We start from the raw sequence: 55,407 nt of genomic DNA, 5'->3' as shown, positions 1-55,407 counted from the left end.
TTTCCGACGTACTGAACATCACGCCCGCGCTGAATATCATGGCCAGTCTCCGTGCGGACTACTTCCACACGCCCGGCGACGGCAAAAAAGAAACCGTTGGCGACAACTTCGACCAGTTCGCATTGTCTCCCAAATTCGGCATCGTGTACCAGCCCGTGCTGAACAAGGTGTCCGTTTTCGCCAACTACATGAACACCTTCATCAACGTGTCTCCCACGGAAGTATGGGCGGAAGACCCCACAGACAACACCTGGAAACCTACCGGCAACTATACGGCAATGAAACCCGAGCAGGCCAACCAGTGGGAAGCCGGCGTCAAAACCGACCTGTTCAACAACAAACTCCAGGCGATGGTGTCTTACTACGACATCAGGGTGTCTAACAGAACGCTGTACCCGGTAAACAGAACGGCTGTACAGGGCGGCGAAGCCGGCAGTAAAGGTTTTGAGGTAGAAGTAACCGCACAGCCCGTGCATGGCCTGAACATCCTGGCAGGGTACAGCCACAATAAAACGGAAGTGCTGGAAGGCGAAGGCAACGACTTTTACTCCGAAAAAGGCCGTGTGATCGGCGGACAAGGCCCGCAGGACCTTGCCAACCTCTGGGCGACCTACAAATTCAGCAACGGCTCCCTCCGCAACTTCGGCCTCGGCATCGGCGGCAACTATGCCGGCGAATACCTGGTGATAGACAACAGCGTGACCGGCCAGTTCTTCCTGCCCGGTTACGCGCTGCTCAACGCCAGCATGTTCTACAACGCGGACCATTTCCGCTTCACCTTCAACCTGAACAACATTACCAACGAACAATATTACATCGGCTACTGGTCGGTAAACCCGCAGAAAAGGCGGAATTTCGCCTGCAGCCTGGCGTACAAGTTCTAGGCAAATCATAACATTTACAGAAAAGCCGTATGAATCAATGGTTTCATACGGCTTTTTTGTATCTTGAATACCGGAATGCGATCACTGTCAGCAGCCCTACCAGTATCACCGGGGCGAAAAGAGCCGTCCGGGCAACATTTAACCATTTTTATTGATCTTGCAATTAATTAATAGCTTTGCCGGCATATGGTAAAAATCATTTTTCAGATTACCGACACACCTGCCGCAGACACCGGACTTGATGCCCTGGCATACATGGAAGGCGACCTGCAGGTATACCTTCACGATACATTGTTCATCAGCCTGCCGCGCACCCTCCTGCTCGATTTTGCGGGGTTCGCCCAGCGATGGCTCGACAATCATACCGCACCGTCTGCCGCTTACCTGCCCATGAACCGGGGAGAAGCCGTGCTGCAGATAGACAAAACGCCGCAGGGCGAATACCTTTTCAAATCCGCCCGCGCGGAAAAAGGAAACTTCCGGCCTGTAACGGAAACCGCCATCAGCGGGGCTTTCGAGGCATATCTCGAACAACTCGAAAAAACATTGAGAAAATAACGACCGGAACGCACCAGCGATAAAAACAAAACCCTGCCCGGTTGAGGCAGGGTTTCGCATATCACGCGGGATGTTTTAGTCTTCCTTCGCTTCCGCCAGGAAACTCACCACATCGCGAATTTCCTTTTTAGACAGCAACGTTTTCATATCCGGCATGGAAGACGGCGAGAACGTCTTTTTCACGATGTCCGCATTCGCGATCTCTTTGTCCGGCTCCAGCCCTTCCTTGATCTTGAGACCGTTTTTGGTTTCTCCCTGCAATACGCCGGTCAGTTTTTTACCGTCTTTCAGCTCCAGCGTTACCATGCCATAACCCGGCGCCAGGCGCGCGCTGGGGGAAATGATCGATTCAAGGATCTGCTGGCGCGAAATACGGTTGGCCACCCCATTGAGGCGCGGGCCGGCATTGCCGCCACGGTCGTCGTAAGAATGGCAGCGCATACACTGCGCGTTCTGGTTGCGGTAAAATATCTGCCGGCCGCGGTGCGGGTCGCCGCCTTCCAGGCTGCTCGCATAAGAAGCCAGCACGTCGTTGGTGGAGAACTTACTGCTGATCTCCTTGTAACGCGCCGCCAGCTGGGTGGAACGTGTGCTGTCGATAGCTTCGCCCAGTTCGAGGTACAGGTCCGGGCCGAGCTTGCCCGCGGCCATTTTGTTCAGCAAACCTTCGATGGCTTTGCCGCTGTTTTCGAGCGGCAGCTTGCCCAGCGTGAGCACGGCGGCCTGTTTTTCTTCCCGGGTGCGGGTATCGATCACATTGGCGAGCAGGCTCACCATAATGTCTTTGGAGATGTTCATTTTTTCGAGCAAATCAAGACCGGTTACGCGTACGGATTTTTCTTTATCCGCCAGCGCCTGCCGGATGCCCTTTTCCACCAGCGCCGGATCGCCCAGCGACACGAGCGATTTCAGCGAAGCGGAACGCATGGCGGGCTCGCGGTCTGCCTGCAACGACGCCAGTAGCGGCGCGGCGGCGGATTTGATATCGAGCTTTTGAACGGCCTCTGCCGCGCTCAGCCTTACCACCAGCGATCTGTTCTGCAACAGGGCGGTAAGCGCCGCGCCCGTTTTTGCGGCTACTTTCGCGGGGTCTCTTTCCACGGGGCCACGCAGGCGGCCGTCTACCCTGTCCAGCACGGAGGGTTTCGCCCAAACGCTGATCACGTCCACGGCTTCTGCGCGCATCGTATCTGGGTTTTTATCGTTCTGTGCGTATGCGGTCAATGCGTCCAAAGCCGCATCGTTGCCCACGCGAAGGTTAGCGCTGATCACGCGGCGGATGAGCGCTTCGTTGGTGAAAGTTGTCGTATTGAGCAAGCCCGCCAGCGCAGGCAATGCGTCTTTAATGGAAAGATCGTCGTTGATAGCGCGCGCCGCTTCCGTTACCACGAACTCGTCCTGGTCTTGCAGGAACGCCGCAATGCCAGGATTGCTCATTCTTCTCAAAGCCACTACCGCGGCTATTCTCAGCGCCCTGGAAGGATGTTTCGCCAAAGCGCTCAACGGCCCCGCCTTACCGATTCTTGCAAGGGCAAGGCTGCCGGCATGGCGCAGGTACGCGTCCACATCGTTGTTCTGCTCAAGCATAGCGATGATCGGTTGAATGGCCGGTTCGTATTGAATCCTGCCCAAAGCTTCCGCCGCGAAGAAACGCGCGCGTGCGGCCGTGTCTTTCAAAACAGGCACCAGTTCGGCGCCCGCTTCGCGGTATTTCATATCGCCCAGCCATTTCGCGGCCTGCGCCCTGATCTCGGGATCGGCGTCTTTCAGCAAAGGCAGCAGCGCCGTGGCGTATTGTTTGTCTTTACGCGCCATCTGGCTGATACCCCAGATGCCGTGTATGCGGCTCAGCTGGCTGTGTCCCGGCTGCAATGCCTGCTTCAGCGCGTCAGCGCCTTTCCCGCCGCGTTTCGCCAGCTCGAACTGTGCTTTCATTCTCACCCGCATGTCTGCATGACCGAGCAATTTGGCGAGATCGGCTTCTTTGCGGTCGCTGAAATCGGCCGCCAGTAAAGTTTTTACTTCATTCCGTATAGCCGTGCCCGCTGCATCTTTGTAATCGAGTTTCCAGATACGGCCGAAGTTGTGCGTGTCCCATCCTTCGATCCAGTCGGCAACGTATAAAGCGCCGTCAGGCCCAAAGTCAAGACCGGTGGGCAATACGCCGCCCAATATCTTTTTGTGCTCGCCCAGCTCGAAACTTGCGCCTTTGGCATTCAGTTTAAAACTGTGAATGCCGGAAGCCGCGGGCGAACCCACGAATTCGGCGATGAAAAAGGTGTTTTTATATTCGGGGCTCAGCGCGGTGCCTGGGTTGTACACCATACCCGCAGGGCCGCTCACGAAATTGCTGATGCATGGCGTGATGTACGCCGCCTGGCCTTCCCAGCGGGGCAGGTACATTTTTTCTTCCATCCAGACTTTATAAGTATTGTTGAGCGGGTCGCGGTATTTGCCGTATTGCCAGTTGCTGCGCCAGCCAATGTCCGCGCCGTTCACCACGTATACGAGGCGTTCTTTTTCCCCGGGATGGTCGCCGTCGTTGTCCTCACTGATGAGGTTGCCGTATTCATCGAATACGAATTCGTGCGTATTGCGGTTGCCGTAAGCGAATACCTCGAAGTCGCTGCCGTCAGGATTGGAACGCGCTATCACGCCGCTGTTGGGATGTTCCCACTTCTGCCCGTCAGGGCCAACGCCGTTGAAGCCGATATCGCCGATCTGCCAGTAGATCCTTCCGTCGGGGCCCATTTCCACCCCGCTCATGCCGTGACCGCTGAAACCGATGTGAATGCCGTAACCATGCGAAAGCGAGGTTTTATCGTCCGCTACGCCGTCGCCGTTTTTGTCTTTCATCTTCCAGAGATCCGGCGCGATGGTCACGTAAAGGTCTTCCCCGTCTGCCAGCACGCCACCGGCCACATCGTCCACTTCATTATTAAAATCGTCCACCACCAGCTGCGACTGATCGGCAACACCGTCGCCGTTTAGGTCTTCGAGGCGGAACACATTGTCTTTTTCGATGGCAAGGTCGCGCCAGTCGTGCGAGCTGTCGCCGTTAAGGTCTGCCAGCCATTTGTTCCGGTCGCTGTTTTCGGGGGAAAGTTCCTTATGCAGGAAAGCCCGCCGGTCTTCCACCGTTTGCAGGCTGATAGAAGGGATCTCCCAATCGCGATGCCCGCGGATGTCGAATTCGGAATGTTTCTGGCGGTTGGTGGTGGTGTAATACAGTTTCCCCTGGTCGTCTATATCGATCGCGATCGGCGAGATCACGAGGGAATCGATGCCCCAGAGTTTGAGCGTTAAACCATCGGCCAGTTCCGGTTTTACGGAAGCGTTCACGGAATCCGCGAAATGTGCGGTAAAGGAGGAATCCATCAGTTTGATGCGCCGTTCTTCCAATGTAGGCTGTTTGCAGCCCGGCAGGCACGCGGCCGCCACCGGCAGGGAAACGAAAAAAAGGGCTTGCAGCTTTTTGTGCAACGTGGAGCTTTTTACCATTGTATGTAGAGGTCTGTTTTGACGAATTACAATGGCTTAAAGTAAAAAGAAATATGTCCAAATGCAAGAAGAATGTATGAACGACACTTAATTCTGCGGAACTCAGGACGTAATGCGCTCCTGCAGCACCACGGTCACGCTATCGCCTTCGGATTTTCCCAGCGCTTCGCGCAGGTCCGCCTTAACGGGCAGTTTATGCGTGCCGTCGCCCAGCGCCATAAAAGAGCTGCGGAACGGGTGGCCGTCGATGGTGCCACGTACTTTTACAAGCCCGCGCGTGCCGAAGAACGCAACGGATTCCGGCCAGATGAGGTAAGTCCAGCCGCCTTTGGCCGGGCTTTTGAGCTGCCGGGCGGAGAATTGCCGGGGCAAAGCGGCGGGGGTTTTAGCAGGATGTGCCATACATCATGGTTTTAGTACATCCCGAAGTTAGGCAACCTTTCCCGGCCGGAAGGATGGTGAAAACGACATTCCCGTGGGCCATTTACGACATTAGCATTACGTTCGGGCTAATAGGCTTTGCCAATCTGTGTTCCGGGCTTACCGGGACCGTTTCATTATTTATGCCTGAATGGAGAGTGGGTCAGTGCGTTTTCATCCTTTCCGCGCCGCCAGCACGGCCAGGTAATGCGCGTTGTACATTACGCCGAGCACGTTGCCGAAAGGGTCCGTCACGGCAGCCGTAACAAAACCCTCCCCGCGTTTGATAACGGGCTCGTATTGTTTGCAGCCGTGCTGCAGGAGTTTTGCAAATGTTGCTTCTACATCGTCTGTATGCCAGTAAGTGATCGCACCGCCGGGGCCGGGGGCCATGGCTTTGGGAGCATATGCCGCGTCGATGATGCCGAATTCGTGCTGGTAGTCGCCGATCCGGAACTCGATATAACCCGGCACTTCGAAATACGGCTGTACGCCGAAAAATCCGCTGTACCATTCTTTGGCCGCCTGCAGGTCTGCCGCGTAAAAACTGATGTTCGCAAGGCCACGCAAAGGTTGTTGTGTTTTTGCCATATCGTTCGGTTTTGTTGAAACAAAAATAGAACGGGGGTTTGACAGCCTTATGTCAGCAGCAGAAACACCGGTTTAAGAAATCCCCCTGCATGACAAAAACGGAAAAATTTTTGCCCCGGGCTGCGCATCCCTGTTTTCGGTAAACATCCCATATTCGTCGGTGGCGCGGCAGGACTGGCATTACGGGCCCAATGGCGGCGCCTGCACTCCTGCAAAAAACCTGCTCGCCAACGGTTCATGCCTTAGATTCAACAACCCATTGGATTTTCTCAGGCAAGCCGCTCCCTTCCCGGCATCTTTGCAGGAAACGGAACACCATGCTGATCATTATGATTGCGCTAATGTTAAAAAAGATATTGGCGGGAAAACAAAAGAGCGCTTGAAACACCCGTCACATACGGGCTTCCACGGCGAGCAGGTACAGCTGCATTTGTTCCCCTTCGCCGGCCAGCCAGGCGTTGTACGCTTCAACGGCGGCCAGCCTTTCGGCTTCCGTAATGTAGCCGTCTTTCACCAGCTGATGGCCGCGGGTTTCGGCTACTTCGGCCCATATGCCCGCTTTGCTGATAAAATGCGCGTCGCCTTTTTGCGTAAGTTCCATATGCGGCTCCACGTTGACGGACGAAAAACCCGTGGCATGGAACATTTCAGCCAGGTTATCCGCAATGTGGTTGTCGAAGCCCACATCTTTCCGCCATTGCAGGAAAGCGTCGTAAAACCGCCGCATGGCCGGCGGCAGCGCGGGTTGCCAGGATATTTTTTCGTGGTTGTAGTCGAGGATCGCGAGCACGCCGTCCTTTTTCAGCAGCCGCCGCATTTTTCCCAGCGCTTCGATGGGATTGGCCAGCCATTGCAGCACGCGGGCAGAACTGATCACATCGTACAATTCCCCGTTGTTGAAAGTATGGATATCGGCGCGTTGGAACGTAAGCCCGGGAACGTCCCCGTAGTTCGCCTGCGCCTGCGCGATCAGCGCTTCCCCCGGGTCGATGCCGGTCACTTTCCCTTCGGGGCCAACGATCTCCGCCATGCCTTTGGTAATGGAACCGGAGCCGCAGCCCACGTCCAGCACGTGCATGCCAGGGCGCAGGTATTTGAGCAGGTTTTTATTATCGGTAACGAGCGTTCTTTTATCCAGTACTTTTTGCGTGCCTTCGGGCATCCGTGCCCGGTCTTCTGCGGTATTGGCCATAACGGGTTATTTGATTTTACGGAAACGTTCTTCCACATCCCTGCGCAACACAAAACCTTCTTTGGTGAACTCCACGTCCATCGGCAGTTTTTCAGCCCAGTAGAAAATATCGGGTGCCGCGGCTTTCAGCGGCGTAGTGTGCGGGCCGTGTTTCGCCATCAGCCCTCCGTTCTGCGCGGTGATCACCACCGTGTCTTTACCGCTCACGTACAGCCCTTCGCGCGAAGACAATTGTTTTTCGCTCAGCGTAACGGGTTTGAACTGGTGGCGGGAATGAGAGAGCAGCCAGGTATAGAGGCTGTCGTTGTTATAGGTTTCGGTCCAGCTGTCGTGGCCGGCTTCGGGATATACGGTGAATTTAACTTCGGAACGGAACGGTTTCAGCGCGGTGATCATGCGCTGGCTGGCGGTGATGGGCACTACATTATCTTTTGCGCCATGAAAACACCATACGGGCAGGTAACGCATTTTCCAGGCTTCTTCCGGGTTCCCGCCGCCGCATATCGGCGCGATGGCCGCAAACGTTTCGGGATGCCTCGCGGCGAGCGACCAGGTGCCGAAACCGCCCATGCTCAGGCCGGTAAGGTATACCCTGTCGTCGTCTACCCGGTATTTCTTTTTGATATCGAGCAGCAGGCGGTAGAGCTGCTCCGCGTCCCAGCCGAACCCGCTGGATTGCGGGCTGACCACGATGAAGGGGAATTTTTTGCCTTCTTCCAGCAGTTTGGGAAGGGCATGCACTTTTACTTTCTCAAGATCGTTGCCGCTTTCGCCGGAACCGTGCAGGAACAGCACGAGCGGCCATTTTTTAGCGGTACCTGCCGCATACCCTTCGGGAAGAGCGAGCAGGTAATTGATCTCTATGGTGAATTTGCCGGGCGTTTGCTGCGCGCGGGCCTGTACAATGAGGCTAAACAGAACGGTAAGGAAGAACAGGGGCTTTTTCATACCCTTAATTTACTAAAAAAACCGTCAGCCTTGTTTTCTTATATATTTTGTCAATATCACGATCAGTTGACCTTCGATCTTTCCTTCGATCTGCTCTGTATTGTCCGGTACCAGCCGGATGTTTTTCACGACCGTGCCCATTTTGGCGTTCAGCGAAGTGCCTTTTACGTCCAGCGATTTGGTGAGCACCACGGTATCGTCGTTACGCAGCTGGTTGCCGTTGCAGTCCCGGTGAAGGTCCACCGTGCCATCGTTATCCGCGTCGCCCGCGGCCCTCGCCCAGGCAAGGGTTTCGTCGTCGAGGTACATCATGTCCAGTTTTTCCTGCGCCCAGCTTTCCTGCCGCATCCGGCTCAGCATGCGCCAGGCCAGCACCTGCACGGCGGGCACTTCGCTCCACATGGCCGTGCCAAGGCATTGCCAGTGAGCGTGGTCCGGCTCTTCCTGTTTTTCCACCTGCACGAGGCATTTACCGCAAAGGTATACGGCATCGTCTTTAATACCGGCGGGCGTTTGCGGCAACACGTACGTTTTCAGCCCGTTGCCGGAAGCGCACATTTCGCATTGATTTCCGCTCCGGCTTTTTAATTGCTCTTCCTGGATCATAACCTCTTTTTTAGGCGCACAAAACTAGTATATTTAAACATTTAAACCTTTTTTATGTCAGAAAACAAACAAACGGTCGAACTGTACATCGAAGGCTTCAACGAAGGGAACGACGCCAAGATACTGTCCTGCCTTACCGAAGACGTGGCCTGGTACATGCCCGGTTTTATCGACATCAAAGGCAAAACGGCCTTTGCCGGCGAGATACACAACGATGCGTTCACCGGCAAACCGGGGATCACGATATCGAGAATGTCTGAAGAAAATAATGTGGTGATCGCGGAAGGCGCCGTGAAGGCGAGTTTTAAGGACGGCAACCAACTCGATGCCGTATTCTGCGATGTATTTGAAATGGAGAACGGGAAGATAAAAAAACTGTATACTTACCAGATGAACCGGTAGGTTATTTCGCAGACCGGTAAAATTTCTTCCTGCGCGAAAGCCGCTCCATGGCCTTCGCCAGCCTGATCACGTGTGTTTCTTCGCGTTTAGCCCTTCACCCTGAACATGCCGAAAGGCACGTTGACCGACAATATTTCGGGGATGCGCGCATACGTTCAGCCGCCTTTGCCGGGGAAACGTTCCAGCAGGTATTGTTTGTCCGTGAGGGGTTTCATGCGGGCAAATACAATTTATTCCCGGAGGCCACTGAAAAAGTCCCGGCGCAATGCCGGGACTGCTTTTTTATATCGGCAACCAAGGTTGTTATTTTCCGTTGTAAGCGGCGCGGATCCTGTTCAGGTCCAGTTTTTTGGAGCTGAGCACTTCTTTGTTGACACGGGCCACGCGGTCTTTGTCCTTATCCAACATCATCTCCGTCAGTTCGGTGGGCACTACCTGCCAGGATACGCCGAACTTGTCTTTCAGCCAGCCGCACATCTGCGATTCGGCGGGGCCGCCTTCCGTGAGTTTCTCCCAGTAATAATCCACTTCTTCCTGCGTATCGCAGTTGATCACGAAAGAGATGGCCTCGTTGAACGTGAAATAGGGGCCGCCGTTCAGCGCCAGGAACTCCTGCCCTTCCAGGTAAAATTCCTGCGTCATGAGCGTGCCTGCGGGTATTTTGTGTATCTCAAAACCTTCTTCGCCGTAATAAGTGGAACGGCCCGTTTTGCTGTTCTTGAATATCGTCAGGTAAAATTTGATCGCTTCTTCCGCATTTAAAGCGAACCAAAGGTTTGGTGTGATCTTTTGTGTGCTTATTCTCTTTTCCATAGTGAATGTTTTTTGTTTGTTGATACAAATGTAGCGCGGGGTTTTTATTCCGGCCCGGTGTAACCCCGACATTTCTGAGGGTATTTTGCGACATTCCCGCCGTTCTGCCGGAATTACGTAATTTAGCCCTGATGGGATACCTCCGTGAATATTACGACAACATCATCCGCTTGCAGGAAAACGAATGGCAGTTCATTGCCGCGCATTTCACGCGCAGAACTTTCCGCAAAGGCGAAACGATCATCGCGGCCGGCGCCAGGGAAGAATACCTGTCATTCATCGAATCGGGCATGGTGCGGTTTTTCGTGCCGGGCGAAGAAAACGATCTCACATTCCATTTCAGTTTTCATAAAGAATTTACCTGCGCCTACGATTCCTTCCTCACCAGGATGCCTTCTGAATATACATTGCAGGCGCTGAGCAACCTTACATTGTGGAGCATAAGTCACAGCGATTTACAAAAAGTGTACGCCCAAACGCAGGCCGGCAATTATCTCGGGCGGTTTGCGGCCGAACAGCTGTTCCTCGCCAAAAGCCGCCGCGAATTGTCGTTGTTGAAATACACCGCCAAAGAACGTTACCTGCAACTGTTCACCGAACAGCCTCATATCCTCCGACAGGTGCCGCTGAAATACGTGGCTTCTTACATCGGCATTACGCCGCAGGGCCTTAGCCGGATCAGGAAACAGATTTCTTAACATAGGTTCATTGCCCGGGAAACGCGGGCGGCGCATTTTTGCAATATGAAAATGCCCATTCTTGCATACGGACACGCCGCGCTGCGGCAGCCATGCGCCGATGTTTCAAAGGAATTTCCCCGGTTGAAGGAACTGATCGGCTCGCTTTGGGAAACGATGTACCATGCCAACGGATGCGGGCTGGCGGCGCCGCAGACCGGAAGATCATTACGATTGTTTATAGTTGACAGCCACTCCACTTACGAACAGCTGGACGTGGAAGGCCGCGCGCATTATTTCCATCCCGGCGACGACGGCATCCGCGAAACCTTTATCAACGCGCACATCGAAAGCCGCACGGGAATTATGTGGGAAGATGAAGAAGGTTGTTTAAGCATTCCCGGCATCACCGGTAATATCAGGCGGCCATGGTCGGTTACGATCACGTATTCCGATAAAGATTTTATTCCCCGCAGGCACACTTTTCACGGCATGACGGCGCGGATGATACAGCATGAATATGATCATATTGAAGGTATTTTGCTCACCGATCATTTAAGCGGGATAACAAAAAAGTTATTGGGCGGAAAATTGAAGAAGATAGAAAAGGGGCAGATAAAAACAGCTTACCCGATGAAATTTATTTAACAGGCCGTGTTGGCCGCACCTGCAAACCACAGATAACGGCCATATTTTTCAACAAAAATTCTGATCCGTGTTATCATGACGGATTAAGGATATAAAACGTATTTCTTCCGCATTTGTTTATACCGGCTCAATCCCGGTTCCCAGCTTTTGCGGATCTCTTCTTCGCTTGCGCCTGCAATGATCTGCTGCTTGAAAGCCTTTACCCCGGCCAGTTTGTTGATGTCGCCTATTTGAGCGCTCTGGCTGCGGTCGAAGAACTTGTCTTTGTAAGGATAAGCCTTGTACATGTCCATGATCCAGCGGATATTGACCTTGCCCGCGGCGTGCAGGGCTTTTTCGTCGTACTGCCGCAGGTCGATGCCATAGCAGGTTTCATTTTGGTGAAGCGGAGTTTCAGACTTGCCGGGTATGCTCACCGGTTTGAACGTAAAATCGAAAATGCCTTTCAGCGCGGGCGCGCCCAGTACGGTGAACGGCATGTACGTGCCGCGCCCCTGGCTTACGATGGTGCCCTCAAACAGGCAAAGCGAAGGGTACAGTATTACAGACTGTTGTGTATTGAGATTCGGCGAAGGGCTCACGGGCATGGTGTAATACATATCATGCCGGTAATCCTTCACTTTGATCACTTTAATTTTGCATTTTGTTTTGTTCGGCAGCCAGCCTTCCCCGTTCACCATCTGTGCAAACTCCCCGATGGTCATGCCATGCGTGATGGGAATGGGAAATTTACCGATGCCCGATTTATTTTCCATGTCCAGGATGGGCCCGTCCACAAATCCGTTTGGGTTGGGGCGGTCGAAAATGATGAGCTCTTTGTTGGCTTTGGCGCAGGCGTCCATCACTTCGGCGAGGGTGTTGATATTGGTATAAAAGCGGCAGCCCACGTCTGCAATATCGAATATCAGCACGTCGAGCGCGGCCATTTCCTTCGGCGTAGGCTGTCTTTTCTGCCCGTACAGCGAGATGATGGGAATACCGGTGGCCGGGTCTTTTTCATCGCCTACTTCCGCCCCGTTGGAGGCATTTCCGCGGAAACCGTGCTCGGGGCCGAATACCATTTTGATGTTGACGCCGAGGGCGTGCAGGCTGTCCACGCTCAGGCGTTCGCCGATCACGGAGGTCTGGTTCACCACCATACCTACTTTTTTGCCTTTCAGGAGCGGGAGGTAAACGTCCGTCTGGTCGGCGCCGGGCACCTGTGCAACGGCTGCCGCGGAAAACGATAAAACGAGGAAAATGAGGAGCTGTAGCCGCATGATGTCGATTTAGACTAGAAAAATTTATACGTCGATCGCGTCGTAAACGATCACTTTATCCCAGAGGGGACTGCAGTTTTTGATGAACTCGAGGTGGATGGGGTGCGTCTGGTATGTTTCCTGGCCGGCGAGGTCTTCGAAGAACATCAGTTCGGAAACGCCCCAGCTCACGTCTACCACGTCCCTTTTTTCGGTGCTGGCCACTACGCCTACACGCAGTTCCTTCACGGTCGGGATCTTCGAGAGGGTTTTGAGGCCCGCCACGAGTTTGTCGCGGTCTTCTTTAGAATTCGGGTTTTTCAGCCAGAAAAATACATGGTGCACCAGCGGGTATTTGTTTTTGGCGGCGGGTTGCGGCATGGCCGAAGCGGCGGTGCCGGCGGCGATGGCCGCGGCGGTGCCCAGGAATTTGCGTCTGTTCGTTCTTTGCATATTTGGTTCGGGTTGAGGTCCTCAAAATAATAAACCGCGGGCAAAAACGGAAATCAACGTTCGGTGCGGTCCAGCAATGCCATTTTGATGCGTTTGTACATGCTTTTTTCGTCCAGCGAGGTTTCCAGCTCGGAGAGCACCGCCAGCAGGTTGTGTTCCGCCGAAGCCAGCCATTTGCGGTTCTCCTCGCGGATGATCTCCAGCATCGGCCCGATCTTTTTGTGCATCTGTTTGCCGGCGGGCGTCAGCGAGATCAGGCGGCGGCGCGCGTCTTTTTCGTCTACCGAAGCCTTGATGAGGCCCTGGCCCAGCATCTGGTCTGCCAGTTGCACTACCGCGGGGTGACTGATCCCCAGCGAGTCGGATATCTCCGTGATGCCCAGCACTTTTTCGCGGCTCAGCAGCTCGAGAATGAGGAACCATTTGGCCTCAAAATCCAGTTCCGATTCCTTGTATACCCTGCTGACATCAGCGGAAAGGCGGTCTGCCAGCCGTTTCAGCCGGGTAGCCAGCGCCAGTTCTTCCAGTTGGTTCACGATGCTCATAGTTTAAAAGTACTCAATTTTTAACCGGGCTGCGTTTTTCGTGTCAGGCATAAAAAAAACCGGCAGAAACACCGAAGCGCCCCGCCGGTAACGGTACAGATCGAAAAGAGGTATATCAGGGCTCCGTCGCGCCGTTGAGTATCCACGGCAGGTTGAACTTGTGAAACTCGATGGATTTATTGCTCGTGGCGCTGGCATGCACGTCTTCGTTGATCTCGATGAGCGCGGCCACCGCATAGTCCGATGTTTTGATCATGCTGCTGTAACCGCCTTTTGCAACGGTAATGGGCGCATAATCGCAGGTGTTCCAGTTAAACACGGCGCGGCTGATGGGCCAGGTGGCGCCATCGTCGTAACTGATGCGCACCGTCATGTTGCAGCGTTTGGAAGAATGGTTGGGATTGAGGAAAATGATGCGGTGCGGCGCGTCCGTGTTATAGCGGATCATCGAGCCTTCGCATTTGGGATCGTTGAGGGTATTATCGATGCTCCATGCGCCGAAGGTCCCGGGTATGCTGCCGATGGATTTTCTCCGTTTTTTAGCAGCGTTCCATTCCGTGGTGCCGGGCCTGTCGTTGCGCAGCAATGTGCCGTCCATCCGCTCCACGATGGTGCCTTCGTCTGTTCCGCCGGGTATCAGCTGGTATTGCCAGGTTACGCCATGATCGTCGCTGTAAATGTTGCGGCCGTAGGCGGGAATGATAAGCCGGCCCGCAGTGCTGCCCTGCATGGTCTGTATACCGATGCCGGGGCCCATCGCGTCCCATTTGTAATTCGGCGGCAGCAGCGTGGCGCTCATGTCCTGCGGCGTGCTCCAGGTGGCGCCGTGATCGTCGCTGTAAGAAGAGAACACACGCCGGTCGCCCCATGCCTGGATGTCGCTCCAGGCGGTCTTGGTACCGTCGTTCCAGCTCATAAACACCCATACGCGGCCGTTAGTGCCTTTGTTCCAGTCGTACACCGCGGTGGGATTGCCCCAGGTGCCGTTGCCGCTGCCCACCACCTCGCCGAGGGCCGTCCAGGTGCTGCCGTTGTCGAAGGAACGTTTGAACACGAGATTGATGTCTCCCCAGTCGCTCGGGCTCCAGCGGCGCCCTTCGGCAAACGCGATCAGGGTGCCGTTTTTGGTTTTGACGATGGAAGGAATGCGGAAAGAATGATAAATGCTCTCGTTGCCGCCGTTGAACAGCACCTGGCTGTTGTGATAAGGCGTTGCCGCGGCGGCAACGGATTTCATTTCGATGGAAGAGGATGGCTCCGGGCCGTCTGGCGGACTGCTCGTTTTTTTGACGCAGGCCAGGAAAAGGAAGGATAGCAAAATGATGGAACTTTTCATGACAACGTGGTTTTAGGGTAAAGTAGATATGTTCTACATATTAAATATAATCACGTTTACTGAAAACGCCAAATTTTGATTTATTTATTGTCAATAAGGGTTACAGGCAATTATTCTTTTAAAAATAGTGATGAAATATATGTATGACATATATGTCTTTAAGTGACTTCCCTACCCGTCAATAAAAAAAGTACAGGCGCAATCACCTGTACTTTTTCTTATTCGTAATAAAATGATGCCTTAGATGAATTTCAGCACTTCCTCCCCGATCCTGTCGGTGCCGAGGATCTTATCCGCCGGCGTAGCTGCGTCTGCGATATCTCTTGTGCGCCAGCCTTCTTTCAGCACTTTGTCTACCGCAGCGATCACCGCTTCCGATTCCGCTTTCATGCCGAAGGAAATGTCCAGCAGCAAAGCTGCGGAAAGGATAGACGCAAGCGGGTTTGCCACGCCTTTGCCGGTAATGTCGTGCGCGGAACCGTGGATGGGCTCGTATACACCCGTGCCGTCGCCGACAGACGCGGATGCCAGCATGCCCATGGAACCGGCGATCTGCGAAGCTTCGTCCGTAAGGATGTCTCCAAACAGGTTGGCCGTTACCACTACGTCGAAACGGCGCGGGTCTTTGATCAGCAGCATGGCGGTGGCGTCTACGAACTGATGTTCTACTTCCACATCGGGATATTCCGGCGCGATCTTCTGGATCACTTCCCTCCACAGGCGCGAAGTTTCGATCACGTTCGCTTTGTCTACGGAACAGAGTTTTTTGCGGCGGGTGCGCGCAGCTTCAAACGCTTTGCGGGCGATGCGCTCCACTTCGAAGCGGCTGTATTCCGCAATATCGAAAGCCGTGTCCCCATTGTTTTTGCGGCCTTTCTCACCGAAATAGATGTCGCCGGTCAGTTCGCGGAAGAACAGGATGTCGGCGCCTTTGAGTATTTCCGGTTTGATGCTGGAAGCGCCCAGCAGCTCGTCGAATAATTTGATGGGGCGAAGGTTCGCATAAAGACCGAGCTCTTTGCGCATTTTCAGCAGGCCCTGCTCGGGGCGCACTTTCGCGGAAGGATCGTTGTCGTATTTCGGGTGACCAACAGCGCCGAAAAGCACCGCGTCGCTTTTACGCATCTTTTCGAGCGATTCGTCCGGCAGCGGAACGCCGGTGGCTTCGATAGCCACATGACCGATCAGCGCTTCGTCGTAAGTAAATGTGTGACCGAATTTCGCGGCGATTTTGTCCAGCACTTTTTTGCCGACTGCCGTTACTTCCTGCCCGATTCCGTCTCCCGGAACAATGAGTATATGTTTTGTTGCCATGATATGGTGATAGTGAAATTTTTGATCGGATGTCAGATCAGGTTGAGCATTTTTTGCGTCGCTTTGATCGCGGAAACGGTTTGGTCGCTGTCCAGCCCGCGTGTTTTGAACTCGCGGTTGTTGTAACGCCAGGTGATGATGGTTTCGCAAAGAGCGTCGCTTTTGCCGCCGGGCGGGATGCGCACCGCGTAGTCCGTGAGCACGGGCAGTTCCTGCTTGCGGGCTTTATAGACTTTTTTAAGCGCGTTCATAAAAGCGTCGTACTGCCCGTCGCCCTGCGAATGTTCTTCATACAGCTCGCCTTTCACGGAGATGCGCAGCGTTACGGAAGGTTTGAGGGCTTTGGAATGGGTCAGCACGTAATTCTCTATTTTTACTTTTTCCTCGATCGTGTTGCTGTCGAGAATATCGGAGATGATGTAGGGAAGGTCCGCCTGTGTCACCACTTCTTTCCTGTCGCCCAGTTCGATGATGCGCTGGGTCACCTTTTTGAGGTCCGGTTCGGAAAGCTGGATGCCCAGCTGCGCGAGGTTGTTCTCGATATTGGCCTTGCCGCTGGTTTTGCCGAGCGCGTATTTGCGCTGGCGGCCGAAACGTTCGGGCATCAGGTCGCTGAAGTAGAGTTTGTGCTTTTTGTCGCCGTCCGCATGAATGCCCGCGGTTTGCGTGAACACGTTCTCTCCCACCACCGGTTTGTTCGCCGGGATGCGGAAGCCGGAGAAGGTTTCAACGAGTTTGCTCACGGTGTAAAGCGAACTTTCCGCCACGCCGGTTTTCACGGTGGGCAGAAAATCGTTCATCACCGCGATCGCGCTCGCCAGCGGCGCATTGCCCGCGCGCTCGCCCATGCCGTTGATGGTGAGGTGTATGCCGTGCGCGCCGGCTTTCAATCCTTCCAGCACGTTGGCTGTGCCCAGGTCGTAATCGTTATGGGCGTGAAAATCGAAATGCAGCTGCGGGTAACGCTGCACCGTTTCGGAAATGTATGCATATACTTCGGAGGGTACAAGCACGCCGAGCGTATCCGGCAGCATCACGCGTTTAACGGGCTGCGTTTGCAGGAAGTCCAGGTACTGCCAGACGTATTCGCGGGAATGACGCATGCCATTGCTCCAGTCTTCGAGGTATACGTTGCATTCCAGCCCTTTTTTCAGTGCGAGTGTAATCACCGCGGCGATTTCCGCGAAGTGCTGCTCCGGTTTCTTTTTGAGCTGGTGCGTAAGGTGGTTGAGCGAACCTTTGGTGAGCAGGTTCATCACTTTTGCGCCGGCATCTTTCATCCAGTTCACAGATACCTCGCCATCCACGAAAGTGAGCACTTCCACTTTGTGCAGCAACCCGCTTGCCTTCGCCCATTTGGTAATGGCCTTTACAGCGGCGAACTCTCCTTCAGACACACGGGCCGAGGCGATCTCGATCCTGTCCACCTTCACTTCCGTTAAAAGCAGCTGCGCGATGGTGAGTTTCTCAGACGGGGAGAAAGACACCCCGCTGGTTTGTTCTCCGTCGCGGAGCGTGGTATCCATCACCTCGATGTATCGTGGGGAACTGGGCATGTTAGTACAGGCTTTTTTCGGCGAATGCCGCTATTTCCTCTTTCATGGCCTGCAGATAATCGATATCGTCGAAGCCGTTCATGAGGTTGTGTTTTTTGTAGCTGTTGATGTCGAACGATTCGCTTTCGCCGGTGGCGTCGATGGTGATGGACTGTTTGTCCAGGTCAACGGTCAGCTCCGCCTTCGGGTCCGCTTCGATGGCGGTGAAGATCTTGTCGAGGAAAGCCGGGGTCACCGTTACCGGCAGGATGCCGATGTTGAGCGAGTTGTTCTTGAAAATGTCCGCAAAAAAACTGCTCACCACGCAACGGAAACCGTAATCGTAGATGGCCCATGCCGCGTGCTCGCGGCTGCTGCCGCTGCCGAAGTTCTTGCCGGCCACCAGTATTTTACCGGAGTAGATGGGATTATTGAGCACGAAGTCCTGCTTGGGCGTATCGTCGTTATTGAAACGCCAGTCGCGGAAAAGATTATCGCCGAAACCTTTACGCTCCGTCGCTTTCAGGAAGCGCGCGGGGATGATCTGGTCTGTGTCCACATTTTCAATTGGCATAGGCACCGCAGTGCTCTTTAATACCGTGAATTTATCGTAAGCCATTGTATTTGCTGTTCGCGTCTTTTTTTAATTGTTTAAAATCAAGCCCCCAATTAAGCCATGAGGGTGCGGGGGTCCGTCACTACGCCGGTTACCGCCGCAGCGGCCGCTACCAGCGGACTGGCGAGCATCGTGCGTGAGCCGGGGCCCTGCCTTCCTTCGAAGTTGCGGTTGCTGGTGCTCACGGCGTATTTGCCGGCGGGCACTTTGTCGTCGTTCATGGCGAGGCAGGCCGAACAGCCCGGCTGGCGCAGCTGGAAGCCTGCTTCGGTCAGGATGTCGAGAATGCCTTCGTCTTTGATCTGCTGCTCCACGATGTGCGAGCCCGGCACGATCCAGGCGGTAACGTGCTCGGCTTTTTTACGGCCTTTTACGATCTGCGCAAATGCGCGGAAATCTTCGATGCGGCCATTGGTGCAGCTGCCGATGAACACGTAGTCCACTTTTTTGCCGATCATGCTTTCTTCTTCGGCGAAGCCCATGTATTCCAGCGATTTTTCGTAGCTGGCCTTGCTGCCGCCGCCGTTTTCCGCGGCGGGGATGTGCCCGGTGATGCCCATGCCCATGCCCGGGTTGGTGCCGTAAGTGATCATCGGCTCGATGTCTGCCGCGTTGAAATGATATTCTTTGTCGAAGGCGGCGCCTTCGTCTGTTTTCAATGTTTTCCAGTACGCCAGGGCTTTGTCCCAGGCTGCGCCCTGCGGCGCTTTTTCGCGGCCCTTGATGTAAGCGAAGGTAGTTTCGTCCGGCGCGATAATGCCGCCGCGGGCGCCCATTTCGATACTCATGTTGCATACGGTCATGCGCCCTTCCATGCTCATGTTCTCAAACACTTCACCGGCATACTCCACGAAATAGCCGGTAGCGCCGGCCGCGGTGAGCTGCGAAATAATGTAAAGGGTCACGTCTTTGGGCGTAATGCCTTTGCCAAGCCTGCCGTTTACGTTGATGCGCATTTTCTTCGGCTTGGGCTGCATGATGCATTGGGAAGAAAGCACCATTTCCACCTCGGAAGTGCCGATACCAAAGGCGATAGCGCCAAAAGCGCCATGGGTGGAGGTGTGGGAATCACCGCATACGATGGTCATGCCCGGCAAGGTAATGCCGTTTTCGGGCCCTACCACGTGCACGATGCCGTTTTTCGGGTTACCGAGGCCCCAGTGGGAAATGCCGTATTTGGCGGTATTGGTTTCCAGGGCTTTCAGCTGGTTAGCCGAAAGCGGGTCCTGTACAGGCAAATGCTGGTTGATGGTGGGCGTGTTGTGGTCTGCCGTGGCGAACGTCTTCCCCGGGAACATTACTTTCACCCCGCGGTTTTCAAGTCCCAGGAAGGCAACCGGGCTGGTTACCTCGTGAATGAAATGCCGGTCGATAAAAAATACATCCGGTCCGTCTTCAATTTTTCTGACTACATGCGAATCCCATACTTTGTCAAATAAGGTAGCGGGTACTTGGCTCATTTTGTATATTTTAAAACGTAACCCCGAAATTCTTAAATTTTATCCGGATTTTATAGAATTTAGGTAGATTTCTTCTAATCATGGATAAAAAAATATGCATACACTTTTTTTACATATCTTCTATCCTATTGATTATCAATTCACATTAAAAATATTCATTCATATTCCTTATTTTTGCCCATCCAAAAATGTGTATGAGACCAATCCCTTTCCTTGCCTTCGCAGCGCTGCTTTTTTCCCTTCCGGTTTTTTGCCAGCCGGTGTATACGCAAAAGGATTATGTAATGTCCAAAGAAGGATATCCGCTGTTCCTGAAAGTGGAATACCTGCGAAACTGCCGGAGAGATATCGGCGGCGGGGAAAACAGCCCGGAAGCAAACAGTATCTGCGAATGCATGCTTTCCCGGCTGGACAGGCGGTATCCCATGCAAAAGATCAAAACGTTCCAAAAGAAGTACAAACAAAATGCGATCACCGAACTGGTGAAACAGGATTCCCTCCTGGAAAAGGAATACCGCGAATGTTACGAAGCCGGCAGCAAAAGCAACATTTTCTTCACTTCCGCGCATATCAGGCGTTTCCGCGACAATATGGTGAAGCGGTACCTGTTTGAGGAAAAAGACAGCGGCCGTAGGGCGGAGATCGAGCAGTATTGCGACTGCGCCGTTAAAGTCATTCAGAAAAAGAAAATGACCGCGGAAATGCTGGATGAGATGGTAGACGAAAATTCCCTGCTCAGCAATGAGATCAGGTATAATTGCGGGGATATCCTCAAAACTTCCGGTCACATCACCGCCTGGAGCGATGCCTCACGCAACGACATCTCGGGGCCGGATGCGGATACTGTGTATGTACTGCAGCTGCAAAATACCACGAAAGTAAAAGTGAAGATCGGCCCGTTCATCAATGCCTGGACGCTGGACAGCGGGGCAGACGACCTGCTGGTGTCTGATTCACTGGTGAACCGGCTGCTGGAACTGAAACTGCTCAGCCCGCAGGATTACCTCGGCGAAGGCACTTACCGCGTAGCCAACGATCAGCCGATGCAGGTGAAGATCTACCGGCTGCCGCAGCTGCAGATCGGCTCGTTCACCATTCGCAATGTGATCCTCACTTCCGGTAAAACCGTCAAAACCTACCTGCTGGGCAAAGGAGTACTGAATAAATTCAGCCGCTGGACGCTGGACAACCGGCGCGAAATGCTGATACTCGAAAAATAAGACAATGCCCGGCACGATGCCGGGCAATTCACTTTATACGACACGTTCAAAGCCCCGCAGACGCCTTTTTCAGCCAGTCGCCCAGCTGTTTGTAATCCACCTGCTGCCCTTCCGTGATCGTTGCCGTTTTCCTGTCAGGCCCGCCGCTCATCGATTTGAAATAACCTTTTATTTCGGGCAGTTCCGTGGCGTTGAAGATCATAAACGAAAGCTTGTCTTTCGCAGCATGGATCACCGCCGCATAATGCCCGTTTTTCAAATAATGCGGCTTGCCGTACTGCAGCCTTTCTTCCACGGCCGGAATGGTTTTGAGGACCATCGCACGGAGCTTTTCACAGGCTTCCGTCTGCCAGGGCTGCAGTTTCTGAATGTATTGGGTAACTTCTTCGTTTTTCATGACTTGTTTTTTTGTTGTAACAAAACTACAACCGCCCACGATTTTCTATAGGGTGCGGTTACGACATTTTCCCGGGCGGTTTGCGGCATCGCGTAGTTTCGGAAAACGCGTATTTTTCCTTATTTTTCTACCATTCCAACGCAACGTCACGCATGATCAACCTGAATATCAAAGCCCGGGCGGCCAATACTTACGACGCGATCGTGATCGGTTCCGGCATCAGCGGCGGATGGGCCGCCAAAGAGCTCTGCGAAAAAGGCCTCAAAACCCTGATGCTCGAGCGGGGGCGCCAGCTGGAGCACGTGAAAGACTATACGAACGCCACCAAAGCTCCCTGGGAAGTGCCGCACCGCGGCCGGCTTACCAACGAACAACGCGAAACGCATCCTTATCTCATCCGCGAAAGGGTCTACAGCGAGTTCAACGAGACTTACTGGCTAAAAGACGCAGACAGCCCGTATAAAGAAGAAAAACGTTTCGACTGGACGCGGCCGGACATCGTGGGCGGCCGCTCCATCATGTGGGGCCGCGGCTCGCTGCGTTTGGGCCAGATCGATTTTGAAGCGAACGCGAAAGAAGGTATCGGCATCGACTGGCCGATCCGTTACCCCGACCTTGCGCCCTGGTACGATCATGTGGAAAGATTCGCGGGCATCAGCGGGCAGGCCGAAGGGCTGGCGCATGTGCCGGACGGCGTTTTTCAACCGCCCATGGAAATGAATTGTTTTGAAAAGGAAGTAAAAAAAAGGATCGAAAAAACATTTCCCGAACGGCGGATGACTATGTTCCGCACCGCCAATCTCACGCAGCCGGTCGGCGAACGCGGTTCCTGCCAGTACCGCAATCTCTGCTCGCGCGGATGCCCCTTTGGCGCTTATTTCAGCACGCAAAGCAGCACGCTGCCGGCAGCGGTAAAAACCGGCAACCTCACGCTGCGCGCCGATTCCATCGTTAATGCATTGATCTACGATAAAGACAAAGGAATTGCCACCGGCGTGCGCGTGATAGACAAACACACAAAAGAGGTCATCGAATATTACGCCCGCATCATCTTCCTGAACGCTTCTGCATTGGGCAGCACGTTCATTTTGCTGAACTCCGTTTCAGACCGTTTTCCCAACGGTTTCGGGAACGATAGCGGCGCGCTGGGCCGTTACCTGATGGACCATCATTTTCATGCCGGCGCCAGCGGTATTTCGGAGGAGTTCCCCGACAAATATTATTACGGCAAACGCCCGGCGGGATTTTTTATCCCCCGGTTCAGGAATATCGGCAACGACAAACAGCAATACCTGCGCGGGTTTCAGTACACCGGCTACAGCAGCCGCAGCGATTGGGCGCGCGGTATCGCAGAGCTGGGCGTGGGCGCGGCTTTCAAAGACTATGTGTCCGAGCCGGGACCCTGGCAGATGGGACTGATGGGCTTCGGGGAATGTTTGCCTTATCACGATAACCAGGTAACCCTCGACCACAGCCTGCAGGATGCATGGGGCCAGCCGGTGCTGAAGTTCAACTGCGATTTCAGGGAAAACGAAAAGATGATGCGGAAACATATGGACGCGGATGCCGCGGCCATGCTGGAAGCAGCGGGACTGAAGAATGTCACCCCGTTCAACCGCGATTCCTATCCCGGCATGGCCATCCACGAAATGGGCACGGCGCGCATGGGCCGCGATCCAAAAACTTCGGTGCTCAACGCCTGGAACCAGGTGCATGCGGCGAAGAACGTATTCGTCACAGACGGCGCCTGCATGACCTCTTCCGCCTGCCAGAACCCCTCGCTCACATACATGGCGCTTACCGCCCGCGCGGCAGACCATGCCGTGAAAGAACTGAAAAAAATGAACCTTTGATCAAAGGAACAGGTCCTGCTGCAACCGCCCGCCCGGCACTACGGCGTATACGCTGAGATCCGTGATCCCTTCGGAGCGCAGCACTTCCTCATCCGTAAAATTATTGCCCGTACACGATGCCGCAGGCCGTTTCAGGATATGGAACGCCGCATCCGCCACGATGTCCGGCTTCCGGCTCATGTTCACCAGCGCTTCGCCGCCCAGCAGGTTGCGCACCGCCGCGGTGGCGATAGTAGTAACGGGCCAGAGCGTATTGGCCGCAACGCCGTCCTTTTTCAGCTCTTCGGCCCATCCAATCGTAAACATGCTCATGCTGTATTTGCTGACGGTATAGGCCGCATGCGCGCCAAGCCATTGCGGCGCAAGGTTCACCGGCGGAGACAGGGTAAGGATGTGCGCGTTGCCGCTTTTTTTGAGGAACGGAATGCAGTGTTGCGTCACCAGGAAAGTGCCGCGCACGTTGATGTCGTACATCAGGTCGAACCGTTTGGCGGGCGTTTGTTCCGTGCCGGTGAGCTGTATAGCGGACGCATTGTTGACCAGGATATCGATGCCGCCGAAATGTTCCGCGGCCTGCTGAACGGCTGTTTGCACCTGCCCTTCGTCCCGCACGTCTACCTGCAGCGGAAACGCCTTCCCTCCCGCCGCTTCAACGGCTTTGGCGGCGGAATAAATGGTGCCACCCAGCCTCGGGTCTTCGTTCACGCTTTTGGCCGCGATAACAACGTTCGCCCCCGCGGCGGCCAGCTTCAGGGCAATAGCCTCGCCGATTCCCCTGCTGGCGCCGGTAATAAATACGGTACGGTTTGTAAACTGCATGTGCGGTCGTTTTGATGTACGACAATTTACGAATAAACCCCTCAACAGCCATGGCAAAAATACCCCGCGATTTGTCGCGCTTTAACCCCTTCCGTTTCAAAAAAGTATGTCACCTTTGTAAAGCAATCAAACTTACCCATCATGCAACAACTTACTTTCAACATTACGATCGACGCGCCCCGTGAAAAAGTATGGAACGTACTGTGGGGCAAAGATTCTTATCCCGAATGGACGCGCGCTTTCAGCGAAACTTCCGGCGTGGAAACGGACTGGAAAAAAGGCAGCAAAGTGCGTTTTGTTGACGCCAACAACGAAGGCATGGTATCCCGCATTTCAGACGCCGTTCCCAACGAGTACATGGAGATCACGCATGAAGGCGTGATAAAGAACGGCCAGGAAGATTTCAGCACCGCCGAAGCGGAAGGCTGGGCCGGCGCGAAAGAAATTTACACGCTGAAAGACGACAACGGCAAAACGGAACTGCTCATCCATACGGATATCACAGACGAATACGCGGACATGTTCAAAGGCATGTGGCCCAAAGCGCTGGACGAAGTAAAAAGGCTCTCCGAAAACTGATCTCCATGAAACAGGCACATAAAACCGCGCCCGGTGTCTTCATCCCCGAAAACATCGGCAAACCCGCGCTCCGCGCCCTGCACGGGGAAGGTTACCAGACCCTTCACGATATCAGCCGCGTGAGCGCCGCCGAACTGCTGGAGCTGCACGGTGTAGGCCCCAAAGCGATCCGGCTGCTGGAAGCCGCGCTGGCTGAACAGGGATTGTCTTTCGCGGAAGAGGAAGAAGAAGAATAATTACCTCATAACATCACCTTCGGCCAGGCGATCACATGCACGCCGCCGGAGTAATGAACGGCTTCAAGATTGGCATGACTGAGGCTGAAAGGGCCCGTTTTGTACCGGATCTCCAAATGCCGGAACTTCGGCTCGTATAAACGCCATTCCGGGTGATGCACCGCGTATTTGTACAGCCTGCCGCCTTTATCTAGAAAAGTGTAATAGCGTTCGGTGAGCCACGCGTCCAGCGGCGATTTTTCCGCCAGTTCAGCGCCTGGTTCATAATCCGCTTCCAGGAAATTACCGGTGCGTTTGTTCACCGACCGGTAAAAATGTTTTTCACCATGCTCCCTTTGCATGCCCGAGGTTTCGTAGGGCATGCCGGACAAAGTGCGGGAAAGTTTGACGGAAAGATATTTCTGCGCTTCCAGCGAAAAAAAATACACACCGGCATCCTCACCCGACCGTACGTACGTTCGTACATTCACCTCGTGAAAATCAGACACCGCCGATACCGCCGGAAGAAATCGCGGGCGGATGTTTTCCATCGTAAAAGCTACTACAGACACCCATGCCTGCCCTTCAAAAGTATCCAGCTCAAGCCCGGACGGGATAAGGCTTTGGAGCAAACCTGCATCCACCTTCCAGTGAAAAAAAAGTACGCGGTTCCATTCCTGGTACCAGATCCAGTTGGCCTGTGGCGTTTTCCAAAGCGGGCGGTGAACATTATGATGAAGAAGACGGCTGGCAAGGCGGTTGTTCATAGGTCGAAAAAATATAGGGACAAAGATAAGGAAATATGCGTAACGCTGCCTTCGCGCCAGCAGCGGGATTCCCGACGCATTTGCAAATGCGGCCCGCGGTGACTATATTCGGAAATATGGAAAGAAGGGACTTTTTGCGCACGTTATCCGCCGGGCTGGTCTTGCCCGCATTGTCTGCCGCCGCCAACGGCCGTGAAGAAGCGTTTGCGGACAAGCTGCTGCCCGCGCCCGTAAACGGCGGGTTTATGATGGAAGGATATTGGGTGTGGGACCCGAGCGTGGTGAAGGGAGAAGACGGGCGTTACCATATGTTCGCATCCCGCTGGTCGAAAAACCTGGGTTTCGGCAACTGGGTCACCAATTCGCAGATCGTGCGCGCGGTGTCCGATACGCCCGCCGGGCCTTATACTTTCGAAGAAGTGGTGTTTCCCGCGCGCGGCAAAGGTTTTTTCGACGGCTATACTACGCATAACCCGAGGATATTGCAGTACGGCAAACAATACCTGTTGTATTACATGGGCACGGTGTACGATTTTGATGTGCCTCATAACCGCGACGACGTATGGGTGGACGGCCGCGCGCAACGCGCCTGGATGAACAAACGTGCCGGCCTTGCCGTGGCGGATTCCGTGTACGGTCCCTGGAAACGGATGGACCATCCCGTGATAGAGCCGCGCCCCGGCAAATGGGACGCTTCCATTACTTCCAACCCCTCTCCCGTTGCATTGCCGGACGGCAGCATATACCTGATGTATAAATCGTCCTCCAAAAATCACGAACCGCCGCTTTTACTGGGCGCGGCCATGAGCAAAAAGAGCTATAAAGGCCCGTACGAGCGGCTTTCCGGTTCACCGGTATTTTCATTTCACAGCAGCAATAAAATGGACAACGACGTGGAAGACCCATTTGTATGGTACGCCGGGGATCATTACGAACTGATCATGAAAGACCGTTTCGGGCACATCTGCGGCGAAGAAGGCGGCGGCATACACGCCACTTCGAAAAACGGCGTGAACTGGAAACTTTCCAGCCCGGTGAAAGCTTATTCCCGCAACATAAAATGGAACGATGGCACCATCACCCGGCAGGCCAATTTCGAGCGGCCTTTCCTGCTTTTTGAAAACGGGAAACCCACGCACCTGTTTGCAGCAACCGGTTCAGGCCCGGAACCTTACCAGGTGGACAAAACCTGGAACATGGTCGTACCGCTGAAATGATCATGCTGTATTCTTTAACTTTCCCTTAACCATCGATTGGCTAATTTTTCGGGAAAATTGTTTCCCATGCCCAGGATACCATGCATTGTAACCCTCCTTTTCGTATGCCCCGTTGTAAAGGCTCAGCAAAAATATTCACCGCAGCAGGTCGCGCATGTGCTGGGCGATGTGGCGGACGCGCTGGACAAATTTCACCCAGGCGCTTATCGTTATCAGTCCAAAAACGATTTTGCCGCGTATGTGGATTCGGTAAAAGGCACGATCAAAGATTCCGCCACGCAGGTGGAAATGTACAGGAAGATCAAACCCCTCGTAAGCCGCGTAGGCTGCCTGCACACCGATTTTTCGATGACGGAGAAATATAAACAGGAACTGAACCGGTCGCCCAATCTTCTTCCCCTCCGTCTTTATTTTAAAGATGATAAAGCATGGATAACGGATAATTTTTCCAACCACCCGCTCATCTCTCCAGGCGACGAAATTACGACCATCAACGGGCGCAGCATCGGCGAAATACTGCGGCAGGTATTGCCCGCCATTCCTTCAGACGGTTATAACCAAACCATGAAATACCTCGCGCTTTACCGCCAGTTCCCGCTGTGGTACCGGCATATGGTGGAGGTAACGGAGCACTTCGACATCACCACAATATCCGGCGGCCAGCCCCGTTCGGTCAGGCTGAAAGGTATGATGGAAAAGGATCTGGCAGGAAACGGCTTTCTCAGTGAACCAGTCTTCGCGCGGCAGCTTGAACTGAAAATAAAAGACGCCACCGCTTATCTCACCATCCGGTCTTTTGCGGATTCGTATATCAAACGCAGCGGACAATCGTTCAAACCTTTTATGGAAGAGGCTTTCAAGGAATTACAAAATAAAGGCGTAAAAAATCTTGTAATAGACCTCCGTGATAATACCGGCGGCTCGGACGGGAACGCGGCGTATCTTTCCGGTTTCTTTTTTGACGCGCCTTACCGTTACTGGAAACGCGTGACCTGCACGCCGGCCATCGCGGCGAAAATAAAAGGCGTGGCGAAAATATGGTGGCGGAAACCCGTTCAGCAGGACAGTCTCTGGCTTTGGCAGAAAGGCAAACGTTCCGGCGAATTTGATTATGTAGACGAACAGCAGCCCGCGGCGCATCCCTTCGCGGGAAAAGTATATGTGCTCATCAATGGTTTTTGTATGTCCAGCTGCGCAGACCTCTCCGCCGTGCTGTATTCCAACCGCAAAGGGCTATTCATCGGCGAAGAAACCGGCGGCGGTTACCAGGGCAACAACAGCGGCATGATGCCCGGCATTCACCTGAAACCTTCTAAAATGATGCTGACGGTGCCTTTGCAGAAATACGAAACCGCCGTGGACACGGCGCGATTTTTCGGGCGGGGCACCATGCCCGACGTGCCGGTGGAACTTTCACTCAACGACATTCTCCAAAAGCGCGACCGTGTAATGGAAGTAACAGACAGCCTGATCGCAGGGAATTCCAACGTCGCGCAACGGCGTTAGGGCAGCTTTTTCCATCCCGCGTGTATCGTCAGGTACGTGGCCGTCACCGGCTCCTCTTTTTCGTGGATCGTTACGGCAGTGCATCGCAACTCCCCGCCCGTTTTCCTGAAATCGAACGCGATGCCGGCGGATTCCACATCGTACACCCAGAGCGTATCGTTGCCGGGATCGCTGACGTAAGTGGCGGCGGGCTGCAGCCCGGGAAAACGGTTGCGGACGGTTTCCAGCGGCGTGTTGCGGCCAAGACCGTCCGCCGTGCGGTAATCGTTTCCAGACACCACGATCTGCCGGGTAATGCGCCGGCTCATGGTACTGTCTGCATACGAAGAATACACCGCCAGCGTATCTTCCCCGTGCCAGATGCCCCAGGCTTTGCCCATGGCTGCATCGCCGTCGTCGGGTTTACCGAGGATGTTGAACACGGAATCGATGTCCTGGTGAATGTGCAGTTTACCCGCGCTTTCGCCGGGCACGAGCAATGCTTCGGGTCTGCTTTGCTCAACGGCCAGCGGTTCCTCTTTCGGCCTTTTCGATGCGGGCTGGCCGCAGGCTGCGAGCAGACAAAGACCGGCGGCTATACAAAGGATGGATGTTTTCATATCCATTTTGCAGAAAATAATGTGCCAGAATAAAACAAAAAGCGGGCGTTTCTTTTTACGAAACGCCCGCGTTCTATTCTAAAGCCGCAATATTATTGAGCGGATTGCTGTGCTTTTTTCTTCTTCTGGTGATCTACGATCGCGCCGGTGCCCGCACCCACGCCGGCCCCGATGATAGTGCCGATGGCGGCGCCTTTCAGACGGTCTTTATTCACGATGGCGCCTGTGATGGCACCTGCGCCAGCGCCTACTACCGCGCCTTTGGCGGTATGGCTCCAGCCTTTTTTCTTCGCGGGCGCTGTTGCGGCGGCATTATCGGTTGCCGGTGCCGCAGCTACGTCGTTACCTGAAGAAGCGTTGCTGCGGCTGCGTTCAGCTTTCGCATTCACGGCTTTCATGGAATCGATGGCGTGTTGTTTGGCTTCGTTGATCTTGTTTGCAGTGTTCATCGAGTCGATGGTCGCTTTTTGAGCGGCCTGGATGGCAGCGGCATCGTCTGCCCGGCTTTGACAGGCAAAGAGCCCCGCGCTGATGGCTAATGCTGCTAATAACTGTTTCATGATTCAAAAATTTAAAAACTATTCGGCCGGGGTATTGCCAAAACTGTGCCAGCATATACAAATAAGCATGTATTCATCTGCAAATCAATTAATTGCGCTCTTCTCCCCGTTTCGAAACAGCCATACGCTGGGCGGCGTAAATACCGGAATGGCCGCTGAAATAATAAGCCGTAAAACAGGCGACGGCGAAATAAAGCACATGATCGGGACCGAATAATTCCACGCTCATCAGCGTGCAGGCGAGCGGCGTATTGGTGGCGCCGGCGAACACGGCGATAAAACCAAGACCGGCGAAGAGATCAACCGGCGCGCCGGCATACACCGCGATGGTATGGCCTAAAGCCGCCCCCACGAAGAAAAGCGGCGTCACTTCTCCCCCTTTGAAGCCCATGCCGAGGGTAACGGCCGTAAACACCAGCTTCCAGAGCCAGCTCCAGTCGTTTACGCCCTGCGCGTGAAATGCGTTCACGATGGAAATGCCGCCGGGGTCTTTGGAAGTAACGCCCAGGCCGAGATAATCCTGCGTGCCGGCCACGAACGTGAGCAGGATCACCAGCAGGCCGCCGGTCACCGGCATCAGCCATTTATGCGTCGTAAAGACGCGGTTCCCGAGCTTTTTCACCTGGTGCGTGGCAGCGGCGAAAAGATTGCCCGCCAATCCGAAGGCCACGCCGGCCAGTATTACTTTTAACAGCAGCAGATAATCGAGCGCGGCGCTGGATTGAATAACATAATGCGTATGACGGATACCCCAGGCGCTGCAAACGATATCGGCAAACAGGCTCGCCATCAGGCAGGGCAACAGTGCATTGTATTTGATGCGGCCGATGGCCAGCACTTCCAGGGCGAACACGGCGCCGGCAAGCGGCGTTCCGAACACCGCGCCAAACCCGGCCGCAATGCCCATCATGAGAATGATGCGGATATCTTCCGGCTTCAGCCCGAACCAGCGGCCCAGCAACTGCGCCATGCTCCCGCCCATTTGCACGGCAGTGCCTTCGCGCCCGGCGGAGCCGCCGAAAAGATGCGTAACCAGCGTGGTCACCAGCACCAGCGGCGCCATCCGGCCCGGTACGCCGCCGCCCGGCTGATGGATCTCGTCCATGATGAGATTATTGCCCGCCTCGGCATTTTTTCCCGCGGCCTTGTACAGGAAATGGATACCGACGCCTGCCAGCGGCAGCAGGTACAGCAGCCATTCGTGCTGCCAGCGGAAAACGGTAACAAGATCGAGCAGCCAGAGGAACAACGCTACGGCAGAGCCCGCGGCAAGCGCTACCGGTACGGCTATCAGCGTCCAGAAAAGGAGATGTTTGGCTACAAAGATTTGTTCGAAGTTGCGGAGAAGATTTTTCATACCTACAAATAACTTGTCACCGGCATTTGCCGTTAGAATTTGCAGGCGCCATCAGCTTGATTAGAGCGGTTGGGTCAGGAAGACACCATTTCCTGTTTGAGACGGCAAGTTATAAAAAATCCCTGTGCCTGCAAATCCCCCGGGTTGCGGGCAGGCTTTTAACGTATGAACGGGCAAATTTTAACCGGCCGGTCGGGCAAAATCCGGTGCGGCGTAGCTATTTATTCGCGGAATTTCCTTTCCAGGCCCGGAAACATTGGCTGGCGGTGGTTTTATCGAGATAAATGACGGCGTCGAAATCATTGGGGAGCAGGGTTTGGGAAAACTGGAACTTCGGTTGCATCATCACCGCGCCAATCCTGCGGATGCCGCGTTTTTCCAGCAGCCATGCGGCCCCGGGATCTTTGAGATTTTCTTTCCGCAGGTCCAGCACAAAATTGCCGAGGCCGCTGTTTCGGCCGTACCATTCAAACGAGCCATCCGGGGGTGCGCTCAGCACATTGTTGCTGAAGATCGCCTGGCCCGGTATGATCGCGGTGTAGGTGCCTTCGGCTGCGGCAAATCCCATCACGACCATCTGTTTGCCGTACATCTTTTCAAGATAACCGCCCATGGCATTCGCCGCTTTGCTGACGTGGCCGTTGTGCGCCCACAGCACCAGTTTGCTGCCGGGATAACGTTTTACCAGCCAGTCCACGTTCTCCGCCATCGACGAATCCCGCGCGCTGCCAAAAGTGTTTTCCGCCGCCAGCTGCGCAAATTGTTCGATGACCGCGATGTGATGCATGGCCCAGGCGAACTTTTCACCGCCCACTTCCGCCGTGAGGCGCTGGCGGCTGTTTTTAAAGAATTGTTTTAATGCGGCAAGCGATTGCTGCAATTCCGGCGCCTCGTAACCCGCCCGTTTCGTTTGTCTTTTCCGCATCAGCGCGCCGCTTTGCGCCGCGATGGAATCGCCCAGGGCCTGCTGCGCGGGCGCAAACGCGGCAAGGAACGCTTTCAGCTCCGTTGCCGCCACGCCGGGAAACTGCATGTCGAAACCGGTGAACTGCACCATTTTTTTCGGGTTGCCCGCGTTGTAAGCACGCATCCAGGTGATCATATCCAGCACTTCCTGCGTGTTCCAGGTCCAGAAGTACATCGTGTCCAGCAGTTTTTTGGGATCGCCGTCGCCGTGCAGCACGTAGTCGTTGATGGCCCTGCATTCCGGCATGTTCGCCTCAATCGAAAAAATATCGAAGCCTTTTTCTTTCACGAGGTATTCCAACAGGCGGTGTTTCATGCGGAAAGCCTCGCTGGTGCCGTGCGTAGGCTCTCCCAGCGATACGATGCGCGCGTCGCCGATCATTTCGCCGACAGGGGCCAGGTCTTCAAAGCCGGTATTCGCATCAACGGATCTTAAAGGAAGAGCGTGTTGTTTCAGCCAGGCGAGGTCCGCGGCGGGCGGCACTCTTTTTTCCCTTGCCGGGGCCAGGGTGAAGTCTTTGCCGTCTACGTTCAGGCTCATGTTGTCTATCCATACCTTTCCGCGCCCCGTAAACAGCGCCCCGAAAGATATGCTGGTCGCTTCTTCGCCAAGCGCCAGCTCGATGCTGTATTTATGCCAGTCCGTAGTGCCGGTAACGCCCCTCTCGTTCATATTGTCGAAAGCCTTTGTACCGACAACGTTCAGGTACAGCGCCGCGTGACCGTCTTTCACGTCTTCCGTTTTTATATAACCTTCCAGGGTTACCCTTTGACCTTTAAACGTGGCGGGAATGCTATAATTAAAAGCACCGAACGCGTTTTGCGCGACGGGGCTGTTTTGCGTGATCGCTACGGAATATTTGCCGGAAAAAGCCACCGTGTCCGTCAGCACGGTATACCCGGCCTTGTTGCCTTCAACGGGCGGAAGGCCCCATTCTTCGGGCTGTTTGCCGCCCGGCTTCAGTTTTTCAAAATCAAAATTATGTTCCTGCGACAATGCGGTGAAAGGGATCAGCAGCAGTAAAAGGGATAATTTCATAACAGGGATTTTGCTTTAAACGGATCATCCGGGCATTTATTTTATCACTAACGGCACAGGCTGCACGCAATTGTGCCGTTTTACGCAAAACAAATACGGGCTGATATTCAACCGATACACGCCAACCTCATCCGATGGCCGCTCTCACGGCCGGGGCCACCTTCGTGCCGAACAGCTCGATGGCGCGAAGCACTTTATCGTGATGGATGTATCCTTTCACGATCTGCGCGAGGAAGCGGGTGTGGTTAAAAAGCGTATGCTGGTAGATGATCTTGTCGGTGATTTCCTGCACGCTGCCTACGAAAAGCGGCCCGTCGGGCAGGCGGAGGTATTCGAACTGCTCGCGCGACATGGGATGCCAGCCGCGTTCGCGGCCTACGCGGTTCATGAGAATTTCGTAGGAAGGGTAAAATTCGTCCGCCGCCTGTTCCGAATCTTCCGCGACGTAAAACTGCGAATTGATGCCGAGCTGCAATTGCGCGGGATCGTGCCCGGCTTCGGCGGCCGCTTCGCGGTACAGGTTAACGAAAGGCACGAACTGCGCGGGTTTCCCGCCCAGGATCGCCAGGGTAAGCGGCAGATTGAGCCTGCCCGCGCGTTTGGCGGAAGCCGGCGTACCGCCCGCGGCCAGCCAGATGGGCAACGAAGGCTGAAGGGGACGCGGGTAAACGCCCCGGTTGTTGAAAGGCGCCCGGAAACGGCCTTTCCAGCTCATTACTTCCTGCCGGTTGATCTCCATCAGCATGGTCAGTTTTTCGACGAACAGCGCGTCGTAATCGCCCAGGCTGTACCCGAACAGCGGGAACGATTCGGTAAAACTGCCGCGCCCCGCCATGATCTCTGCACGGCCGTTGCTCAGCAGGTCGAGCGTGGCGAAATTCTGAAAGGTACGCACAGGGTCCGCCGAGCTGAGCACCGTTACGCTGCTGCTGAGCCTGATATTTTTGGTGATGGTGGCAATTCCCGCCAGCGCCACTTCCGGCGCGGATATCACAAAGTCCGGGCGGTGATGCTCCCCGAGCGCAAATACGTTCAGCCCCGTTTCGTCCGCCAGTTTCGCTTCCGCCAGCAACTCCTGCATCCTGAGATGCGATTCGTTCGCCCCGCCTGCCACGCCTTCCGGCCGTACTTCCCCGAAGGTGCTGATGCCTAATTCCATAACCCGCTGTTTGAATGTTACAACACAATATTAAGCATATAAAATCAAAAGGCTCCGGAACTTGCCCGGAGCCTTCAGTAACCATCAGGTTACCAGGTGGTTTAATTCTGCTGGGGAACGGTCTCGTACTGGTAGTTTACGGCCCAGGAGATACCGAATTTGTCTTTAAACTGGCCGTACAATGCGCCCCAGGGAGCTTTATCGAGGGGCATTCCCATCGTTCCGCCTTCGCTCAGGGCGTTGAACAGTTTCCTGGCCTCTGCTTCAGATTCCGCGGCGATGGCGAGAGAAAAATCGTTCCCTCTTTTGAACTCGCCGAAAGAATCCGGGAAGTCGCTGCCCATGATGGTAGTGCCGCCGGGGATGGTGAGCGCTACGTGCATTACGAGGTTTTCCTCACCGGGCTTGCAGTGCTCGGGAGGCATGCTGCTGAAACGCATGATGCCTTCGCCCATGAACTCGCCGCCGAAAACGGATTTGTAGAAGTTGAAGGCTTCTTCGCAGGTGCCTTTGAAATTCAGATAAGGACTTACTAGTGCCATTTGTCAAAGTTTTTATGATGAAGTTAAACGAGCCGTTATTGCGCAACAACCAGGTGGCCCGCCATGCACCGGAAACGGCGGTTGAACGCGCCCGGCGCTTCGGGGACCTCGTCTTCCAGTATTTCCGCCCGGCAACCGAAACCGGCCAGCAGTTCGATGATTCGGCCGGATTGTACGTCGCCTGCGGTGCAAACCACGCGGAGAATGCGGTCGCAATCTTCCAGGTCGAAATTGGCGCGGTGCCCGGGCAATTCGCCATTGATGGTGCCTACCAGCAGTTTCGCCAGCAGCGGCCTGTCCACGTTCGTTTTAAATACTTCCACCATTGTTACGGATTTTTCTATATTTCGGTTCGCGCTACAAATGTAATTCCGCTTCCTGTAATACACGGGGTGCAAAAACGGCAAATTACAGGGGATGATGCGACAACTTTTTATCATTATTTTTGGAATATGAAACACGTTTCCATTCTCATACCGCGCGGCGCCGCCGCCCTCGGCTGCATAGAAGGCGCCTACAGGATGTTCACGCAGTGCAACGAATTCCTGGTGCGCCGCGACAGGCCGGCGCTTTTCGACGTTCAGATGGTGGGCATTTCGGAAGAAGGCCAGGTGTACGACAAAGCATTCACCGTACGGCCGGATACGGTGGTGTCTGCCGTCGCCAAAACCGACCTGATCATTATTCCGGCTGTGAACGGGGTGATGGAGGAAGTGGTGGACATCAACAAGGATTTTCTGCCCTGGATCAGCGGGCAATACCATAAAGGCTCGGAAGTGGCCAGTTTGTGCGTGGGCGCATTCCTGCTTGCTTCCACCGGTTTGCTGAAAGGCCGGCAGATCGCCACGCACTGGCTGTCTGTAAACGACTTCCGCAGGATGTTCCCCGACGTGAACCTGGTGAGCGACCAGATCATTACGGACGAACAGGGCATTTATTCCAGCGGAGGCGCCAATTCGTTCTGGAACCTGCTGCTGCATCTCGTGGAAAAGTATACGGACCGGGAAATTGCGATCATGTGCGCGAAATATTTCGCCATCGAGATCGACCGCAACAGCCAGTCTGCCTTCCTGATGTTCAAAGGCCAGAAAGAGCACGACGACGACCCCATCCGCGAAATCCAAACGTATATCGAGGAAAATTACCAGGAAAAGATCACGGTAGACCAGCTTACGGCGCAATTCGCCATCAGCCGCCGCAGCCTGGAGCGCCGCTTCAAAAAAGCGACCTGCAACACCGTGTCTGAATACATCCAGCGGGTAAAAGTGGAAGCGGCTAAAAAAGGTTTCGAGACCAGCCGGAAAAACATTACGGAGATCATGTACGACGTGGGGTATTCAGACAACAAGGCTTTCCGTACCGTATTCAAAAAAACGACCGGCCTCTCTCCCGTCGAGTATCGCAACAAATACAATAAAACGGCCATTACCGTCGAGTAGATCTAAACTGGCATCCGCATCTGCAGCAGGTGCCTGGTGAAACCGGCCTTTTCGTAAGCGCGCACGGCGGGCTCGTTGGCGTCGTACACATCCAGCACTATTTCGGTAATGCCGCGGGAACGCGCCCAGCCGGCGAGATTTTCGACGATCGCCCGGTTCACGCCCCTGCCCCTGAATTCGGGCAGCACGTACATAAAACCGAGATACGCGTGCTGCGGGTGTTTCAGGTAATGTTTGGCCTCTTCGATGCGGGCATACCCGGAACCGATCACCTGCCCGTCCAGCTCGGCCACTACCACGGAAATATGCGGCTCGTAGATCATGGCCGCAATGTCGTAATAATGCACTTCGCCCTCGCGGATAGTGCTGTCGAACGGCCGTTCCGCCGCAATAATGCCCTGCTCGAAGCTGAGCAGCACGTCCAGGTCTTTTAAGGTCGCTTCCCTGACCCTGATCTGTTCCATAATCGTTTAATTTATGCTTTAACCATCAGGGCTGCTGTTTTTTCGCTTCTTTTTCCAGCCGCGCTTTTTCTTTCGCTTCCGCTTTTGCTTTTCTTCTGAAATAACCGCGGAAAAGGAAATTATGTTTCAGCGCTTCCAGGTTCTCGTCCAGTTTTTGCGAGCTGGTTTCGAGGTTGCCGATGGTATGTTTCAGCGAAGTCGCCGTTTGTTCATCGTTCAGTATCACGCCCGCCGGGGTGTTGGTGCTGCGCAGGTTTTCGTTGATGCCCGCGCTGGCGTCTTTCAGGTTCAGCACTACGGAATCCACGCCCTGCGCCACGGATTCCAGCTGCGTAACGGTGGAGCGCAGTTTAGCGAATACAACCGTATCGGTCACCAGGTCGTTCGCCAGCGTGCCTTTGTTTTGCAGGCGCGCGGTGTAAGCGGCCAGTCCTTCCGTAAGCCGCTGCGTATTGGCGGCGGTTTTCTGCAGCGTGGCCAGCGTGCCTTCGAGGTTGTTATATACGGCATCGTCTGCTATCAGTTTGCCCAGCGTGCCCTGCCCGTTGCGGATGTTTTTGGTGATCTCTTTGAGATTGCCGGTGATCTCCACCAGGCTTTTATTGTTCACCTGCAGCGTGTTCATGATCTCGTCCGTACTGATCGCCGTTTCCACGATGATCGTGTCTCCGTCTTCCACGGGCGGCACTTCGGGCGTGCCGCCGTTGAGGGCGATGATCTTGTTGCCTACCAGCCCGTCTGAGCTTACTTTGGCGCGAACGTCCTTATGTATGAAATCACGGCTCTTTTTTTCGATGTCCATTCTTACGGCGATGCTGTGCGGGCCGGTAAATGCTATGCTTTTGATGGTGCCTACTTTTACGCCGGAATACCAGACGTTGTCGCCTTTGGCAAGCCCGCCGATGTCCTGGAACACGGCCACTACCTGCAACGACGACATAAAGCTTTTTTTCTGGCCGCCCAGCACGAGGATGCCCGCGGCGAATATGATCATGCCGGCGAATACGAAAGCACCCACTATCACGGCCCTTTTATTGCTTTGATCTTTCATGGTTTATTGCGTAAAATTATAATCGTAAAATTCTTTTATCAGCTCGTCGTTATCCGCGAATACTTCTTCGAAATTTCCTTTTTTGATGAATGTGCCGTCTTTCATCACCGCTATTTCGTCGCCGGTAGCCCTTGCGCAGGTGAGGTCGTGGGTGATGATGATGGAGCTGGTCTTGAACCTTCGCTGCACTTCGTTGATCAGGTTGTTGATCTCGGTGCAGGTGATGGGGTCGAGACCGGCCGTGGGCTCGTCGTACAGCATGATCTCCGGCCGCAGGATGAGCGTGCGGCCGATGCCGATGCGTTTTCGCTGGCCGCCCGAAAGCTCCGCGGGCATCTGGTCGATGGTATGCGAAAGCCCCACGGCGTCCAGTACGATCTCTACCATTTTCTGGCGTTGGTCGGCTTTGATTTTCGGCTCGTTGCGGCTGAGCGGGAATGCGAGGTTCTCCCCTACCGTCATGCTGTCGTACAAAGCGCCATGCTGGAAACAGAAACCCACTTTCATGCGCAGCTCGCGCAGCGCTACCGGCCCCAGCTCCGGCACTTCCAGGCCCAGCACGTTCACCCTGCCCGCATCGGGCTTCAGCAGCCCGGCGATGATCTTGATGAGCACGCTTTTGCCCGTGCCGGAACGGCCCAGCACCACGATATTTTCCCCTTTATGTAGCTCCAGGTCTACACCCCGCAGCACATGGTTGCTTCCGAAGGACTTGTAAAGGTCCGATATGGAAATGACGGTGTTGCCGTAATCTATTTCTGGCGTGAATGTTTTCATACTTTTTACCGGATCGAATTGACGACCTGCACGATGATGATCTCTTCAATAAATATCAGGAACATGCTTACCACGACGGAAGTGTTCGCCGCCTTTCCCACGCCCGTAGTGCCTTGCGAGGCATTGTAGCCGAGATAGCTGCTTACTGCTCCGATCGTAAAACCAAAAACGATCGATTTGAAAAACGAGGCGAACAGGTCGAGGAAAGAGATGTCGTTGAACGCTTTATTAATGAACGCCATCAGGGTGGTCTGTTCATTCAGGTGAATGTCCAGGTACGAGCCCGCCATGCCTACCAGCGCGGTGTAAGCCATCAGCAACGGCAGGCATACGGTGCAGGCCATGATGCGTGTAACTACGAGGTATTTGAACGGATTGATGGCAGACACTTCCATGGCGTCTATCTGTTCGGTCACCTTCATGGAAGCCAGCTCCGCCCCGATGCCCGACCCCACTTTGCCCGCGCAGATGAGCGCGGTCACCAGCGGCGCCAGCGCCCTGATCACAGCGATGGAGATCAGCGAAGGCAGCCAGGACGTAGCGCCGAACTCGGCCAGTGAAGGGCGGCTTTGTTTGGTGAACACCAGCCCCGTGATAAAACCGGTAAGGCTGATCAGCGCCAGCGACTTATACCCCACCATATAACACTGCCGGATGAACTCCTTCACTTCCAGCGGCGGGCGCAGCACTTCCCTGAAAAAACGCCTGATGAACCTGAATATGTCGTAAATATTGGTGAAGAAGGCGTCTAACCCCTTCGAAATGACTGGTTTCTCCGGTTGATCGTTGGATTCCATTAGCTGCGTTTTATCCTTTACTATTACAATTTCGGGTGGTGAATTGTTAATATCCGGACATTAGCCTTCAAATCCCGTGCCCTTGCACGGGCGGGTTGGCATTTGGTGCCCGGGGGCATGGTTCCCGGAACATTCCCGGTTATTTGATCTCCACCGTTTTGCCGGTGCGCACAGATTCACGGGCCGCGTCCAGGATGCGCACCACCATCAGGTTATTTTCCCGGGAATAAACGCCGAAAGGCGGCACGGTTTCTTTTCCGCGCACTACCGCCGCCAGGTATACGAAAGGATCTTCAAATACTTTGATATCGTTGGCAGTCACCTTCCGCGTATACGCTTCGCTTTTTTGCGAATTGCGCAGCGTGAGGGTTTTGGCGTCGGGCGCAAAGATATAGCCTTTATCGCCATAAACTTCCATGTCTTTCCGGTTAAACGGCCAGTTCCACGACGCCTGGATGATACATTGCGCATCGGCGTAATCTACGATGATGGTCGCATCGTCGTCTACCTTCGGGTACACGGCCGGTTTGTACTGCCGCGCCACCGCCGTCACCGCCAGGGGTTTCTGCCCTTTCATCAGCGTGGTCATAATATTGGCGCCATAACAACCGAAATCGATCAGCGCGCCGCCGCCGTTGAGCACGGGATCAGTGAGCCATGCGAGGAACTCGGGGCTGCAGCCGATCTCTTTGGGGCCCTGGTGGCCGTCGTGTATCACCACTTTACGCACCGTGCCGCAATAAGCGCTGTCTTGCACGAGCTGGAAGGTTTTAGCCACCGAAGGGTACCAGCTGGTCTCGTAATTGGTGAGCAGTTTGATGTTATATTTCGCAGCCAGCGAATCCATGCGCAGCGCCTGCTGCAGCGTGGTAGCCATGGGTTTTTCCACCATCACGTGAATGCCGCGCGGGGCGCAGGCTTCCACTACTTCTAGATGACTGAACACGGAACCGAACCCCAGCACCGCTTCGGGCTTTACGGCATCGAGCATGGTATTGAGATCGGTATAAAAAAGATCTTCGGGCAATTTGTAACGGCGGATGGTAAGCCTTATCAGCGCGGTATCGGGCTCGTAGATACCGGCCAGCTGAATATCTCCTTTATTGGCGCGGCCCAATATCCAGCCGGAATGACCGTGGGAAATACCGGCAACGGCCACTTTCACGGGCTGGGCTTGAAGGTGCAGGCTGAACAAAAGGAATACGGATAATAACAGACGCATCATAAAACCTGGTTTATTGGTCAACGGCGGTTAAAGTACGATTTTAAAAGAAGCGGCACAAGCTTGTAACTTTCCGCCGGGTTGAAACGCTTCAGGGAAGTTATTCAACCAGCACCCATGAAATTATTTTACTTATCCCTTTTAATCCCCTTCCTGTTCGTTACAGGATGCTCCAAAAACAAAGAAGTGCCCGCAGGCCTGGACATCGCCGTGGAAGGCGTGGTAACCAGCAGCAGAAGCGGGCAGCCCCTGCAACTCGTGCCCGTGGAGGTACGTGGGTTTAAAGACGGCGTAAGCAGGAATATCGCGACGTTTTCCACGGACCAAACCCTCACCGACAAGGACGGTTATTTTTATATTAAATTCAAAGCAGACGGCGAATCCGAATTTTTCGTCGTGAACGTAGACCAGTCCGCTTATCATGTGGAGCAGGGCACTACCGTGCAGTTAAATCCCCGGCAGTACAACAAGGTACAGCTCAGCGCCCGGGAAAAAGGCATCATGCAGCTGCACCTGGAAGTAGCGCAGAACCCTTACGATACGCTTTATGCGAACGCCGGCTGGGTCAATTCCCCTTTTTATATGATCAAAGGCGCCTCGGTAGACACCGTGCTGCATTACGCATACGTACCGGGAGCCAATGCCGGGGTTACGGTGATTGTGCGCGACTGGGCTACCTGGAGACTGAAAGCGTACCGCGAAACCATTCAGAACACCTCGGGCGACACGTTGAAATATCATGTGTTTATCGACAATACGGCCGACCTCCCTTTTAACTGATATGTTTATGTCCCGTTTTTACTTATTCCTTTTTTCCGCTGCCGTACTTTTTTCATCCTGTAAAAAAGATGTGCCGGCACATGTTGTAACGCAGGTAGACGGTGTTGTGAAAGACATCGAAACCGGCCTGCCGCTGCAAGGCGTTCCGGTATGGATACTCGGCGAAGGCGGCCCTAATTTTTATGGGCAGCGGTGGCATTTACTGCCGGCTAAAGACACAACGGACGCCAACGGCCGCTTCAGCATCCGTTTCGCGTCTGACGGGGAAAGCAAATCTTTCAAGGCCAGCACGATGTTTAACAGCGACCCGCGTTTCTACAACGGCTCCGAAGCCAGCCTGAAAACCCGGAAATACAATGTGGTGGAGCTTACCGCGAGAACGTCGAAAGTGCTGCGGCTGAACCTGAAAGTACAGCAAAACCCTTACGATACGCTGGTACTGACCAGCGGTTTCCTCCGCGATTCCATTGCAGGCCGCAGGGTAGACACCGCGCTGTTCACCTGGTATCAGCCGCCCTCCGTTACCATGGTGCATGTTTGGGTGCTGGACCCCGTTGCAGGCCGGCACAGAAATTATTTCGACTATCTCAGGCCGCCCGACCCGGTGCAGGACACGCTGACGGTGGACATCACGATCCCCAACACCGCCGATCTTCCGTTTAATCCATAACAAGAAACCCCGGCGATCGCCGGGGTTTCCAAATATCTTCCTGTTACCAGCGTTCCCAGAAACCCGGCGGTGTAATGCCCAGCGAGCGCAGGTACACGTAGCCCTGCCCGCGGTGGTGGATCTCGTTGTCTACAAAATACTGGATGATGCCATACGCAGGCCCTGCCCACCAATCTTTATTATCGAACGCATGCATCGTTTCCTGGAATCGTTCCGGTGTGATCTGCGGGAAAAAAGTATCGAGCGCTTCGGTCACTTCGTCCCAGGCTTTCAGCAGCGCTGCTTTGGTATTGATAGCACCGTCGTTGAACCGTTCGGCTTTGTTCCAGCTGCCGTCTACCACGCCGTGAATGCCGCCGTAAGCAAGCCGCAGCATTTCGAGGACCATTTCGGAAAACGGGCGCATGCCGCCGACGGAATGGTTAAAAAGCTCGTTTTCGGGGAAAGCGCCGATCACCTTCCGGGTGAGCCTGCGGTGGCCCTGCCAGTGTTCCAGTATCGCGTTCGCATCGATCACGGGGATCGCAAAAGTAACGGTCGTGTTTGCCATATGATGTCGTTTTGTTTTGTTGTTACAAAGTAAACGACGGGGTTTGACAGCCTTATGTCAGCAGCGCGAAAACGGTTTTAATATTTTATTTATTCGCTTTTCAGGGAACGGACAGGATTGCTGAAAGCGGCTTTCAGGCCCTGCCAGCTAACGGTGCCCAGCGCAACGATAAAACACAGCGCGCCCGCCAGCGCAAAGATCCACCAGCTGAGCGTGATGCGGTATTCCATTTGCTGCAGCCCCAGCTTCATGGCCCATGCAGCCAGCGGTACTGCCAATACGAACGCAGCCAGCACCGGTTTCATAAAATCAACCGAAAGCATCGCCCAGATGCGGGTTTCGCTGGCGCCCATCACTTTGCGGATGCCGATCTCGCGGGTGCGCCTTTCCACCACGAACATGCTTAATGCAAACAGGCCCATGCAGGCGATAAAAATCGCCATGCCGCCGAACACCATCGCAAGCCGGCCCATCATCCTGAAACCTTCAAACTTCCGCTGGTAGTCTTCTTTCACAAATCTCACCTCGAAAGGATATGCCGGGTGGCTTTTTTTCACCGCGGTTTCGATGCGCGCAAGGCCCTGTTTCCATTCGCCGCCGTCTTTCATACGTATGAATATGTTGGCCATGCTGCCTTTGCTGTGAAAAATGATCATGGGGCCGGGAAGCCCGGAAGGATTGTTGTACACAAAATCCTTCACAACGCCCACCAGCGTATGTTCGCCGAGCCTGGTGCCGATCAGCGGCTCTTTCAGCCCCATTTTGCGCACTGCGCTTTCGTTTAACATGCAGCTCAGCGAATCACCGCCGAAAGAAGCGCTGAAGTCACGGCCGGCCACCAGCGAAAGCCCCGCGGTTTTCACCCAATCGTATTGCACGCTGGTAACGGTAACGCCGAAGTCCTGCTCCGCGGTTTTCCCCGGCCATTGAATGCCCGTGGTATTACTGCTGAAATGCAGCAGGTTGTCGGTACCGCCCGATACAGACACCACCCCCGGCACGTTCAGCAGGTCTTGCCGCACGATATCGAAATGTTCGGCCAGCTCGCCTTTGGCGGATATCATCAACAGGTTTTCCGCATCGTACCCCATCGGCCGCTGCTGCATATGCCCGATCTGCAGGACGGTAACGACGGTGCCGATGATGAGGAAGATCGCGACGAGGAACTGGAAAGTGACCAGTCCTTTCCGCAACCAGGAACCGCCTTTTTTATCGCTGCCAATGCCTTTCAGCACTTTTACGGGCTGAAAACGGCTGAGGAACAATGCGGGATAACTGCCGGCCACCAGGCCGGTAAACAGTCCCAGCGCGAGCATAACGGCCAGGATCTTCCAGTTGTCGAAACTGAACGTCACGTTTTTTTGCATGAACCGGTTAAACCCCGGCAGCGCCAGTTTAGCGATCAGCGCGCCCAGCAGCAGCGCGATAAAGGCCATCAGCATGGCTTCGGACAGGAATTGCGCGGCAATGCGCCCGCGCGACGCGCCCATCGTTTTCCGCACTCCTACTTCTTTCGCGCGTTTTTCCGATTGCGCGGTAGCGAGGTTCATAAAATTAACGCAGGCGATCAGCATCACGAACACGCCGATCACGCCCAGCATAATGAGCGCATAGATCAACCCGCCAACCGGCTTCCCGTTCCTGAACTCGGCGTAAAGGCGTTTGTCTTTCATCGGGAAAGCAAAAAATTCCGCGGTACTGCCCGCTTCCAACGCCGGCGCGAAATGTTTGAGCCGGGATTGCACTCCGGTTTTATCGGCGCCCGGCTGAAAAGCCACCCAGGTCTCGATCCTGTTGTTGTTCCATTCGCGTATCCAATCTTTGTTATCCTGCTCGAATACGATCATGGGCAGCACCATGTCGAACTGGAACGAACTGTTGGAAGGAATATCGCGGATCACGGCGCCGACCTTGTAAGCGCGCTGGCTGTTATGCGTAAAAACCTTGCCTGTTGCGTCTGCCGTGCCAAACAGCCGGATGGCCGTTCTTTCGGTGATCACCGCTGTTGCGGGGCCGTTCAATGATGCCGCCGGGTCGCCGGAAAGGGCGGGGAAGGTCATCATGCGGAAAAAATCCGGATCGGCGTAGATGCCCCGTTCGTACGTACTTTTATTTCCGGCTGTCACGATCTGCTCCGAAGAGAAGGTAACCCTTGACGCGTATTTCACTTCCGTTAATTGCTCCTTCACCGCTGCGGCCAGCGGGCCGGGCACCGATTCGGAGGTCATGATCTCGCCGCCCTGCACCCGGTTCCGCAGCAGCTGATGGATATTGCGGTAGTCCGCGTGAAAACGGTCGAAACTGGTTTCGTAGCCGGTATACAGCAGGATCAGAATGCCAACGGCAAGACCCAGCGCAAGGCCGGTGATATTCACGAGGGAAGATGTCCGGTTGCGCAAAAGGCTGCGCCAGGCCACGATCAGGTTGCTTTTCAGCATGGGATAATTTTTTGGTTGTTATGCTGGCGGATGCACCCCAATTGCTATACCAACAAATACCTTATTGAAAATAAAACAAATATGCATATTGAAAACTAACCGGATGTCCGTTTTTAATACATGGCCTGTCCGTTTGCAGCAAAGCGCCCGCGCGCACCAACTCGTTGGCGTAATTCCCCCCTCTCCCGGTACCGGCGCATGGCCCGAAATACGCCGCGGTGGCGGGAAAACAAGGTAAAAAATAGATGCAAAAAGGCCTATGGGAGCGGGTTTTCAGGCGGTCTTCTGCTGGGGGGATGTGCCACGAAAGGGGGTATTTCGTGCCAGCGCTTTGCGCTATATTTACAGTAATCAATGCACAAACCACCATGAAAGTAGTATCTCTGGTAATTTATGAAGAAGCCATTCTTTCGGCGGTAGCCGGCGTACTGGACGTATTCGAAGGGGCCAATCAGCTGCTTAAGATGGCAGGCAGGGAGCCGGCATTTAAAGTGGAGCTGGTCAGCGAAAAGGTCAAACATATCCAGCTCAACGTGCCCGCGCTGTTTTTCTGTTACAAATCGATGGAGGAGGTAAAAAACACCGATCTCATCATTGTGCCGGCCTTTCATGGCCAGCCAGACGTGGTGCTGCAGAAAAACCGCGGCATCGTGGAATGGATCAGGGAAATGCAGCAGATGGGCTCGGAAGTGGCCAGCCTTTGCCTTGGCAGTTATTTCCTCGCCGAAGCCGGCATGTTCAATGGTAAAACCTGTACGTCGCATTGGATGGCCATCCCGGACATGCAGCAGCGTTACCCCAAAGCTGCCGTGCTCAGCGACCGCGTGATCACCGACGACGACGGCGTTTATTCCAGCGGCGGCGCGTTCTCTTCGCTGAACCTCGTATTGTACCTGGTGGAAAAATTCGTAGGCCGCGACGTGGGCATCCAGATCAGCAAGATGTTCTCCATCGATATCGACCGCATGAACCAGAGCCACTTCCTTGTATTCCAGGGGCAGCGCCGGCATGAGGACGATGAGATATTACGCGCGCAGTCGTACATCGAACAAAACTTCCATCTTCCCATATCCATCGAACAGATCGCGGGACAAACCAGCATGAGCAAGCGGAATTTCATCCGCCGGTTCAAAAACGCCACGCACAACACCCCGCTGGAATACCTTCAGCGTGTCAAGATCGAATCCGCCAAAAAAGCGCTGGAGCAGAACGCGCAGAATATCAGCACGCTGATGTACGACGTGGGGTACAACGACCTGAAAACTTTCCGGAGCGTATTTAAAAAAGTGACCGGGTTAACCCCGCAGGAATACCGCAGGAAATATTGCCGCCAGATGGCGCAGGCCTGAGATACAATTTCCTTTTACACTTCGCCGTTCCATTCCCTGTAAAACTGCGACAGGTAAGCTTCCATGAACACGTGCCTTTCGGCCGCCAGCTGTTTGCCGGTTTCGGTGTTCATGCGGTCTTTCAGCAGCAGCAATTTTTCATAAAAATGATTGATGGTGGGCGCGGGGGAATTTTTGTATTCTTCTTTGGTCATGCTGAGATTTGGCGCGATAGCCGGGTCGTACAACGCTCGGTTCTTAAAACCGCCGTAATTGAACGCCCTCGCGATACCCACGGCGCCCAACGCGTCCAGCCGGTCCGCATCCTGCACAATGCCCAGCTCCGTGGAATAAAAAGTGCGTTGTTCGTTGCCGCCTTTGAAGGAAATATGCCGGATGATATTCACGACATGCCCTGTTATTTCTTCCGGCACAGACAGGGTTTGCAGGAATTTTTCCGCTTTGGCCGGCCCTGCTTCTTCGTCGCCGTTATGGAATTTTGAATCTGCGATGTCGTGCAGCAGCGCAGCGAGCTCTACCACCAGCATATCCGCCTGTTCCCGCGAAGCGATGTGCCGCGCCTGGCGCCATACGCGGTAGATATGCCACCAGTCATGGCCGCCTTCCGCCCCTTCCAGCTGCTGTTTTACAAATATTTCCGTTGCGTCGATGATGTGCTGCATGTTGTGATTTTTATGGTACGGTCGTGGTTTGCAATATTGCATATTTTCCGTTTGAAAATAAAGGGTAATTTTAGCGCATGGACATCCTTCTGATCACCGGCCCTCCTTATTCGGGCAAAGGCACGCAATGCGAAATACTGGAAACGAAGCTTGGTTACAAACACATCTCCACCGGCGACCGCATCAGGGAAGAAAAAACCCGGCAAACGCCCATCGGTAAAACCATGCAGCAGTACGAGGAAAAAGGCGAACTGGTGCCGGACGAAGTGATGGAAACCATGCTGGACCAGATCTTCCGCGAACATCAACACGAAAAAGGCATCATCCTCGACGGTTACCCGCGCACGGTGCCCCAGGTAGACACGCTGCTGCGCATCCTGCAGCGGAACGGCCTTCGCATCACCCATGCCATCAACATCAATGTGCCGGCAGACGTGCTGCTGGAGCGGGCGCAGAAAAGAGCGGCCACTTCCGACCGGAAAGACGATCAAAATGCCGGTACACATCTTAAACGTCTACGGATATTCGAGGAAGAAACACGCCCCGCCATCGCTTACCTCGATACGCTGGTGCCGCTTCACCAGGTGAACGGTCTTGGCACGATCCCCGAGATCACTGAAAAACTGCTGCGGCTGGTATAAAACAAATACATTATACCGTAAATTACCTGCAGTATAATTTTGATCCCGCATGATGGACGAAACAGACATCCGGATCGGCAATATGGTGTGGTATTATGATTACAACATGCTCGAAACGCCGTTCCGCATAGAAGGCATACACGAAGGATACATCTACAATTCAGGCCTGCCGCGCAGCAAACTGCCGCTGGAAAAAGTGCATCCCATCGCGCTGGAGGCAGACCATTTATTGCAGTTCGGCTTCCTGCCAGGGGAAAGGGAATACGGGGAAGACCCGTCGGTGTACACTTACAAATACACGCATAAAGACAGCCTGCATATGCTCGACACGGGCGACGCATTTCAGCCCGTAAGCATTTCGGGAAACGGCGTAACGCCCTACGGGCGGCCGTTGCATCATTTGCATCAATTACAGAACCTTTGTTACGACCTCACGCGCGACAGCGCCTTCATCCAATAAAAAGGCCGCCTCCTTGTAAGGAAGACGGCCTTTGCGGTATGTTGTTGCCGTATTTTATTTTTCCACGAACTCCTTGAGGTATTTGCCCAGCAGGTCGTTCCAGCCGCCCGTGAAGCTGGCGCGGGAGAAATTCGGATCGTTCTGCGGGAACGTTTCGAGGCCGGCATGCGTGAGTTTTACACGGGTGCCGTCGCCTTCGGGAAACAGCTCCCAGGTAAGCACCGATTCACCCGGGAGGTTCTCATACTTCCAGGTGTGGGAGAGTTTTTTGCCCGGTATCACTTCGGTGACCCTGCAGAGATGGATAAATTTTTTGCCATCGTGCCCCTGGCCGGGAAACGAGAACTCAAAGCCCACTTCCGCGCGGAAATCGGACAGATTGAAATACCATTCCTTCATTTTATCGCGGTCGGTAATGGCTTCCCATACCCTGGAGGGCGGCGCATTATAAGTGCGCTCCACTACAAGCGGTTCATGTTTCATATGAGCAGGATTTAATTAACGTTCACTTTTTCTTTTTGCGCGAAGCCTGTTCTTCCTTCCCGAGGAAAGCGCCCAGCGCGTCGAGTTTTTTGTTCCAGAAAGCGCGGTACTGGTCCGTCCATTCCGCCACCTGTTTCAGCGCCTGCAGTTCGGCATAACAAAAACGTTCGCGCCCCTGCTGCCGGATGGCTACTAGCCCGCATTCCGTAAGAATGCGGATGTGTTTGGACACGGCGGGCCTGCTGATGTCGAAATTCTCCGCCACCGCATTCAGGTTCAGCGGTTTTGCCGCCAGCAGATGAATGATCTCCCGCCGCGTGGGATCGGCAATGGCCTGGAATACGTCCCTTCTCATGTTCGTAAAGGTTATTTGGCAACCTTCCGGAACAAAGATAAATGAAACCTTTCGGTTACACAAAATAAAGTTTACGGTTCTTCCATCGCCAGAAATTTCCCCGTCAGCGAATGTTCCGCTCTCAGCAATTCGGCCGGCGTTCCCTGGAAAATCACCTGTCCGCCCTTATGCCCCGCTTCAGGCCCCATGTCTATCACCCAATCCGCATTCCGCACCACGTCCAGGTTATGCTCGATCACGATCACGGTATTGCCCGCATCTACCAGCCGGTTGATCATCTTTAGCAGATGCGCGGTGTCTGACATATGCAGGCCGGTGGTAGGCTCGTCCATCACGTACACGCTTCCTTTTTTATGCAATTCCCCGGCTAGTTTCAGTCGCTGGCATTCCCCGCCAGACAAGGTGCTCAGCGGCTGACCGAGCGTAAGGTATTCCAGTCCTACGTCGTGCAGCGCCTGCAGCGTGTTGCGCAGCTCTTTTTTCTGGAAGAAAGCGAGCGCCTCACCGATGGTCATCGCCAGCACTTCGCTGATGTTTTTGCCTTGATATTGATATTGCAGCACATCATCGTGAAAACGCCTGCCTCCGCATTTTTCGCACACTGTTTTAATACCTTCCATAAAAGCGAGATCGGTGTAGATCACGCCCTGCCCGTTACAGTGCTCGCAGGCGCCTTCGGAATTAAAGCTGAACATCGATGCGCTCACTTTGTTGGCCGTGCTGAACAGTTTGCGCACGGTGTCCATCATGCCGGTGTAAGTAGCGGGATTGGAGCGTGAATTAGCGCCCACCGCGCTCTGGTCGATCATGACCACATCGGGGTATTGCCGTGGCAGCAGGCGGTTCACCAGCGTGCTTTTGCCCGAGCCCGCCACGCCAGTTACTGCTGTGAGCACGCCGGTGGGAATATGCACGGTCAGTTTTTTTACATTGTGCAATGAGGCCGGCCCGATGGTGAGCCGGCCTGTTGGCTGACGGAAAACCGGTTTTACCGGCAGGTGCTGTTTCATGAATTTCCCGGTAAGGGTCGGCGCTTCAAGCAGCCCCGCGAAATCGCCCTCGTACATGATCGTTCCGCCATGCGAACCGGCGTTCGGCCCAACGTCTACTACATGATCGGCGATGCGGATCACGGCTGGGTCGTGCTCCACCACGATCACCGTATTGCCCTTATCGCGCAGCAGCCGCAGCAGGTCGTTCAGCCGGTGCACGTCGCGCGGGTGCAGGCCGATGCTGGGCTCGTCGAAAATATACATCATGTCTACCAGGCTGCTGCTGAGGTGCCGCACCATTTTCACGCGCTGGCTTTCGCCGCCGGAAAGCGTGGCGGTTTCGCGGTCGAGGCTTACGTAATCCAACCCGATGTTTACCAGGTGCTGCAGCCGTTCCAGCAAACCCGCCGCTACCGGCGCTCCCACGGGATCGGTGATGTTGCGCAGCAGTTCCGCCAGTTCGTCTACCTGCATGGCCGCCATTTCCGCGATATTATAACCGAGTATTTTGGAGGACAGCGATGTTTCGTTGAGCCGTGCGCCTTTGCAGGCCGGGCATACCACGTCGGTGATAAAAGGCTGTACGCGTTTGACGGTAACGTCTGCCATGGCGCCTTCTTTTTTGATGTACAGCCGGTCGAACTTCAGGGCAAGGCCTTCGTAGGTGATATTGAACGGGCCGGAAGCGGTTTCCAGCACGAATTTTTCCGCAGGCGCATACACCAGTTTTTCCCATTCCTCGGGCGAATAATCTTCGAGTTTTTTGTCCGCATCAAAAAAACCGGAAAAGGCATAACTCTTCCAGTACCAGGTACCTACGGCAAACACGGGGAAAAGGATGGCGCCTTCGTTAAGGCTTTTGGAGCGATCGAGGAATTTGTCGAGATCGAGGCCCAATTTACGGCCAACGCCCTGGCATTCGGGGCACATGCCGGTGGGGTCGTTGAAGGAAAAAACGTTGGAAGCGGTGCCTACCCTTGGCTCGCCGTAACGGGAAAACAGCAGGCGCAGCAGCGGGCTGATGTCTGTGATAGTGCCCAGCGTAGAGCGGGAATTGCCGCCGATCCGCTTCTGGTCTACCACGATGGCTGTAGACAGCCCCGTGATGGCGTCTGCATCGGGCTGGCCGTAATGCGGCAGGAAGTTGCGGATAAAAGCGGTGAAAGTTTCGTGCAGTTGCCGTTTGGCTTCGGCAGCGATGGTTTCGAAAACGATGGAAGATTTCCCGGACCCGGATACGCCGGTAAAAATAGTGACCTTCCGCTTGGGGATGCGCAGGGAAACGTTCTTGAGGTTGTTTTCCCGGGCACCCTCAATGGTGATGAATTCTAAAGGCATATGTGAAGGATTGTCCCACAAAGATGCCCCCTAACCTTATCCGGCGGTTGTGCCAAACGGATTATTTTCCGTTCTCAACGGCGCTCATCGCCACCATTTCGATGGCGATGCCGATCTCTTTGGTTTCGGGGGTTTCGTTGTCGGAGCCTTCTTCGAACCAGTGCGAAGCGCCTTCGTTATCTTCTTTCCGCAAAAGGTAGAGCGTTTTCCCCGGCAGGGTGACCACGAAAAGGTCCTCTTCTTCCCTGTACACGGGAACGTTCATATTGCTGTAGCTGATCTGGAATGTGTTCATACTGTGGAACCTGCAATTGTTGTGCCTGATTAAAAATGAAAAACCGCCAGCATACTGACGGTTTCCCGGTTACAGAACAATGAAAGAGAATGAGTTTCCGTTTATCCGATAATTTCGGCTACCCTTCCTACCTGCCCGTCTTCCAGCCTCACTTTGATGCCGCGGGAATGATAGGCCGCAGAGGTGAGCAGATCCTTTACGATCCCATATGTCTTTTTGCCGCTGCGTTGGTCCTTTTTCAGGATAATGCCCACTTCCAGGCCGGGGTAAATATCTTTACGGTATTGTCCGTCCATTTTTACATTCGTTTTGCTGAGGGGCGCAAGTTACGCCAAAATCCTCAGCCCCAGGAATCGCGGTAACCGAACAGGTAGCTGAACATCCGCACGTTCACCGCGCTTTCGGCCGGCAACAGCCCGGTGCTGACCTTAAACTCCGCTTCTTCCAGGGAACCTGCCGCGGCGCCTCTTTCGGCGCTGATAAAATAGCGGGAACGGCCATGATGATCGTCTTCCTCCGGGCTTACATAACAGGGGCAGCCTTCCACTTCACCGAGATACACTTCGTCTCCCGGTAGAAACCTGCTGTTGTCGGGAACGCATTGGGGGGTGTAACCTTCCTTACTATTGCCTTGGATCTGAAATGCAAGGGGCCCATAACGTGCAGACAGTTGCCGGATCAAATCTGTAGCATATTTAGTTGCCACGATTCGGGATTCCATCATACTTTTGATTTACCGGGCAGCGGCTATCACCCCACTGCCCGGATCGTTAACACTTGAATAATCCGAGCGCCTGGTTCCTCATAGGTTATCGTCGTAGTGCTAAATTGACCAGAAATATATTAACAACTATAAACATTTGTACTTTTTAATAGCACAATCGTACCCGACTTCGTGTCACGATAATAAAAATGTCTTAATTTGTAATATGTTGTAGCACTATGGCCCGTAAAAGTTTCCTGGAACCTATCGAGCTTACGCCTCCCAAACACCTGCGCACCCTGGTGGAAAACCGCCGTGTATTTAATCTCAACAACTGCGAGCTGAACGTATTTGAATGTTATGAAAAATCGTTCGGCGTGCCGCTGTCGTTCAACGATTTCCTGATCTCCAGCATGGTGCGGGGCAAAAAGGTGATGCATCTTCCCGGCAACCCCTCGTTCGATTACCTGCCCGGCGAAACCGTTATTTTCCCCGCCAACCAGCCCATGGAAATCGATTTCCCCGACGCCGCGATGGACACGCCCACGCAATGCATTGCACTGGCGGTAGACGGGCATTATGTGCGCGAAACGGTGAACTATCTCAACAACTATTACCAAAGCCCGGATGAGAACAGCAACTGGAAACTCCAGTTCAACACCTATCATTTCGAGAACGACGACGAGATATCCGGCCTCATCAACAAACTCATCCGCATTTGCAGCAGCGGAGACACGACGAAGAACATTTTCGCCGATCTCAACCTGAAGGAGCTGCTCATCCGCCTCATGCAAAGCCAGCACATGCAGCAGGTCGTATCCGAGGCGCGCATCAGCAACAATCACAGCCGCCAGCATTTCGTGCTGAACTATATCCGCGAGCATCTTACGGAAAAGATCGCGGTAGACACGCTCAGCAAACAGGCATACCTGAGCCGCAACATTTTCTTCAAATGGTTCCGCGAACAGTTCGGCATCACGCCGCTGGAATACATCAACCGCGAAAGGGTAAGCCTCGCCAAACAACTCCTCAGCCAAACCAGCCACAGCGTTAGCCGTGTAAGCGACATGTGCGGGTTTTCGGATGTGAACTACTTTATCAGGGTGTTCAAAAAAACGGAAGGAATTACGCCGCGCACGTACCAGATCATCAGCTCCGACCACAACCGCATCATCAAAGGGCTCAACAGCCATTAACACCCCGCTTTCGGGGCCGCTTCTCCACAATTTCCGGCAAAACGGCGGTGGCATGTTAATTGCCGCTGAACGGGTAAACTTGCGCATATGAAAACACTCGGCATTATCCTGATCGTAGTCGGTATTATCATGGTGCTGATCAGGGGCTTCTCCGTAACTACCGAAAAAGAAGTGCTGGACGTAGGGCCGGTGGAAGTCAACAAAAAAGAGAACCAATGGATAGGCTGGCCTACTTATGCCGGCGGTATTATTGCGGTGGTGGGGGTTGTGTTGTTGATATCGGGGAAAAAACGGAACGGATAAACGAAAAAAGGCGGCCCTATTTGACAGAGGCGAACATTAGAAATCTCAACATTTTCACGCAGCCAGGATACTTCACAAAAATGAAAATTAAGGGGCCTGAACTGGATTCCTGGCCCCTTAATTTCTGAATGACGATACTTAAAGCGCCAATGTAGCCGTGGGAATGCCCTGCGAGCTTACCGCCGCCATGTTTTTCCCGTTGCGGAGATCGACGCGGATGATGGCGCGGCCGTTGTACAGCTGCACGTAACGCGAGCCGGACGATGTGCCGAGATTATCGATCAGCCTGCCGTCGCCGGCGAGGGAGAAACGCACGAAGTTCGCCGCATCGAGACAGGTGATATTATTTGCATCGAGCATTTTTACTTCCAGCGTGGCAATGCCGTTCTCTTCAGCGATCTTGCTGAGCGTCATTTGCGAAGGTTTGCCCCATTTTTCGGTCTGGTACTGGAATGAAATTTTGTCTTCCACCACTGTTTTCCCTTTCTTCGCGATCACTTTCAGATCGTTGCCGCCTTTGCTGAAGGTTACCGTCCAGTGAAGGCCCGCGGCGGGAAAATCGGCGCTTCTGCGTTTCTTTTTACCCATGCTTTTCCCGTTCAGGAACAGTTCGGCTTCGTCGCAGTTGGAATATACCTTCACGAGCTTCTCCTCTCCTTCCGCGCCCCAGCGTACCGGCCAGGAATGGCCATAGATGCGGGCCATCGGCTTTTCCGCCCAATAAGACTGGAATACGTAATACGCTTCTTTTTTTGTATTATCCCTTTCCAACAGGCCTTTCTGGTTCATGTAAGGCACGGGGTTATCCGGCCGGATGGGCGTGCTGAAATCCTTGAACACCCACTGCGCGGTACCGGTAAGCCAGGGCATGGTTTCTTGCTCTTTCAGGTGCCAGTCCATCAGGTTGCAGATGTAACTTTCACTCCAGTCGCCGTCTTTGGACACACGCGCCGCACCGCCGTACAACGATGCATCGCCCGCGCGCTCGTCTCCGCCGTTGCCGGTTTTGATCTTGCGCAGCGCATTGTCCGGGTTTTCGGAGTGGCGGCCGGCATGACTGTCCCCACCCCATTCCACGTGAAGGAAGTGATTTACTTTATTGAACTCGTCTTCGGAGACCTGTTTGTATTCCGTGTAAATGCCGCGGTACCAGCCCGCCCAGATGGAAGGCGAATACACGTCCACGATGTCTTTACAGAAATCGCAGCGTCGGATGGCGGTTTTGCGCGAGGGGTCGAGCTGGTGGGCAAGATCGTTCAGCTCTTTCATGAACGTGCGGATCTTTTCCTTGTCGAACTCCGGGAAATCGCCGGGCCAGTCGTTTTCGTTGCCGAGCCCCCAGATGATCACCGAGGGATGGTTGTAATGCTGCGTGATCATATTCTTAAGCATCCCGCGCGCCTGTTCCTTGTACACGTCTCCGCCAAGGCCGCCGCGGCACCAGGGAATTTCTTCCCAAACGAGAATACCGAGACTGTCGCAGAGGTTCAGAATGATGCGGGATTGCTGGTAGTGGCCGAGGCGAATGAAATTGACGCCCATTTCTTTCATGAGGACCATTTCTTCGCGCATCACGTCTTCCGTCATGGCCGCGGCCACGCCGGCATGATCTTCGTGGCGGTGCGTGCCTTGCAGCAGCAGGCGTTTGCCGTTGAGGAAAAACGGGCCTTTTTCTTTGAACTCAAAAGTGCGGAAGCCGGTTTTGTTCGTTTGCGTATAGGTTTGCCCGTTAGCGGTCACGCTGGTTTCCACGGTGTACAGCACGGGATCGGTGGTTTGCCAAAGCCGCGGTTTCGTCACTTTCAATACCATGTTCGCCGCGGCGCCGGATGTTTCCTGCAATACTTTGCCGGCGGCGTCTCTGATCACCGCTTTATACACGGCGCCGGCCGGCGCGGCGGTGTTGGTGA

General features: G+C 54.2%; 59 protein-coding genes and 1 riboswitch (2 of these 60 only partly in view). Of the genes, 19 read left to right on the top strand and 40 right to left on the bottom strand.

All coding sequences use genetic code 11. The features are described 5' to 3' along the window. A protein-coding gene (locus J7I43_RS07875; protein ID WP_209144976.1) for a TonB-dependent receptor crosses the window boundary here: on the top strand, window positions 1-884 show its final stretch. Its footprint begins 1,543 nt before the window's first position; 884 of the gene's 2,427 nt are visible here — the last part of the coding sequence; the start codon falls outside the window, past its left edge; the stop codon is at window positions 882-884. 186 nt (window positions 885-1,070) lie between these two features. Continuing rightward, entirely contained in the window at window positions 1,071-1,442 is a 372-nt protein-coding gene (locus J7I43_RS07870; protein ID WP_209144974.1) for a DUF7878 domain-containing protein, read from the top strand. A 75-nt stretch (window positions 1,443-1,517) separates the two neighbouring features. On the opposite strand, the gene J7I43_RS07865 is transcribed toward J7I43_RS07870, so the two are convergent. From J7I43_RS07865 to J7I43_RS07840, 6 genes are all read right to left on the bottom strand, one after another. Then, a complete protein-coding gene (locus J7I43_RS07865) occupies window positions 1,518-4,943 on the bottom strand; it encodes a DUF7133 domain-containing protein (RefSeq protein WP_209144972.1) in 3,426 nt (1,141 codons plus the stop codon). 102 nt (window positions 4,944-5,045) lie between these two features. After that, window positions 5,046-5,345 (bottom strand): DUF1905 domain-containing protein, encoded by a 300-nt coding sequence (locus tag J7I43_RS07860; protein ID WP_209144970.1) that lies wholly within the window; start codon window positions 5,343-5,345, stop codon window positions 5,046-5,048. Between the two features lie 192 nt (window positions 5,346-5,537). Beyond that, the gene (locus J7I43_RS07855) at window positions 5,538-5,954 is read right to left on the bottom strand and encodes a VOC family protein (protein WP_209144968.1); all 417 of its coding nucleotides are present in this window, start codon (window positions 5,952-5,954) and stop codon (window positions 5,538-5,540) included. A gap of 391 nt (window positions 5,955-6,345) precedes the next feature. Beyond that, window positions 6,346-7,146 carry a methyltransferase domain-containing protein gene (locus J7I43_RS07850; RefSeq protein ID WP_209144966.1) on the bottom strand — a complete coding sequence of 267 codons (801 nt, stop codon included), beginning with the start codon at window positions 7,144-7,146 and terminating at the stop codon, window positions 6,346-6,348. A 6-nt stretch (window positions 7,147-7,152) separates the two neighbouring features. Beyond that, on the bottom strand, window positions 7,153-8,094 hold the full coding sequence (locus J7I43_RS07845; RefSeq protein WP_209144964.1) for a carboxylesterase family protein: 942 nt from the start codon (window positions 8,092-8,094) through the stop codon (window positions 7,153-7,155). Between the two features lie 24 nt (window positions 8,095-8,118). Beyond that, the gene (locus J7I43_RS07840; protein WP_209144962.1) at window positions 8,119-8,700 is read right to left on the bottom strand and encodes a PhnA domain-containing protein; all 582 of its coding nucleotides are present in this window, start codon (window positions 8,698-8,700) and stop codon (window positions 8,119-8,121) included. A gap of 54 nt (window positions 8,701-8,754) precedes the next feature. Between J7I43_RS07840 and J7I43_RS07835 the strand changes: the two genes are divergently transcribed. Beyond that, window positions 8,755-9,102 carry a nuclear transport factor 2 family protein gene (locus tag J7I43_RS07835; protein ID WP_209144960.1) on the top strand — a complete coding sequence of 116 codons (348 nt, stop codon included), beginning with the start codon at window positions 8,755-8,757 and terminating at the stop codon, window positions 9,100-9,102. 303 nt (window positions 9,103-9,405) lie between these two features. On the opposite strand, the gene J7I43_RS07830 is transcribed toward J7I43_RS07835, so the two are convergent. Continuing rightward, window positions 9,406-9,915 (bottom strand): VOC family protein, encoded by a 510-nt coding sequence (locus J7I43_RS07830; protein WP_209144958.1) that lies wholly within the window; start codon window positions 9,913-9,915, stop codon window positions 9,406-9,408. Between the two features lie 131 nt (window positions 9,916-10,046). On the opposite strand from J7I43_RS07830, the gene J7I43_RS07825 reads away from it, so the two are divergent. Both J7I43_RS07825 and J7I43_RS07820 read left to right on the top strand, forming a co-directional pair. Then, a complete protein-coding gene (locus J7I43_RS07825) occupies window positions 10,047-10,613 on the top strand; it encodes a Crp/Fnr family transcriptional regulator (protein WP_209144956.1) in 567 nt (188 codons plus the stop codon). 45 nt (window positions 10,614-10,658) lie between these two features. After that, the gene (locus tag J7I43_RS07820) at window positions 10,659-11,240 is read left to right on the top strand and encodes a peptide deformylase (RefSeq protein WP_209144954.1); all 582 of its coding nucleotides are present in this window, start codon (window positions 10,659-10,661) and stop codon (window positions 11,238-11,240) included. Window positions 11,241-11,323: 83 nt separating this feature from the next. Here J7I43_RS07820 and J7I43_RS07815 read toward each other — a convergent pair whose 3' ends face one another. The 8 genes from J7I43_RS07815 to leuC all read right to left on the bottom strand — a co-directional run bounded on the left by J7I43_RS07815 (window position 11,324) and on the right by leuC (window position 19,737). Beyond that, on the bottom strand, window positions 11,324-12,499 hold the full coding sequence (locus J7I43_RS07815) for an exo-beta-N-acetylmuramidase NamZ family protein (RefSeq protein WP_209144952.1): 1,176 nt from the start codon (window positions 12,497-12,499) through the stop codon (window positions 11,324-11,326). Window positions 12,500-12,523: 24 nt separating this feature from the next. Next, window positions 12,524-12,931 carry a Dabb family protein gene (locus J7I43_RS07810; protein WP_209144950.1) on the bottom strand — a complete coding sequence of 136 codons (408 nt, stop codon included), beginning with the start codon at window positions 12,929-12,931 and terminating at the stop codon, window positions 12,524-12,526. Between the two features lie 53 nt (window positions 12,932-12,984). Next, a complete protein-coding gene (locus J7I43_RS07805) occupies window positions 12,985-13,476 on the bottom strand; it encodes a MarR family winged helix-turn-helix transcriptional regulator (RefSeq protein ID WP_209144948.1) in 492 nt (163 codons plus the stop codon). Window positions 13,477-13,591: 115 nt separating this feature from the next. Further along, complete coding sequence (locus tag J7I43_RS07800; protein WP_209144947.1) at window positions 13,592-14,812, bottom strand: sialidase family protein; 1,221 nt, start codon at window positions 14,810-14,812, stop codon at window positions 13,592-13,594. A 240-nt stretch (window positions 14,813-15,052) separates the two neighbouring features. Further along, window positions 15,053-16,126 (bottom strand): 3-isopropylmalate dehydrogenase, encoded by a 1,074-nt coding sequence (leuB, locus tag J7I43_RS07795; RefSeq protein ID WP_236023303.1) that lies wholly within the window; start codon window positions 16,124-16,126, stop codon window positions 15,053-15,055. A gap of 32 nt (window positions 16,127-16,158) precedes the next feature. Then, window positions 16,159-17,682, bottom strand: coding sequence for an alpha-isopropylmalate synthase regulatory domain-containing protein (locus J7I43_RS07790; RefSeq protein WP_209144945.1), 1,524 nt, complete (start codon window positions 17,680-17,682; stop codon window positions 16,159-16,161). A 1-nt stretch (window position 17,683) separates the two neighbouring features. Continuing rightward, the gene (gene leuD / locus J7I43_RS07785) at window positions 17,684-18,280 is read right to left on the bottom strand and encodes a 3-isopropylmalate dehydratase small subunit (protein ID WP_209144943.1); all 597 of its coding nucleotides are present in this window, start codon (window positions 18,278-18,280) and stop codon (window positions 17,684-17,686) included. A 50-nt stretch (window positions 18,281-18,330) separates the two neighbouring features. Further along, on the bottom strand, window positions 18,331-19,737 hold the full coding sequence (leuC, locus tag J7I43_RS07780; RefSeq protein ID WP_209144941.1) for a 3-isopropylmalate dehydratase large subunit: 1,407 nt from the start codon (window positions 19,735-19,737) through the stop codon (window positions 18,331-18,333). 194 nt (window positions 19,738-19,931) lie between these two features. On the opposite strand from leuC, the gene J7I43_RS07775 reads away from it, so the two are divergent. After that, on the top strand, window positions 19,932-20,957 hold the full coding sequence (locus tag J7I43_RS07775) for a pepsin/retropepsin-like aspartic protease family protein (protein WP_209144939.1): 1,026 nt from the start codon (window positions 19,932-19,934) through the stop codon (window positions 20,955-20,957). Between the two features lie 46 nt (window positions 20,958-21,003). On the opposite strand, the gene J7I43_RS07770 is transcribed toward J7I43_RS07775, so the two are convergent. Next, window positions 21,004-21,354, bottom strand: a complete 351-nt coding sequence (locus J7I43_RS07770; protein WP_209144937.1) for a DUF1801 domain-containing protein — start codon at window positions 21,352-21,354, stop codon at window positions 21,004-21,006. A 152-nt stretch (window positions 21,355-21,506) separates the two neighbouring features. Here J7I43_RS07770 and J7I43_RS07765 point away from each other — a divergent pair, with 152 nt between their 5' ends. Next, entirely contained in the window at window positions 21,507-23,207 is a 1,701-nt protein-coding gene (locus tag J7I43_RS07765) for a GMC oxidoreductase (RefSeq protein ID WP_209144935.1), read from the top strand. Here J7I43_RS07765 and J7I43_RS07760 read toward each other — a convergent pair whose 3' ends face one another. Then, complete coding sequence (locus J7I43_RS07760; protein ID WP_209144933.1) at window positions 23,208-24,026, bottom strand: SDR family oxidoreductase; 819 nt, start codon at window positions 24,024-24,026, stop codon at window positions 23,208-23,210. 141 nt (window positions 24,027-24,167) lie between these two features. On the opposite strand from J7I43_RS07760, the gene J7I43_RS07755 reads away from it, so the two are divergent. Continuing rightward, a complete protein-coding gene (locus J7I43_RS07755) occupies window positions 24,168-24,605 on the top strand; it encodes an SRPBCC family protein (RefSeq protein WP_209144931.1) in 438 nt (145 codons plus the stop codon). 5 nt (window positions 24,606-24,610) lie between these two features. Beyond that, entirely contained in the window at window positions 24,611-24,841 is a 231-nt protein-coding gene (locus J7I43_RS07750; protein ID WP_209144929.1) for a helix-hairpin-helix domain-containing protein, read from the top strand. A gap of 5 nt (window positions 24,842-24,846) precedes the next feature. On the opposite strand, the gene J7I43_RS07745 is transcribed toward J7I43_RS07750, so the two are convergent. After that, window positions 24,847-25,587 carry a YqjF family protein gene (locus J7I43_RS07745; RefSeq protein ID WP_209144927.1) on the bottom strand — a complete coding sequence of 247 codons (741 nt, stop codon included), beginning with the start codon at window positions 25,585-25,587 and terminating at the stop codon, window positions 24,847-24,849. Window positions 25,588-25,703: 116 nt separating this feature from the next. On the opposite strand from J7I43_RS07745, the gene J7I43_RS07740 reads away from it, so the two are divergent. Next, window positions 25,704-26,804: a glycoside hydrolase family protein gene (locus J7I43_RS07740; protein WP_236023301.1), complete on the top strand. Its 1,101-nt coding sequence runs from the start codon at window positions 25,704-25,706 to the stop codon at window positions 26,802-26,804. A 66-nt stretch (window positions 26,805-26,870) separates the two neighbouring features. Then, window positions 26,871-28,310: a S41 family peptidase gene (locus J7I43_RS07735; RefSeq protein ID WP_209144925.1), complete on the top strand. Its 1,440-nt coding sequence runs from the start codon at window positions 26,871-26,873 to the stop codon at window positions 28,308-28,310. Here J7I43_RS07735 and J7I43_RS07730 read toward each other — a convergent pair. From J7I43_RS07730 to J7I43_RS07700, 7 genes are all read right to left on the bottom strand, one after another. Further along, complete coding sequence (locus J7I43_RS07730) at window positions 28,307-28,909, bottom strand: hypothetical protein (RefSeq protein WP_209144923.1); 603 nt, start codon at window positions 28,907-28,909, stop codon at window positions 28,307-28,309. The genes J7I43_RS07735 and J7I43_RS07730 overlap by 4 nt on opposite strands. A gap of 92 nt (window positions 28,910-29,001) precedes the next feature. Next, window positions 29,002-29,469, bottom strand: a complete 468-nt coding sequence (locus tag J7I43_RS07725) for a glycine zipper domain-containing protein (protein WP_209144921.1) — start codon at window positions 29,467-29,469, stop codon at window positions 29,002-29,004. Between the two features lie 88 nt (window positions 29,470-29,557). Further along, window positions 29,558-30,826: a voltage-gated chloride channel family protein gene (locus J7I43_RS07720; protein WP_209144919.1), complete on the bottom strand. Its 1,269-nt coding sequence runs from the start codon at window positions 30,824-30,826 to the stop codon at window positions 29,558-29,560. 35 nt (window positions 30,827-30,861) lie between these two features. Beyond that, a riboswitch (Fluoride riboswitch) is annotated at window positions 30,862-30,928 on the bottom strand. Between the two features lie 115 nt (window positions 30,929-31,043). Then, window positions 31,044-32,831 carry an erythromycin esterase family protein gene (locus J7I43_RS07715; protein ID WP_209144917.1) on the bottom strand — a complete coding sequence of 596 codons (1,788 nt, stop codon included), beginning with the start codon at window positions 32,829-32,831 and terminating at the stop codon, window positions 31,044-31,046. Between the two features lie 127 nt (window positions 32,832-32,958). After that, complete coding sequence (locus tag J7I43_RS07710) at window positions 32,959-33,990, bottom strand: LLM class flavin-dependent oxidoreductase (RefSeq protein ID WP_209144915.1); 1,032 nt, start codon at window positions 33,988-33,990, stop codon at window positions 32,959-32,961. Between the two features lie 101 nt (window positions 33,991-34,091). Beyond that, window positions 34,092-34,532 carry a VOC family protein gene (locus J7I43_RS07705; protein ID WP_209144913.1) on the bottom strand — a complete coding sequence of 147 codons (441 nt, stop codon included), beginning with the start codon at window positions 34,530-34,532 and terminating at the stop codon, window positions 34,092-34,094. Window positions 34,533-34,567: 35 nt separating this feature from the next. After that, window positions 34,568-34,858, bottom strand: a complete 291-nt coding sequence (locus tag J7I43_RS07700; RefSeq protein WP_209144911.1) for a hypothetical protein — start codon at window positions 34,856-34,858, stop codon at window positions 34,568-34,570. 126 nt (window positions 34,859-34,984) lie between these two features. On the opposite strand from J7I43_RS07700, the gene J7I43_RS07695 reads away from it, so the two are divergent. Continuing rightward, a complete protein-coding gene (locus J7I43_RS07695) occupies window positions 34,985-35,971 on the top strand; it encodes a GlxA family transcriptional regulator (protein WP_209144910.1) in 987 nt (328 codons plus the stop codon). Between the two features lie 2 nt (window positions 35,972-35,973). Here J7I43_RS07695 and J7I43_RS07690 read toward each other — a convergent pair whose 3' ends face one another. From J7I43_RS07690 to J7I43_RS07670, 5 genes are all read right to left on the bottom strand, one after another. After that, entirely contained in the window at window positions 35,974-36,435 is a 462-nt protein-coding gene (locus J7I43_RS07690) for a GNAT family N-acetyltransferase (protein WP_209144908.1), read from the bottom strand. Between the two features lie 25 nt (window positions 36,436-36,460). After that, window positions 36,461-37,486: an MlaD family protein gene (locus tag J7I43_RS07685; protein ID WP_209144906.1), complete on the bottom strand. Its 1,026-nt coding sequence runs from the start codon at window positions 37,484-37,486 to the stop codon at window positions 36,461-36,463. 3 nt (window positions 37,487-37,489) lie between these two features. Next, entirely contained in the window at window positions 37,490-38,263 is a 774-nt protein-coding gene (locus J7I43_RS07680) for an ABC transporter ATP-binding protein (RefSeq protein WP_209144904.1), read from the bottom strand. 5 nt (window positions 38,264-38,268) lie between these two features. Continuing rightward, the gene (locus J7I43_RS07675; protein WP_209144902.1) at window positions 38,269-39,060 is read right to left on the bottom strand and encodes an MlaE family ABC transporter permease; all 792 of its coding nucleotides are present in this window, start codon (window positions 39,058-39,060) and stop codon (window positions 38,269-38,271) included. Between the two features lie 139 nt (window positions 39,061-39,199). After that, window positions 39,200-40,285, bottom strand: a complete 1,086-nt coding sequence (locus J7I43_RS07670; RefSeq protein ID WP_209144900.1) for a Gfo/Idh/MocA family protein — start codon at window positions 40,283-40,285, stop codon at window positions 39,200-39,202. A gap of 114 nt (window positions 40,286-40,399) precedes the next feature. On the opposite strand from J7I43_RS07670, the gene J7I43_RS07665 reads away from it, so the two are divergent. Both J7I43_RS07665 and J7I43_RS07660 read left to right on the top strand, forming a co-directional pair. After that, the gene (locus J7I43_RS07665) at window positions 40,400-41,062 is read left to right on the top strand and encodes a hypothetical protein (protein ID WP_209144898.1); all 663 of its coding nucleotides are present in this window, start codon (window positions 40,400-40,402) and stop codon (window positions 41,060-41,062) included. Window positions 41,063-41,069: 7 nt separating this feature from the next. Next, complete coding sequence (locus J7I43_RS07660; RefSeq protein ID WP_209144897.1) at window positions 41,070-41,732, top strand: hypothetical protein; 663 nt, start codon at window positions 41,070-41,072, stop codon at window positions 41,730-41,732. A 43-nt stretch (window positions 41,733-41,775) separates the two neighbouring features. On the opposite strand, the gene J7I43_RS07655 is transcribed toward J7I43_RS07660, so the two are convergent. Both J7I43_RS07655 and J7I43_RS07650 read right to left on the bottom strand, forming a co-directional pair. Next, complete coding sequence (locus tag J7I43_RS07655) at window positions 41,776-42,282, bottom strand: DinB family protein (RefSeq protein ID WP_209144895.1); 507 nt, start codon at window positions 42,280-42,282, stop codon at window positions 41,776-41,778. An 89-nt stretch (window positions 42,283-42,371) separates the two neighbouring features. Next, on the bottom strand, window positions 42,372-44,720 hold the full coding sequence (locus J7I43_RS07650; protein ID WP_209144893.1) for an FtsX-like permease family protein: 2,349 nt from the start codon (window positions 44,718-44,720) through the stop codon (window positions 42,372-42,374). 368 nt (window positions 44,721-45,088) lie between these two features. Between J7I43_RS07650 and J7I43_RS07645 the strand changes: the two genes are divergently transcribed. Beyond that, window positions 45,089-46,069, top strand: coding sequence for a GlxA family transcriptional regulator (locus J7I43_RS07645; RefSeq protein ID WP_209144891.1), 981 nt, complete (start codon window positions 45,089-45,091; stop codon window positions 46,067-46,069). Window positions 46,070-46,083: 14 nt separating this feature from the next. On the opposite strand, the gene J7I43_RS07640 is transcribed toward J7I43_RS07645, so the two are convergent. Then, window positions 46,084-46,731, bottom strand: coding sequence for an HD domain-containing protein (locus J7I43_RS07640; RefSeq protein WP_209144880.1), 648 nt, complete (start codon window positions 46,729-46,731; stop codon window positions 46,084-46,086). Window positions 46,732-46,808: 77 nt separating this feature from the next. Here J7I43_RS07640 and J7I43_RS07635 point away from each other — a divergent pair, with 77 nt between their 5' ends. Further along, complete coding sequence (locus J7I43_RS07635; protein WP_209144878.1) at window positions 46,809-47,372, top strand: adenylate kinase family protein; 564 nt, start codon at window positions 46,809-46,811, stop codon at window positions 47,370-47,372. Window positions 47,373-47,421: 49 nt separating this feature from the next. Beyond that, entirely contained in the window at window positions 47,422-47,832 is a 411-nt protein-coding gene (locus tag J7I43_RS07630; RefSeq protein WP_209144876.1) for a hypothetical protein, read from the top strand. A gap of 54 nt (window positions 47,833-47,886) precedes the next feature. On the opposite strand, the gene J7I43_RS07625 is transcribed toward J7I43_RS07630, so the two are convergent. From J7I43_RS07625 to J7I43_RS07600, 6 genes are all read right to left on the bottom strand, one after another. Next, the gene (locus J7I43_RS07625) at window positions 47,887-48,315 is read right to left on the bottom strand and encodes an SRPBCC family protein (protein WP_209144873.1); all 429 of its coding nucleotides are present in this window, start codon (window positions 48,313-48,315) and stop codon (window positions 47,887-47,889) included. A 22-nt stretch (window positions 48,316-48,337) separates the two neighbouring features. Next, complete coding sequence (locus J7I43_RS07620; RefSeq protein ID WP_209144871.1) at window positions 48,338-48,670, bottom strand: ArsR/SmtB family transcription factor; 333 nt, start codon at window positions 48,668-48,670, stop codon at window positions 48,338-48,340. Window positions 48,671-48,741: 71 nt separating this feature from the next. Then, complete coding sequence (locus J7I43_RS07615; protein ID WP_209144869.1) at window positions 48,742-51,000, bottom strand: ATP-binding cassette domain-containing protein; 2,259 nt, start codon at window positions 50,998-51,000, stop codon at window positions 48,742-48,744. A 61-nt stretch (window positions 51,001-51,061) separates the two neighbouring features. Beyond that, window positions 51,062-51,295, bottom strand: a complete 234-nt coding sequence (locus J7I43_RS07610) for a hypothetical protein (protein ID WP_209144867.1) — start codon at window positions 51,293-51,295, stop codon at window positions 51,062-51,064. Between the two features lie 101 nt (window positions 51,296-51,396). Beyond that, window positions 51,397-51,591 (bottom strand): YwbE family protein, encoded by a 195-nt coding sequence (locus J7I43_RS07605; RefSeq protein WP_120514707.1) that lies wholly within the window; start codon window positions 51,589-51,591, stop codon window positions 51,397-51,399. A gap of 44 nt (window positions 51,592-51,635) precedes the next feature. Continuing rightward, window positions 51,636-52,019, bottom strand: a complete 384-nt coding sequence (locus J7I43_RS07600; RefSeq protein ID WP_209144866.1) for a DUF779 domain-containing protein — start codon at window positions 52,017-52,019, stop codon at window positions 51,636-51,638. Between the two features lie 218 nt (window positions 52,020-52,237). Between J7I43_RS07600 and J7I43_RS07595 the strand changes: the two genes are divergently transcribed. Both J7I43_RS07595 and J7I43_RS07590 read left to right on the top strand, forming a co-directional pair. After that, a complete protein-coding gene (locus tag J7I43_RS07595) occupies window positions 52,238-53,194 on the top strand; it encodes an AraC family transcriptional regulator (protein WP_209144864.1) in 957 nt (318 codons plus the stop codon). Window positions 53,195-53,281: 87 nt separating this feature from the next. Further along, window positions 53,282-53,497, top strand: coding sequence for a hypothetical protein (locus J7I43_RS07590; protein WP_209144862.1), 216 nt, complete (start codon window positions 53,282-53,284; stop codon window positions 53,495-53,497). A 138-nt stretch (window positions 53,498-53,635) separates the two neighbouring features. On the opposite strand, the gene J7I43_RS07585 is transcribed toward J7I43_RS07590, so the two are convergent. Then, window positions 53,636-55,407, bottom strand: partial view of a glycoside hydrolase family 2 TIM barrel-domain containing protein gene (locus J7I43_RS07585; RefSeq protein ID WP_209144860.1) — the 3' portion only. Its footprint extends 640 nt past the window's final position; only the last 1,772 of its 2,412 coding nucleotides appear in the window; its start codon lies beyond the right edge, outside the window — the gene reads right to left on this strand; it ends in the stop codon at window positions 53,636-53,638.

The organism is Chitinophaga chungangae, from assembly GCF_017742215.1.
GTDB classification, from domain to species: domain Bacteria; phylum Bacteroidota; class Bacteroidia; order Chitinophagales; family Chitinophagaceae; genus Chitinophaga; species Chitinophaga chungangae.
Note: the sequence above shows the minus strand (reverse complement) of the source record. Positions and strands in the feature narration are given on the sequence as shown.

Excerpts from the sequence above, each read along its gene's own strand:
- J7I43_RS07740 (WP_236023301.1), top strand. The coding sequence starts at position 25,704 with ATGGAAAGAAGGGACTTTTTGCGCACGTTATCCGCCGGGCTGGTCTTG.
- J7I43_RS07675 (WP_209144902.1), bottom strand. The coding sequence starts at position 39,060 with ATGGAATCCAACGATCAACCGGAGAAACCAGTCATTTCGAAGGGGTTA.
- J7I43_RS07725 (WP_209144921.1), bottom strand. The coding sequence starts at position 29,469 with ATGAAACAGTTATTAGCAGCATTAGCCATCAGCGCGGGGCTCTTTGCC.
- J7I43_RS07730 (WP_209144923.1), bottom strand. The coding sequence starts at position 28,909 with ATGAAAACATCCATCCTTTGTATAGCCGCCGGTCTTTGTCTGCTCGCA.
- J7I43_RS07800 (WP_209144947.1), bottom strand. The coding sequence starts at position 14,812 with ATGAAAAGTTCCATCATTTTGCTATCCTTCCTTTTCCTGGCCTGCGTC.
- J7I43_RS07790 (WP_209144945.1), bottom strand. The coding sequence starts at position 17,682 with ATGCCCAGTTCCCCACGATACATCGAGGTGATGGATACCACGCTCCGC.
- J7I43_RS07865 (WP_209144972.1), bottom strand. The coding sequence starts at position 4,943 with ATGGTAAAAAGCTCCACGTTGCACAAAAAGCTGCAAGCCCTTTTTTTC.
- J7I43_RS07650 (WP_209144893.1), bottom strand. The coding sequence starts at position 44,720 with ATGCTGAAAAGCAACCTGATCGTGGCCTGGCGCAGCCTTTTGCGCAAC.
- J7I43_RS07750 (WP_209144929.1), top strand. The coding sequence starts at position 24,611 with ATGAAACAGGCACATAAAACCGCGCCCGGTGTCTTCATCCCCGAAAAC.
- J7I43_RS07670 (WP_209144900.1), bottom strand. The coding sequence starts at position 40,285 with ATGATGCGTCTGTTATTATCCGTATTCCTTTTGTTCAGCCTGCACCTT.
- J7I43_RS07820 (WP_209144954.1), top strand. The coding sequence starts at position 10,659 with ATGAAAATGCCCATTCTTGCATACGGACACGCCGCGCTGCGGCAGCCA.
- J7I43_RS07870 (WP_209144974.1), top strand. The coding sequence starts at position 1,071 with ATGGTAAAAATCATTTTTCAGATTACCGACACACCTGCCGCAGACACC.
- J7I43_RS07715 (WP_209144917.1), bottom strand. The coding sequence starts at position 32,831 with ATGAAATTATCCCTTTTACTGCTGCTGATCCCTTTCACCGCATTGTCG.
- J7I43_RS07655 (WP_209144895.1), bottom strand. The coding sequence starts at position 42,282 with ATGGCAAACACGACCGTTACTTTTGCGATCCCCGTGATCGATGCGAAC.
- J7I43_RS07855 (WP_209144968.1), bottom strand. The coding sequence starts at position 5,954 with ATGGCAAAAACACAACAACCTTTGCGTGGCCTTGCGAACATCAGTTTT.
- J7I43_RS07830 (WP_209144958.1), bottom strand. The coding sequence starts at position 9,915 with ATGGAAAAGAGAATAAGCACACAAAAGATCACACCAAACCTTTGGTTC.
- J7I43_RS07745 (WP_209144927.1), bottom strand. The coding sequence starts at position 25,587 with ATGAACAACCGCCTTGCCAGCCGTCTTCTTCATCATAATGTTCACCGC.
- J7I43_RS07805 (WP_209144948.1), bottom strand. The coding sequence starts at position 13,476 with ATGAGCATCGTGAACCAACTGGAAGAACTGGCGCTGGCTACCCGGCTG.
- leuB (WP_236023303.1), bottom strand. The coding sequence starts at position 16,126 with ATGGCAACAAAACATATACTCATTGTTCCGGGAGACGGAATCGGGCAG.
- J7I43_RS07735 (WP_209144925.1), top strand. The coding sequence starts at position 26,871 with ATGCCCAGGATACCATGCATTGTAACCCTCCTTTTCGTATGCCCCGTT.
- J7I43_RS07685 (WP_209144906.1), bottom strand. The coding sequence starts at position 37,486 with ATGAAAGATCAAAGCAATAAAAGGGCCGTGATAGTGGGTGCTTTCGTA.
- J7I43_RS07810 (WP_209144950.1), bottom strand. The coding sequence starts at position 12,931 with ATGCAAAGAACGAACAGACGCAAATTCCTGGGCACCGCCGCGGCCATC.
- J7I43_RS07720 (WP_209144919.1), bottom strand. The coding sequence starts at position 30,826 with ATGAAAAATCTTCTCCGCAACTTCGAACAAATCTTTGTAGCCAAACAT.
- J7I43_RS07595 (WP_209144864.1), top strand. The coding sequence starts at position 52,238 with ATGGCCCGTAAAAGTTTCCTGGAACCTATCGAGCTTACGCCTCCCAAA.
- J7I43_RS07630 (WP_209144876.1), top strand. The coding sequence starts at position 47,422 with ATGATGGACGAAACAGACATCCGGATCGGCAATATGGTGTGGTATTAT.
- J7I43_RS07645 (WP_209144891.1), top strand. The coding sequence starts at position 45,089 with ATGAAAGTAGTATCTCTGGTAATTTATGAAGAAGCCATTCTTTCGGCG.
- leuD (WP_209144943.1), bottom strand. The coding sequence starts at position 18,280 with ATGGCTTACGATAAATTCACGGTATTAAAGAGCACTGCGGTGCCTATG.
- J7I43_RS07610 (WP_209144867.1), bottom strand. The coding sequence starts at position 51,295 with ATGAACACATTCCAGATCAGCTACAGCAATATGAACGTTCCCGTGTAC.
- J7I43_RS07665 (WP_209144898.1), top strand. The coding sequence starts at position 40,400 with ATGAAATTATTTTACTTATCCCTTTTAATCCCCTTCCTGTTCGTTACA.
- J7I43_RS07815 (WP_209144952.1), bottom strand. The coding sequence starts at position 12,499 with ATGCGGCTACAGCTCCTCATTTTCCTCGTTTTATCGTTTTCCGCGGCA.
- J7I43_RS07840 (WP_209144962.1), bottom strand. The coding sequence starts at position 8,700 with ATGATCCAGGAAGAGCAATTAAAAAGCCGGAGCGGAAATCAATGCGAA.
- J7I43_RS07600 (WP_209144866.1), bottom strand. The coding sequence starts at position 52,019 with ATGATGGAATCCCGAATCGTGGCAACTAAATATGCTACAGATTTGATC.
- J7I43_RS07825 (WP_209144956.1), top strand. The coding sequence starts at position 10,047 with ATGGGATACCTCCGTGAATATTACGACAACATCATCCGCTTGCAGGAA.
- J7I43_RS07700 (WP_209144911.1), bottom strand. The coding sequence starts at position 34,858 with ATGGTGGAAGTATTTAAAACGAACGTGGACAGGCCGCTGCTGGCGAAA.
- J7I43_RS07850 (WP_209144966.1), bottom strand. The coding sequence starts at position 7,146 with ATGGCCAATACCGCAGAAGACCGGGCACGGATGCCCGAAGGCACGCAA.
- J7I43_RS07640 (WP_209144880.1), bottom strand. The coding sequence starts at position 46,731 with ATGCAGCACATCATCGACGCAACGGAAATATTTGTAAAACAGCAGCTG.
- J7I43_RS07590 (WP_209144862.1), top strand. The coding sequence starts at position 53,282 with ATGAAAACACTCGGCATTATCCTGATCGTAGTCGGTATTATCATGGTG.
- J7I43_RS07835 (WP_209144960.1), top strand. The coding sequence starts at position 8,755 with ATGTCAGAAAACAAACAAACGGTCGAACTGTACATCGAAGGCTTCAAC.
- J7I43_RS07660 (WP_209144897.1), top strand. The coding sequence starts at position 41,070 with ATGTCCCGTTTTTACTTATTCCTTTTTTCCGCTGCCGTACTTTTTTCA.
- J7I43_RS07770 (WP_209144937.1), bottom strand. The coding sequence starts at position 21,354 with ATGAAAAACGAAGAAGTTACCCAATACATTCAGAAACTGCAGCCCTGG.
- leuC (WP_209144941.1), bottom strand. The coding sequence starts at position 19,737 with ATGAGCCAAGTACCCGCTACCTTATTTGACAAAGTATGGGATTCGCAT.
- J7I43_RS07705 (WP_209144913.1), bottom strand. The coding sequence starts at position 34,532 with ATGGCACTAGTAAGTCCTTATCTGAATTTCAAAGGCACCTGCGAAGAA.
- J7I43_RS07755 (WP_209144931.1), top strand. The coding sequence starts at position 24,168 with ATGCAACAACTTACTTTCAACATTACGATCGACGCGCCCCGTGAAAAA.
- J7I43_RS07710 (WP_209144915.1), bottom strand. The coding sequence starts at position 33,990 with ATGGAATTAGGCATCAGCACCTTCGGGGAAGTACGGCCGGAAGGCGTG.
- J7I43_RS07845 (WP_209144964.1), bottom strand. The coding sequence starts at position 8,094 with ATGAAAAAGCCCCTGTTCTTCCTTACCGTTCTGTTTAGCCTCATTGTA.
- J7I43_RS07635 (WP_209144878.1), top strand. The coding sequence starts at position 46,809 with ATGGACATCCTTCTGATCACCGGCCCTCCTTATTCGGGCAAAGGCACG.
- J7I43_RS07695 (WP_209144910.1), top strand. The coding sequence starts at position 34,985 with ATGAAACACGTTTCCATTCTCATACCGCGCGGCGCCGCCGCCCTCGGC.
- J7I43_RS07765 (WP_209144935.1), top strand. The coding sequence starts at position 21,507 with ATGATCAACCTGAATATCAAAGCCCGGGCGGCCAATACTTACGACGCG.
- J7I43_RS07775 (WP_209144939.1), top strand. The coding sequence starts at position 19,932 with ATGAGACCAATCCCTTTCCTTGCCTTCGCAGCGCTGCTTTTTTCCCTT.
- J7I43_RS07620 (WP_209144871.1), bottom strand. The coding sequence starts at position 48,670 with ATGAGAAGGGACGTATTCCAGGCCATTGCCGATCCCACGCGGCGGGAG.
- J7I43_RS07680 (WP_209144904.1), bottom strand. The coding sequence starts at position 38,263 with ATGAAAACATTCACGCCAGAAATAGATTACGGCAACACCGTCATTTCC.
- J7I43_RS07615 (WP_209144869.1), bottom strand. The coding sequence starts at position 51,000 with ATGCCTTTAGAATTCATCACCATTGAGGGTGCCCGGGAAAACAACCTC.
- J7I43_RS07760 (WP_209144933.1), bottom strand. The coding sequence starts at position 24,026 with ATGCAGTTTACAAACCGTACCGTATTTATTACCGGCGCCAGCAGGGGA.
- J7I43_RS07625 (WP_209144873.1), bottom strand. The coding sequence starts at position 48,315 with ATGAAACATGAACCGCTTGTAGTGGAGCGCACTTATAATGCGCCGCCC.
- J7I43_RS07690 (WP_209144908.1), bottom strand. The coding sequence starts at position 36,435 with ATGGAACAGATCAGGGTCAGGGAAGCGACCTTAAAAGACCTGGACGTG.
- J7I43_RS07605 (WP_120514707.1), bottom strand. The coding sequence starts at position 51,591 with ATGGACGGACAATACCGTAAAGATATTTACCCCGGCCTGGAAGTGGGC.
- J7I43_RS07860 (WP_209144970.1), bottom strand. The coding sequence starts at position 5,345 with ATGGCACATCCTGCTAAAACCCCCGCCGCTTTGCCCCGGCAATTCTCC.